The following is a 57671-nucleotide window of genomic DNA, read 5'->3' as shown; positions in this document are numbered from 1 at the left end:
TCACAGCTTCGGCTTGAGCTAACCCTGTCAGTGATGCTGCACGGCGCAATTCGAGGCGGTCGTATTCCGGAACAGACGCGGTAAAATAATAATAACCATCAGTGTGCCGATAGATAAATGGGTCTGCCCGCTGCTCAATTAAAGGGTTAGGGTAGGTACGCTCGGTCATACTGACTCCTTGGCTTCCAGTTGCTTCCCAGTGCGATAGTCACTGAGTTCTTGATAGTTATGGCGACGTTTTTCCAGATCGATTTGAATTTGTTTCATCAGATTACGGTCGACTTTCAATAACCGAACGACGCCAGCGGTGATCAGATAACCCACCCCAGGGATCACGGTGAACAGCAGCACAATACTGTTTAATGCACTCGGTGTTTGGTTGATAGCCTCTGCTTGATAACCGGTGGCAGACAGCAGAAAACCTACCATAGCGCCCGCTACCGCTAATCCTACTTTCAAGAAGAATAGATTGCCGGAGAAGCTGATACCGGTGATGCGTTTACCTGTCTTCCATTCACCATAGTCATCAACGTCAGCCATGAGTGACCAGTGCAGTGGGGAGGGAATTTGGTGCAGGATATTTAATAGGAAGTAAGCCACCACAATCAGTGCGGTCAGGTGGGGATTCAGGAAATAGAAACCGCATGAGAAAATGGCCAGTATGATATTAGTCCAGAAAAAGACTTTTAATTTACAGAATTTATCTGTCAATGGTTTCGCCAGTGCGCTGCCAATCATCATACCGATGACGCCAAGGCTGATAAAAAGGCTGGCGAAAGAGAATGATTGCTGCATGGCATAGGTGACGTAATACATTGTTGCCGCCATACGAATAAATCCGGGGCAGACATTGCAGAATGTCAGTAACAAGATGCGAACCCACTGATCATTTTTCCACACATCGCGCAGGTCAGCTTTTAGGGCATCATTTGTGGGGATAGCGGGTTTAATTCGCTCTTTTACTGTCGCGAAGCAGAATAGGAACATAAAGAAGGCGACTGTCGCCAATACCCCCATTGCCATTTGATAACCGCGTGCTTTATCCGCCCCGCCAAACCATTCAGCCATCGGCAATAATGTCATTGATAATATCAAGGTGGCGATACCCACCATGATGAAACGATATGATTGGCATGAGACGCGCTCTTTGGGATCAGACGTAATCACGCCACCTAATGAGCAGTAAGGAATGTTAATGGCGGTATAGGAGAGTGACATTAAGAAGTAAGTGGCGAAAGCATAGATAACTTTGCTGTTATAGGTCCACTCCGGCGTAGTAAACATGAGAACGCTGAATAAGACATAGGGCAGGGACATCCACAACAAATAGGGGCGAAAACGACCATAACGGCTTTGAGTGCGATCGGCGATAGCACCCATAATCGGATCAGTCACCGCATCCAGAACTCGAACTGAAAGCAGCAGAACCCCCACTAGCGCTGGGGCGAGTCCGAAAATGTCAGTATAGAAATAATTTAGGAAAAGCATGATTGCGCCGCCAATCATGTTGCAACCAGCATCCCCCATTCCATACCCGATCTTTTCCTTCACTGTAAGTGCGGTGTTCATGGATATTTTCTCCGTTATGGATCAAAAACAGTCTTAGGGATGGATTATTGCCGCACAATTGGCTGGGGCATCAGAAGTTAATGGTTATAGAGATGGACAAATAAGCCATTGCCATCAAAGTGTGAGCCAGATTGCAAAATACAGATTTAGTAAATTAAACAGATAAGTTATCGCGAATTTTTTTCTGAGAATAATGAGCTGTCAGTATTCGTTATAGATAAGAATCAGTTGGTTACGATGGAAAGGTATTGATGGAGGATAAATTGGTTTATTTTTGCTAAACAATAAAATAAACGGGCCAGCACTGGTGGCTGGCCCGTTAGAGACGAAATCGTCAGATTTTCATGGATAACAGGTTAATTTCTGCTATTAGGATTTTGCTCGTTGACGGCGGTTTTTCAGGACATAACCGATAGCCAGAAGCAATACCCACGCTGGGATCAGCAGCACTGAAATCTGGATACCCGGTGTCAGGTACATGATGACCAGAATACCCGTCAGGAACAGTAAGCATAAATAGTTGCTGAACGGATACCAGAATGCTTTGAACTGCGGGATGACACCTTGGCGGTTTTTAGCTGCACGGAATTTAAGGTGGGCTAGACTAATCATCGCCCAGTTAATCACCAGCGCTGATACCACTAAGGCCATCAGTAATTCAAAAGCACGCCCCGGCAACAGATAATTAATCAGTACACAGAAGGCAGTGGCAAATGCAGAGACGGCGATAGCAATCACCGGTACACCACGACCATCAACTTTTAACAGTATTTTCGGGCCGTTACCTTGCTTGGCTAAACCAAATAACATGCGGCTGTTACAGTAAACGCAACTGTTGTAGACCGACAATGCCGCCGTCAGCACGACAATATTCAATACTGTTGCGACCACATTACTGTTCAATGCGTGGAAGATAAGGACAAATGGGCTACCGCCTTCAACCACTTTTCCCCATGGGTAGAGGGACAGTAAAATAGCCAGAGAACCAATATAAAACAGCAGGATACGATAGATTACCTGATTGGTGGCTTTCGGGATGCTTTTGGCTGGGTTTTCTGCTTCTGCAGCGGTAATCCCCACTAATTCAAGCCCACCGAAGGAAAACATGATGACAGCCATCGCCATCACCAGACCCATGATGCCATTGGGGAAGAACCCACCCTGCGCCCATAAGTTGGTGACGGTGGCTTCTGGGCCGCCTTGTCCACTAAGGAGTAAATAGCCGCCGAACAGAATCATCGCAATGATGGCGACCACTTTAATGATGGCGAACCAGAACTCCATCTCACCATACACTTTTACGTTCGCCAGATTGATGGCGTTGATGGCAAGGAAGAAGACCGCAGCAGATACCCATGTTGGGATCTCCGGCCACCAATATTGCACGTAGATACCGACGGCCGTGAGTTCAGCCATGGCCACGAGTACGTAGAGAACCCAGTAATTCCAACCAGAGGCAAAGCCGGCGAAGTTGCCCCAATATTTATAAGCAAAGTGGCTGAAAGAACCGGCAACGGGTTCCTCGACCACCATTTCCCCCAACTGGCGCATAATCAAGAATGCGATAAAGCCCCCAATTGCATACCCCAGTAAAACTGAAGGCCCCGCCATTTGAATCGTCTGCGCGATACCAAGAAATAGCCCGGTACCAATAGCACCACCTAAGGCAATAAGCTGAATGTGGCGGTTTTTAAGCCCCCGCTTTAGCTCCGCACCTTCTTGTTGAACACTCATCATTGCATCCTCTGTCGTTGTCACTTTTAGCAGGTTTAGTTAGCTAAACCGATGCTGCTTGCTATGCGTAAGGTTTTGATTACATTATTTGTATTGTTTTGTTTACGGTTGCTTTATGTGGAATTTACGATTTTGGCTACCGTTGAGAAGAGAATAGTGGTAGGCGAGAATTATTGCATCTGCTTTTTATTTTAACCGGCGAATTTTTAGTCAAAACATGCAGAAAAATGTTGATGCGTGATCAAGCTGTTGTTTTCAGGAAAAAGTAATAATGTGCATTTTTAGTACGAAAAGTCACCAGTTGGCTATTTTTATAATGGTCATACCAGTGTTCAGGTGAAAGAAAAGAGGAATACAGATTTTTCTTGTTTCATTTTGAATTTATATTCATAAAAAATGATTTTAAACTCATAAATAAAATTACTATAACGCTTCAGCTTGCCTAATTACCCGTTTCATAAAAGTTAAAACTCGTTTGTCTCAAGTAATGGTATTACCACCGCCACGTTATCACTTTGCACCCCTTTATCAGCAAAGTTGTTAAAATGTGCTGGGTTTCATGATTTCGGTCAAGGTCCGTATGGACAGGTAGTGAATACTTTGTTACTTTATCGTCACGTTTTTGAAATTGGTATTACCAATTGACTCCGCGCCACTCGCAGAGACGATTCACTCAATACGGCTTACAGCGCGACTTACAAAAAATATGGCCTACAACAAAATCCGTCAGCCCAAATTATCAGATGTTATTGAGCAGCAGCTCGAATACCTGATTTTGGAAGGGACGCTACGCCCGGGTGAGAAATTACTGCCTGAGCGCGAGCTGGCGAAGCAATTTGATGTTTCCCGACCTTCTCTGCGAGAGGCAATCCAGCGCCTTGAGGCTAAGGGGCTGCTGCTGCGCCGTCAGGGTGGTGGTACTTTCGTACAAACCAATCTGTGGCAAAGCTTTAGCGATCCGCTGGCTGAACTGCTGGCCGACCATCCTGAATCACAATTCGACCTGTTAGAAACCCGTCATGCTCTTGAGGGTGTTGCAGCCTATTATGCCGCTTTACGTGGTACTGATGAAGACCTGCAACGGATCCGTGAGTGTCATACTGTGATTCAGCAAGCACAGGACAGCGGCGATTTGGATGCCGAGGCAGATGCTGTCATGCAGTATCAAGTGGCTGTCACAGAAGCTGCGCATAATGTGGTTTTGCTGCATTTACTGCGTTGTATGGGGCCAATGCTGGAACAAAACGTAAAACAAAACTTTGAATTGCTTTACTCGCGCCGCGAAATGCTGGCAACGGTGAGCAGTCACCGCGCCGGGATTTTTGAGGCGATTGTGGCACGCGAGCCAGAAAAAGCCCGCGAAGCTTCACACCGTCACTTGGCGTTTATTGAGGAGATCCTGTTGGACCTCAGTCGGGAGCACAGTCGCCGTGAGCGATCTTTGCGTCGGCTCCAACAGCGCAAGGACTAGAAACGAATCATTCAGGTTGCGCCTCTGCAAGACCTCAATAACTCGTTTTGTACCCTTTGTACTTGAAGCTGCAGGGTTGTTAGCTGCGTGAACTCCCCCGAATGATTTACTTGAGTAAGTTCATCGGGATTCGTTCCCTTGCTGTCTATCCGCAACTCCAATTCCTGTGGGTATAGGTTCTCATTTGAGAATCATTAGCGGCAACTAAACTGATGGGCCTATCTTCCGGTGTTTTCACCAGGGCACGTGCTTTAGCCCCGGGTTAAAGCACAGGAAGATAGGCTCCAAATAAACCATTAGAAACAGATAAGGAATACCACCATGTCAGAACGTTTAAATAATGACGTGGATCCGATCGAAACCCGCGACTGGCTACAGGCGATCGAATCGGTCATCCGTGAAGAGGGTGTTGAGCGTGCTCAGTATCTGATTGATCAGGTTTTGGGCGAAGCCCGTAAAGGTGGTGTGAGTGTTGCAGCTGGTTCAGCCAGCCGTGATTACATCAATACTATCGCAGTAGAAGACGAACCCGCTTACCCGGGCAACTTGGATCTGGAGCGTCGTATTCGTTCTGCCATCCGTTGGAATGCCGTGATGACCGTGTTGCGTGCATCGAAGAAAGATCTGGATTTGGGCGGCCACATGGCATCCTTCCAATCTTCCGCTACCTTCTACGAAGTCTGCTTCAACCACTTCTTCCGTGCTCGTAATCCAAAAGACGGCGGCGATCTGGTTTACTTCCAAGGCCACATCTCTCCGGGCGTTTACGCACGTGCTTTCCTTGAAGGCCGTTTGACACAAGAGCAGATGGATAACTTCCGCCAAGAAGTTGACGGTAAGGGTCTGTCTTCTTACCCGCATCCGAAATTGATGCCTGAGTTCTGGCAGTTCCCGACTGTATCTATGGGCCTTGGCCCAATCAGTGCAATCTATCAGGCCAAGTTCCTGAAATACCTCTCTCACCGTGGTTTGAAAGACACTTCAGCACAAACCGTATACGCCTTCTTGGGTGACGGCGAGATGGATGAGCCAGAATCTAAAGGTGCGATCACCATCGCGACCCGTGAAAAACTGGATAACTTGGTCTTCGTTATCAACTGTAACTTGCAACGCCTTGATGGCCCGGTTACAGGTAACGGCAAAATCATTAATGAGCTGGAAGGCATCTTCAGTGGTGCTGGCTGGCAGGTTCTGAAAGTCATCTGGGGGAGTCGTTGGGATGAACTGCTGCGTAAAGATACCAGCGGTAAACTGATCCAATTGATGAACGAAACTCTGGATGGTGACTACCAGACCTTTAAATCCAAAGATGGCGCTTATGTGCGCGAACACTTCTTCGGCCGTTTCCCAGAAACTGCTGCATTAGTGAAAGACATGAGCGACGACGAGATCTGGTCCCTGAACCGTGGCGGTCATGATCCGAAGAAAGTCTTTGCTGCACTGAAAAAAGCACAAGAAACTACTGGCAAACCGACTGTTATCCTGGCCCATACCATCAAAGGTTACGGCATGGGCGAAACAGCTGAAGGTAAAAACATTGCTCACCAAGTGAAGAAAATGAACATGGAAGGGGTTCACCACTTCCGCGATCGTTTCAATGTGCCTGTAGCTGATGCTGATATCGAAAAACTGCCATACATTACCTTCGAGAAAGATTCCGAAGAGTACAAATATCTGCATGAACGTCGTCAGGCGCTGGAAGGCTACGTGCCAACCCGCATGCCTAAGTTCACTGAAAAACTGGAAATCCCAGCATTGTCAGATTTCAGCTCATTGCTGGAAGAGCAGAATAAAGAAATTTCTACCACTATCGCTTTCGTGCGTGTGCTGAACGTGATGCTGAAGAACAAGTCTATTAAAGACCGTATTGTTCCAATCATCGCCGATGAAGCACGTACCTTCGGTATGGAAGGTCTGTTCCGTCAGATTGGTATTTATAGCCCGAATGGTCAGCAGTACACCCCGCAAGACCGTGAGCAGGTTGCATACTACAAAGAAGACGAAAAAGGCCAGATCCTGCAAGAAGGGATTAACGAATTGGGTGCGGCTTCTTCGTGGTTGGCTGCTGCGACGTCATACAGCACCAATGATTTGCCAATGATCCCGTTCTACATCTACTACTCCATGTTCGGTTTCCAGCGTATCGGCGACCTGTGCTGGGCTGCGGGTGACCAACAGGCTCGTGGCTTCCTGATTGGTGGGACTTCCGGTCGTACCACACTGAACGGCGAAGGTCTGCAACACGAAGATGGTCACAGCCATATTCAGTCACTGACTATCCCGAACTGTATCTCTTACGATCCAGCTTATGCTTACGAAGTGGCAGTCATCATGCATGATGGTCTGGAACGCATGTACGGCGAAGCGCAAGAAAACGTTTATTACTATCTGACGACGCTGAACGAAAACTATCACATGCCAGCAATGCCGCAGGGCGCAGAAGAGGGTATCCGTAAAGGTATCTACAAACTGGAAACTGTTGCAGGTAGCAAAGGCAAAGTGCAGTTGATGGGGTCTGGTGCAATCCTGCGTCACGTTCGTGAAGCAGCTCAGATTCTGGCTAACGACTACGGCGTAGGTTCTGATGTGTACAGCGTAACTTCATTCACTGAACTGGCTCGTGATGGTCAAGACTGTGAGCGTTGGAACATGCTGCATCCAACAGAAACTCCACGTGTTCCTTATGTGGCTCAGGTGATGAACGACGCACCAGCAGTTGCTTCAACTGACTACATGAAGTTGTTCGCTGAACAGATTCGTAACTTTATTCCTGCCAGCGAGTTCCGCGTACTGGGTACAGATGGTTTCGGCCGCTCTGACAGCCGTGAGAACCTGCGTCACCACTTCGAAGTTGATGCTTCTTACGTGGTGGTTGCAGCTCTGGGTGAATTGGCTAAACGCGGTGACATCGACACCAGCGTAGTTGCACAAGCAATTACTAAGTTTGGTATCGACGCCGATAAAGTTAACCCGCGTCTGGCATAAGAGGTAAAGAACAAATGGCTATTGAAATTAACGTACCAGACATCGGTGCAGATGAAGTGGAAGTCACCGAAATTATGGTGAAAGTAGGCGATACCGTTGAAGCGGAACAATCGCTGATCACCGTTGAAGGTGATAAAGCTTCCATGGAAGTCCCTTCACCGCAGGCGGGTGTAGTTAAAGAAATCAAAATTGCTGTGGGCGATAAAGTCGCAACGGGCAAACTGATTATGATCTTTGAAGCTGCGGGCGCTGAAACCGCTCCTGCTAAAACAGAAGAGAAACCAGCGGCCCCTGCTCAGGCAGCGGCTCCTGTGGCATCTGCTGTGAAAAATGTTGAAGTACCAGACATCGGCAGTGATGAAGTTGAAGTCACTGAAGTCCTGGTCAAAGTGGGCGACACTGTTGCCGCAGAACAATCTCTGATCACTGTAGAGGGCGATAAAGCCTCTATGGAAGTACCCGCACCTTTTGCGGGTACAGTTAAAGAGATCAAAATCAGTACGGGTGACAAAGTTAGCACCGGTTCTTTGATCATGGTCTTTGAAGTTGCAGGTGCAGCGGCTCCAGTAGCAGCGGCAGCTCCAGCTCCAACAGCAGCACCGGCAGCTTCTGCGGCTAAAAACGTTGAAGTACCTGATATCGGCGGTGACGAAGTTGAAGTGACCGAAGTAATGGTGAAAGTGGGCGATAAGGTTGCTGCTGAACAATCACTGATTACTGTTGAAGGTGATAAAGCTTCAATGGAAGTACCGGCACCATTCGCAGGTACAGTGAAAGAGATTAAAATCAGCACCGGTGACAAAGTGAAAACCGGCTCTCTGATTATGGTCTTCGAAGTAGAAGGCGCAGCCCCAACGGCTGCTCCAGCTCAGCAAGCGGCTCCTGCGGCAGCGGCACCGGCGAAAGCCGCAGCGCCAGCAGCAAAAGCAGAAAGCAAAGGCGAGTTTGCTGAAAACGATGCTTATGTTCACGCAACACCGGTTATCCGTCGTCTGGCTCGTGAATTCGGTGTGAATCTGGCGAAAGTGAAAGGGACTGGTCGTAAGGGCCGTATCCTGCGCGAAGACGTTCAGGCTTATGTGAAAGAAGCGGTCAAACGCGCTGAAGCGGCACCCGCGACTGCCACTGGTGGCGGTCTGCCAGGCATGCTGCCTTGGCCGAAAGTTGATTTCAGTAAGTTCGGCGAAATCGAAGAAGTGGAACTGGGCCGTATCCAGAAAATCTCTGGTGCTAACCTAAGCCGTAACTGGGTCATGATCCCACATGTGACTCAATTCGATGAAGCGGATATCACTGAAGTTGAAGCATTCCGTAAGCAACAAAACATCGAAGCCGAGAAGAAAAAACAAGATCTGAAAATCACTCCGCTGGTGTTCTTGATGAAAGCAGCTGCCAAGGCGTTGGAAGAATTCCCTCGCTTCAACAGCTCTATTTCTGAAGATGGTCAGAAACTGACATTGAAGAAATACATCAATATTGGTGTTGCGGTTGATACCCCTAACGGCCTGGTTGTTCCGGTATTCCGTGATGTGAACAAAAAAGGTATTGTTGAGTTGTCTCGCGAGCTGTCTGTGATTTCCAAGAAAGCACGTGATGGCAAACTGACTGCATCTGACATGCAAGGCGGCTGTTTCACTATCTCCAGCTTGGGTGGCATCGGCGGTACGGCGTTCACGCCGATCGTTAATGCGCCAGAAGTGGCTATTTTGGGTGTGTCAAAATCATCCATGAAGCCAGTTTGGAATGGTAAAGAGTTTGCTCCGCGTCTGATGCTGCCTCTGTCTCTGTCCTTCGATCACCGTGTGATCGATGGTGCTGCAGGTGCGCGTTTCGCAGCGTATATCGCGACCATTATGGCTGATATTCGCCGTCTGGTCATGTAATCACTGGGGCCGGCTTTGTGCCGGCCTTGTTGTTATATAGACAGATACGGACAGATAAAGACACTTTGATACCAAGTTTGTCAGGCTGTTACATTAGTCGACAAGGTTGTTGAGACACTCGTCACGTGATGCGGCTTTTCAGTTTGTTAACAATTCTGTAAACTTGCCGCGTGTCAGTATCCCTGAAAGTGTCTGTATCCAGGAATAGGCAAGAACGTCACGGTGGATGAGGGCGTTATGAAATTAATTAGCCTAAAAAATGACGTCAGACCCGCCGGACAAACAATTAAGAGGTCATGATGAGTACTGAAATTAAAACTCAGGTCGTGGTACTTGGGGCAGGTCCAGCAGGGTACTCTGCTGCTTTTCGTTGCGCGGATTTAGGTTTAGAAACTATTCTGGTTGAGCGTTACGCCACTCTGGGCGGTGTTTGCCTGAATGTGGGTTGTATCCCTTCCAAGGCACTGTTGCACGTCGCTAAAGTTATCGAAGAAGCTAAAGCACTGGCTGAACACGGTATTGTTTTTGGCGAACCTAAGACTGACATTGATAAAGTACGTGTCTGGAAAGAGAAAGTTATCAATCAGTTAACCGGTGGTTTGGCAGGTATGGCTAAAGGCCGTAAAGTCAAAGTGGTTAACGGTTTGGGTAAATTTACTGGCGCAAATACCTTGGTTGTTGAAGGTGAAAATGGTCCAACGACCATCACGTTCGATAACGCGATTATTGCTGCCGGCTCTCGTCCTATCCAACTGCCATTTATTCCTCATGAAGACCCACGTGTTTGGGACTCAACTGACGCACTGGCACTGAAAACTGTCCCAGAACGTCTGCTGGTCATGGGCGGCGGTATCATCGGTCTGGAGATGGGGACGGTTTACCATGCTCTGGGTTCGAAAATTGATGTCGTTGAAATGGCGGATCAAGTCATCCCGGCTGCTGACAAAGACGTAGTAAAAGTCTTTACCAAACGTATCAGCAAGCAATTTAACTTGATGCTGGAAACCAAAGTGACCGCGGTAGAAGCCAAAGAAGACGGCATCTATGTCACGATGGAAGGCAAAAAAGCCCCAGCTGAACCACAGCGTTATGATGCCGTTCTGGTCGCTATCGGCCGTGTACCTAATGGTAAATTGTTGGATGCTGGTCAGGCTGGCGTTGAAGTTGATGAGCGTGGCTTTATCCACGTTGATAAACAACTGCGCACCAACGTGCCGCACATCTTTGCAATCGGCGATATCGTCGGTCAGCCAATGCTGGCACACAAAGGTGTTCACGAAGGCCATGTTGCCGCTGAAGTTATCTCTGGCATGAAGCATTACTTCGATCCGAAAGTTATTCCATCCATTGCGTACACTGAGCCAGAAGTCGCATGGGTTGGTCTGACTGAGAAAGAAGCAAAAGAAAAAGGCATCAGCTACGAAACCTCCACCTTCCCGTGGGCGGCATCGGGCCGTGCTATCGCTTCTGATTGCGCCGATGGTATGACTAAACTGATTTTTGACAAAGAAACTCACCGTATCATTGGTGGTGCTATTGTCGGTACTAATGGTGGTGAACTGTTAGGTGAAATCGGTCTGGCAATCGAGATGGGTTGTGATGCGGAAGATATCGCATTGACTATCCATGCTCACCCAACGTTGCATGAATCTGTGGGTCTGGCAGCAGAGATCTACGAAGGTAGCATTACTGATTTGCCTAACCCAAAAGCGAAAAAGAAATAATTTCTTATTGCTAATGAGTTAGTTAAGACGGCTCCTGAACAGGGGCCGTTTTTTATTGGGATAAAAGTAAGGTGAACTGGCTTAGTTGATTTGAATGGGTGGGGGCATAGGCTCATCGGTAATGGCAAGCATGCTGACCCTGAAAGTTGAGCTATCTGCGGACTCTTCTAACTCTGTAATCAAGAAACGGCTTTTAGGTAAAAAAATACGTTCTTCCCCCGGTTCATCAAGTAAATCCCCGATCTCAGTGCTATTAGTACGGCCAAGGAAAAATCTTATGGTATATCTTACGTTGACTTGCCCATCATTCAGGTCGCTGCTATTGAAGTGAGCAATACTGTCCTCATCAGCCGTAGTGCTTAAGAATGAGTCTATTTCAATGATTTCTTCTGGTATTACTTGGGCCAGAAATTCAGCACGATCTCTGACTTCCCCACGATATACTTCATCGACGACGCTCTCATCTTCAGAGGGGATATATCCATCTTCACGCAGTGAAATGTTAATATCTGAATTATTATCGAGCGCGGTGTAGGTTTCTGCTATTTCAACGTCTAACTCGTCGCCGGCCTCTCCTGTTCGTAGGGCATGATTTATAGCGACAAATCCTTCTTCTTGGAAGTTTCTAATAGCAAAATATTCTCTGAAACTTATATTCTCATGTGCGTAAGATGTATTATAACGCTCGATCTCTTTTTCAATATCTAACTCACCTTCATCTAATCTTTCTTTACCATAGATATTCTCCATTTCTTCTTTTATTTTGGCGAAATCACGAGGTTTAATTAATTTGATACGGTCAATTTTATTTTTTTCTATTGGGTCATGCCCTTTTACGTCATACATGTCCAAAGAGGAATTACTGCTATTATCCGATAACTCTACTTTAACTCTGCTTGTGCTTGCTCCCTCGTTGATAGTAGGGGGCTTCGTATCCCCTAATAGGAAACCTATTTTGCCATTCACTCGTTGTAATCTGCCAGAAGTCTTGGGATTAGGTTTGGGGCTGGTGGTCGGTAATAAGGGGGTTCGTTCTGTGCTGGTACGAGGTCGAGGTTTTGGTGCAGTCATTCTGGGGTTAGTTATCCTGGTTGGGCCGGGCCGGGGACTTCCACTCGTGCCGGGTTTCGCACCGATACCGACTTTGAACCCCTTGGGTTGAGGTGTCGGCCCACCAGATAATATCCCCAAACTCACCTCTACAGCGATCTCTTCACCGGTCTTGGGGGGTAATTTTCCCTCATCTTCAGGGACTGTTTTACATGCATACCCGGTACGCCATTGGCAATGTTGGTGCTGAAACTCAGTCCAGTTCTGACCAATTCTACGTTTAGGCTCCATGGGTCGAGCATGAATATCATTCATAACAAAGACCGTTAGAGAAAAAAATGCGACTCCAATTTTATTCATATCACCTCCTTTTACATGTAAGCTTTATTGAGATTTAAATAGCATGGCGATGCATTGGCATTAAAATATTGTTTTTGATGAATGGAGGGAATTTTATTTTTTAAGGAGGATGTGTGTCTGCGAATTAATAACCATGATTACGCTAATATGAAATAAATAAAATAATAGACTGTGAAATTATTTTATTTATTTCAGGGGTGGAATCCATTGCGCAATTGACTTGCTGTAATATTAAATGTGCGGCGTAGGGCTGTCGTGAAATTAGCTGAACTGGTATATCCGGCAAGGGTGGCCGCTTGATCAATACTGATACCTTCTTTCTGGAGTGCCAGCATGGCGCGTTTTAAACGGCAATGGCGCAGGTATTCAAACACCGTAATGTTGTAACTTTCACGAAAACGCCGCTGTAACGTACTTTGGCTCATATTCACTAAATGCGCTAACTCACTCATTGATAGGTGGTCAGCCTCGCCACTTTCCAGCCAATCGCGTACCTGCTGAATACGATTCAACCCACGTAATGACATTTTATTTTGTTGTTGGGCCTGCTTCTCCAGTGAGCTGAACGCTTCAATAATCAACCCAATACATTGAGTTTCCCACTGTAGCCGCTCGAGTGGTGTTGAAAAGGGCGGAGCACTTGCTATTTTCTGGGCGATGGCTTGAGCGTGGATGGATGGACGCCATAAATGAATCGCCAAGTGTTGCTGAGTAAAGTTGTACAGCGCATCCCAGGAGCCAGAGTGCGGCAATAAATCACCGTACAACCATTCACGGTCAAAGGTGAGAGTCAGCGTGCGTTCGTGACTGTTGTTTTTGCCATGGCGAGTAAATAGAGTGCTTTCCGTCAGCGAAACTAGGGAGGCATCGCCTTTTTCCTGCAAATGCAGTTGTTTACCACCAAATGAAACATGTGCGCTACCGCTAACCACAATCGCCAGTTTCAGCGCAGGATTGAGCTGACTCTGCGTTTTAATATCGTAGAGATTAGTGACGTTTGCGGTATGCAAAATCAGGTGTGGATTTAGGCGTAACACCTGAAAATCACCATATAATACCGGGTCAGTAGACAAAGATTTAGCCCCGCTCAACTGATAATCGCTGGCAACCAGATTCGATTGCTGCACAATCTGGTCGCGGTAAATCGGTTTGGATGAGGGGGAAACATTGCGTAAATTATTTCTTTTCACCGCGGGCATGACAAATTCTCCACTGACATTGACGTTCTGACAAAGAGCTTTGCTGTTTACACAAACCTTTTTTCTGATAGCAAATGTAACAATTAGCAAGATGAATTGATAATGAAAATAATTATCAATCTTGTTCGTTTTTGTTGCCCTATGAATAGATCGGTAGAGATTTTCCTCTGCTGACATTTGCTGTGGGCTTTTGCATCGGGGAAAGTGTAATGAAAGTAAAATGGCAGCGGCGCTCTCTGACGACCTTGGCGAGCTTGATTGGCCTGTGTATTTCAACTCCGCTTTGGGCGCAGACACAAGATAGCACTCAAACCGGCTCTGATACAGCCGCGATAGAAAAAACACAAACTGTCACCGCGACTCAACAGCAAGAACCCTCTGAAGCCGGAGGCAAAGCGGCGTCTGGCGATACTCTAGTGGTGACGGCTCAACAGCAAGTGCGTCAAGCATTAGGGGCATCCACTATTACTGCGGAAGATATCCGCAAACGCCCACCGGCAAATGACCTATCCGAAATTATCCGTACTATGCCGGGTGTGAATCTTTCCGGCAACTCAGCCAGTGGTCAGCGCGGGAATAACCGCCAGATTGATATTCGTGGCATGGGGCCAGAAAATACCCTGATTATGATTGATGGCATTCCGGTTTCGAGCCGCAATGCGGTGCGTTATGGTTGGCGTGGCGAGCGTGATACCCGTGGTGATACCAACTGGGTTCCCGCTAATATGGTTGAAAAAATCGAAGTGTTACGCGGCCCGGCAGCGGCACGCTATGGTAATGGTGCCGCAGGTGGTGTGGTGAATATCATCACCAAACAACCAGACAAAGAGCTGCACGGTAGCTGGAATGCTTATATGAACCTGCCACAGCACAGTGAAGAAGGGGCAACGCGGCGCACTGATTTTAGTCTGATGGGGCCATTAAGTGACACCCTCAGCTTCCGTTTATACGGTGGATACAATAAAACTGATGCTGATGATTGGGATATTAACGCCGGTCATGAGTCAGCCCGAACAGGTAATCAGGCTGGGACGTTGCCGGCCGGGCGTGAAGGGGTGCGCAATAAAGATATCAATGGGTTACTGCGTTGGGACTTCGCGGTCGGCCAATCTCTGGAGTTTGAGGTGGGTTATAGCCGTCAGGGGAATATTTACGCTGGTGATACCCAAAACACCAACAGCAATGCCATTGTTCGTAGTTTATACGGCGCAGAAACTAACGTGATGTATCGCGATAACTTCTCACTCACACATCGTGGTTTCTGGGATAACGGTGTCAGCACGACCTCTTATGTTCAGTATGAAGATACACGCAACTCACGTATTAATGAGGGACTGGCGGGCGGTACAGAAGGTATTTTCTCTAATAACCATTTCAGCACTATCAAGCTGGATAACTATTTGGCCCATTCCGAAATTAACTTGCCCTTTGATTGGGGCGTTAATCAGGTACTGACTGTGGGTGCCGAATGGAATGACCAGAAAATGAATGACCCAACCTCTAATACCCAAACAACGAGCGAAGGGGGCAGTGTCAGTGGCTTAACTGGCACCGGGCGCGATACTCGCTCGTCAGCACAGATAGCGTCGGTCTTTGTTGAAGACAATATTGAATTGACAGACACCACGATGCTCACCCCTGCGCTGCGTTTTGATCATCACAGCACCGCGGGCAGTAACTGGAGTCCGGGCCTAAACCTGTCACAAGAACTGGGCGATTACTTCACCATGAAAATGGGTATCGCGCGTTCATATAAAGCGCCGAATCTCTATCAAACCAACCCTAACTATCTGTTATATAGCCGTGGTCAGGGCTGCTATGGTGGTGGCGGCAGTTGCTACTTGATGGGGAATGATTCTCTATCAGCCGAAACCAGTGTGAATAAAGAGATTGGGTTCGAGTTCCATAATAACGATGGCATTATTGCCGGTATTACTTACTTCCGTAATGATTATCGCAATAAGATTGAGCCGGGCTTGGTCTCACTGGGCAACGCCAGTGGCGGAACTGGCGCTTATGCTAACTCCGATATTTTCCAGTGGGAGAATGTGCCGAAAGCGTTGGTTGAAGGTTTGGAAGGTAACCTGACCGTTCCATTCACTGATACGGTGCAATGGAGTAGCAACCTGACCTACATGTTGGAATCGAAGAACAAAACGACCGGGGATTATCTATCGATCACCCCAGAGTTTACACTGAATAGCTCATTGAGCTGGCAAGCAACGGATGATCTGTCCTTCCTGTCGACCGTGACATGGTATGGGCGTCAGAAACCGAAGAAATATGACTATCAAGGTTTGCCTGTGACAGGTACGGCGCTCAATGAAGTCAGCCCGTATGCCATTTTTGGTCTGAGCACCAGCTATACCGTGACAAAAAATGTCAGTGTCACCACGGGTATCGAAAACTTGTTTGATAAGCGCCAGTTCCGTGCGGGTAATGCGCAGAACGTTGCCAATATCGCGGGTGCTGGGGCGGCCACTTATAATGAGCCGGGCCGGACATTCTTTGTGAGCTTGAATACTCAGTTCTAAACTTACCTCTCTACAATGAGCAGATACGGCCATTTTCGGCTGTTTCTGCTCTCTTTATCGCCACAATATTTTCCATTTGCCATTCACCGCCATAAAAGTCCTACCAACAGCACGAGACACTCAGAGAGCGATGGTATCCATTCATTAGTTATGGTTATTATACTTGTCATCTTTCAATCAGCAGGTGTGTTGGCCTTTAGTGATGGGCTAACTGAGAGCCGTTATCAATATGTAAGATGATTACACTGCGCTCAACGATTCAGCAAAAATTTAATGTTGCTTTTATGTGAACGAATTAACACTGAGTTTAAATACTGGTATGCTGGTTGAGCGAAACTGGGCCTCTTACCTTACACCTACTGCATCAGTGATGATGGCTGGTGGAATAAGCCCGGCAAAATAAATGACAATAAGAGCGAGGAGAGAGTCGTGCTAGAAGAATACCGTAAGCACGTAGCCGAGCGTGCTGCAGAGGGTATCGTCCCCAAGCCATTAGATGCATCACAAATGGCAGCGCTGGTTGAATCATTAAAAAATCCGCCTGCGGGCGAAGAAGAATTCCTATTAGACCTGCTGATTAACCGCGTACCACCTGGTGTTGATGAAGCAGCCTATGTTAAAGCTGGTTTTTTGGCTGCTATCGCCAAGGGCGAAGCCCACTCCCCTTTGATTACCGCAGAGAAAGCTATTGAACTGCTTGGCACCATGCAAGGCGGTTATAATATTCATCCGCTGATTGATGCGTTAGATAATGAAAAGCTGGCTCCAATTGCGGGCAAAGCCTTATCTCATACCTTGCTGATGTTTGATAACTTCTACGATGTGGAAGAAAAAGCCAAAGCCGGTAATCCGCATGCCAAGAAAGTGATGCAATCCTGGGCTGATGCCGAATGGTATCTTTCCCGTCCAGCACTGGCTGAGAAAATCACGGTCACGGTCTTTAAAGTCACTGGTGAGACCAACACTGATGACTTGTCTCCGGCCCCTGATGCCTGGTCTCGCCCTGATATCCCATTGCATGCTCTGGCAATGCTCAAAAATGAGCGTGAGGGGATTCATCCGGATCAACCGGGCAGTGTTGGCCCAATTAAGCAAATTGAAGAGCTGAACAAAAAAGGCTTCCCGCTGGCTTATGTCGGTGACGTCGTTGGTACTGGTTCTTCGCGCAAATCTGCCACTAACTCTGTGCTGTGGTTTATGGGCGACGATATCCCTTACGTGCCGAACAAGCGCGGTGGTGGTGTGGTGCTGGGCAGCAAAATTGCGCCAATCTTCTTTAACACCATGGAAGATGCTGGTGCTCTGCCAATCGAAGTCGATGTTGCCAATATGAATATGGGCGACGTTATTGATATCTTCCCGTATCTGGGTGAAGTTCGCCGCCATGATACTGGCGAGATATTAGCCACTTTCGAACTTAAAACGGATGTGTTGCTGGATGAAGTCCGCGCCGGTGGCCGTATTCCATTGATTGTGGGCCGTGGCTTGACCACGAAAGCTCGCGAATCATTAGGGCTGCCTGCCAGTGAAGTATTCCGTGTGGCGAAACCGGTGGCGAAAAGCAACAAAGGTTTCTCGCTGGCACAAAAAATGGTGGGTCGCGCCTGTGGTGTTGCTGGGGTGCGTCCGGGTGAATATTGTGAGCCTAAAATGACTTCGGTCGGTTCACAAGATACTACTGGGCCAATGACGCGTGATGAGCTGAAAGACTTGGCGTGTCTGGGTTTCTCCGCTGATTTAGTGATGCAGTCATTCTGCCATACAGCGGCATATCCGAAGCCAGTTGACGTGACGACCCATCACACACTGCCTGATTTTATTATGAACCGTGGCGGTGTGTCTCTGCGCCCGGGCGACGGTATCATTCACTCATGGCTGAACCGCATGCTGCTACCAGATACCGTTGGTACAGGCGGTGACTCCCATACCCGTTTCCCTATCGGGATCTCTTTCCCTGCAGGTTCTGGTCTGGTCGCTTTTGCGGCGGCAACCGGTGTGATGCCTCTGGACATGCCTGAATCTGTACTGGTGCGTTTTAAAGGCGAAATGCAGCCGGGTATCACCTTGCGTGATCTGGTGCATGCAATCCCTTACTACGCGATTCAGGAAGGTTTGCTGACTGTCGAGAAGCAAGGCAAGAAGAATATTTTCTCTGGCCGAATTCTGGAAATTGAAGGTTTACCTGAGCTGAAGGTCGAACAAGCGTTCGAACTGGCAGATGCTTCTGCCGAGCGTTCTGCGGCTGGCTGTACCATTAAGCTAGATAAAGCACCTATCACTGAATATCTGCAATCCAACATTGTGCTATTGAAGTGGATGATTGCTGAAGGTTACGGTGATCGCCGTACGCTGGAGCGCCGTATCAACGGTATGGAAAGCTGGTTGGCAAATCCAAATCTGCTGGAAGGTGATGCAGATGCACAATACGCTGCAGTGATCGAAATTGATCTGGCAGAGATAACTCAGCCCATTCTGTGCGCACCAAACGATCCTGACGACGCTCGTTTGTTGTCTGATGTTGCCAACAGCAAAATCGATGAAGTCTTTATCGGTTCATGCATGACCAACATTGGCCACTTCCGTGCCGCAGGTAAATTGCTGGATCAACATAAAGGCCAGTTACCGACTCGTCTGTGGGTTGCACCACCAACTAAAATGGATGCTGCACAACTGACTGAAGAAGGCTATTACAGCGTCTTTGGTAAGAGTGGTGCGCGTATCGAGATCCCCGGGTGTTCATTGTGCATGGGTAACCAAGCGCGAGTTGCGGACGGTGCGACGGTTGTCTCTACCTCAACCCGTAACTTCCCGAACCGCTTAGGGACTGGGGCGAATGTTTATCTGGCTTCGGCTGAACTGGCAGCGATAGCATCACTGCTTGGGCGTCTGCCGACTCCTGATGAATATCAAACGTATATGGCTCAGGTTGATAAGACTGCGGAAGATACATACCGCTATCTGAATTTTGATCAGTTAAGCCAATATACCGATAAAGCCGATGGCGTGATCTTCCAAACCGCCGTGTAAATCGCTATATTTCGCACCTGCTAAAAAAGGAGGCCATTGGCCTCCTTTTTTTATTTAAAAAATAGTTTTGATTAGAATTTTGCAGGTATTTACCGGCTTTGCGAGTTTGCGCCGAGTCAGGCTGCCAATAACGATTAAACTCATTAGAAGAGCATTAGGAGGACGTGCTATGGACTATGAATTCTTGCGTGATTTAACAGGGCAAGTGCTGGTCAGATTCTCCATGGGGCATGAAGTGATTGGCCATTGGCTCAATGAAGAAATTAAAGGTGATTTGGCAAAACTGGACCAAATTGAAGCTGCCGCCAATGAAGTGAAAGGCAGTGAGCGTCAGTGGCAACTCATGGGCCACGAATACACCTTGTGGCTGGACGGTGAAGAAGTCATGGTACGTGCCAATCAACTGGATCTGGAAAGCGATGAGATGGAAGAAGGCATGAATTACTATGATGAAGAGAGCCTTTGCCTGTGTGGTTTAGAGGATTTTCTGTTAGTCCTGAAAGGCTATCGCAATTTTACCCTTCAAACTTGAAGCTACAGGGGTGTTAGCTGCGCTCATTCACCCGTGTGTAAGCTCATCGGGATTCGTTTGCTTGCTGCCTACCTGCAACTCCAATTTTTTTGGGTATGTATTTGTAAAAAGAGTTAGAGGGGATTGCGGCTGGCAGACCAGCACAGTAAAGAGCCGACCACCACCATGGCAACACCCGGCCAGAATGCGGCTGAGGGCAGGGTATTGAGCCATAAACTGGCAATCAATATCGACAACAAAGGTGTGAAGTAAGAGAGGGCGGCGACCAGTGTGGCGTTGCCTTTTTTCATGGCAATATCCCAGCATAAGTAGGCCAGCGCTGTATTTGCACCCATTAGTAACAGTTCAAAAGTGGCACGTGAGGTGAAGTGTAACTTACCGGGTGTCAGCACAAAGAACATCACCCACAAGCACAGGGCACAGGCGAGTAAAAATAGTGGCAATGCCCCCGGCCCTCGACTGTATAAACGCACTAAATTGGAATAACCCGCCCAGGTAAAAGCGGCAATCAGTGCCAGGCTGTAGGCCAGCGGATTGCTGCTAACATTGGTGCGCAGAACATTAACATCCAGCCCATCACCACCACTGACTACCCAGATAACCCCGAACAGCGCCAAAGCGGCTCCCGGCCAGAGCCACCAACGTGGTCGGAGTTTAAGTAATGGCACCGCTAACAGCAGGGTCAGACTTGGCCACAGATAGTTAATCAGCCCAATTTCAAGTGTTTGCTGGCGGTCATTGGCCATGCCGACGGCCAGAGCAAAGGACACCATATAGACTACAAACAGAAAACCACAGCCATACAGGTAAGCGGGGTGTTGCCCGCGCAATGTCGGTTTACCGGCCACCAACCACACCAAAATCCCACTGACAGTATAAATGGCGGCACCCGCGCCAAATGGCCCCAGTGTTTCAGACAATCCGCGAGTCAAGGCAACACTCATGCTCCAAAGCAGGATTGCAATAATGCCATACAGGGTAGGGAGGCGGTTCATGAACGGGGCATCTTCCTTGAGCAACATGAGACAGAAAAATAGGATCCTCTTATACATCGTCAATTAGGAAGATGGGAATAGCGAAGTGTAATTATTGATAACTCAGGGTAGGGATTGGAGATGATTTTTTGTTGCTCCATATCTTGCTGGGCAGTCGAGTTAAAGCGTGATGAATATATTTTGGCTAACCATTAAGGAATATTAGTTTAATAAACAATTGGTTAAGTTAGTTAATCAGATAAACCACACTAGAATCCGCTATTGAATTGCGTAGGCACTCCAGTGAGTTGCTTTCTCTGGCTGACTCATTATTTTGCCGGTAGACAAGTAAGCTGCGAATCAGTCGTTACTCCAACACAACACCAGGATGGTGATTTTATGGAAGGATTTGCTTATCGACCCACGCCTATCGTCAGTTGGCTGCTGATTTACCTCACTAGTGTACAACCTTTACATCCGGCTATTGCTGCTGGTATCCAGCCCGATAACGCCCAAACTCAAGTCAGAGTACACGGTCAGATCCCTGTGGTGAATATTGCCCGGCCGAATGCCGCTGGAGTATCTCATAATCGCTATCATGACTTTAATGTCTCCCCCATAGGCGCGATATTAAATAACGCGAAAACTGCGGGGTACTCAACATGGGCAGTAGGACATTTGGCGGCTAATCCCAATTTAGGGGGTAATAGCGCGCAGTTGATTATTAATGAAGTTACCAGCCGTCATCACTCTTCACTGGAAGGCATGCTCAACATCTTCGGTGAAAAGGCCAATGTGATTATCGCCAATCCCAATGGCATAAGTTGCAATGGTTGTTGGTTTAACAATGTGGGCGCTATTACATTAACCACAGGGACACCGGTATTGAATCGGTTAGGTGAGCTGGAGTGGCTCAATGTGCAGGGGGGCACAATTACTGTGGGCAATAAAGGACTCACTGCCCTTTCTCAAAAAGATACCGTCTTCATCAGCCGTCAGCTGAACCTTAATGGAGAAGTTGATGCGAAGCAGCTTGATATCATTTTGGGGACGAATAAGATTGATTATCAGAATGGTCATATTGAACCTTTGTCAGTCATGGGGGCCACACCTGCGTTGGCGATAGATACTCGTGCATTGGGTGGTATGTATGCTGATCGTATTCGTTTGGTATCAAAGGAAAAGGGTGCAGGTGCTGACCTCAAAAATATTTTTGGTGCTGAAGGCAATGTGACGTTTGATATTGCAGGGAATATAACACTCGGAAATATTCTGGCAAAAAAAGATCTCAATATACTCGGTGGAAATACCACTATTACTGTGGATAGCGAATTACTTAGTGGTGGGGATGTCACGCTGGTAACAACTGAATTAAATAACTTCAGCAAAGTTAAGGCCGTAGGTGATGTGCGTATTTTTAGCGATAAAGTTCATAATGTTGGCCCATCAGCTGAACTACATGCCCGCCATCATATGTGGATCCAAAAAGATGCGGAGGGAAATAAGAATAAGTTAGTTGAGAATAAGTCTGGCAGTATTAAAACTAATCTTGGTGATTTGATTATTCGTACGGATAAACTAGATAATTCTCGTCAGGTATTTAATGTGGGGTGGCAGGAGTTAACACCAGATTCTATCCATGCCTACATTTATGATTATGACAATATTTATTATCCACCGGTTAGAAAAACCATCGAATTATCAGCAGAACAATTTCCTGCTGAGTTCCCTACGGAGTGGTTTGACACCGCAGATGTTAGGCTTATTAATGAGCGAGCAAAATGGTTTTTATATAAAATTAATACTGAGCGGAAGCTGTATCAGATAACAGCCACGACGCCTGCTGCAACAATACATTCAGGTAATAATCTATATATTAATGCCAGTCAGCTAACTAATTCGGTCAGTAATATCAGCGCCCCAAAGGATATTTTCCTGACTGGAAATGAATTTCTCAATAACAGTCATAGCGATTGGAGAGAGGATACGTTCGTTAATTATAACGTTCAGGAGGGAATGCATCACCGAAATCATGCCAGAGAAGACGATTGGTATATACGATGGACTGAATTGGATAAAAACAATGGCACTATTTCTTCGGGCAGGAATGTCGTCCTTGATTTTAATAATAGTATTCAGTTACAACCATTGTTATCGTGGCCCCATTCACAATTTGGCTTCGGTTTCGAGTTGAAAAAACCAACACAACCCGTTGTGTTAGGTCATAATATATTACTGCATGCAAAGTCCATTACCAGCAATTATTTGATTCAGGCTCGTGGCGATATAACATTTGTTGCTGATGACACTATTCATTTAAATAATACAACTCTTCAAGGTCGAGATATATCATTTTCTGCACTCAATGACATTAATTCAGTGCATGGTAAATTTTTAGGTCGAGATATTACGTTGCTGAGTCGGCAAGGGAATGTTCTATTTGAACCGGAGTATCATAGTGAATATTATCTTCAACCCTCACACCAGAGAATAATCAGCGAAGTAAATGCAAAGGGAGATTTCACTGTCATTGCGGGTAAGAATATTAATTTAACTGACACCCTAATTCACCCCGCCAATAATATTTTCTTATCAGCAAATCATGATATTAATGTCAAACACAGTAAAAATTTAATCGATGAAATAAATGGTGGGGAAATTCTCAACCGAGAACAAAGTATACAACATATTAACCGGTTGTTTTATTTACCGGGTAAGCTAAAAAGTCATCAGGATATCACATTTAGTGCGGGTAATAACCTGACCTTACATGGCGTCACGTTAGAGTCAGAACAGGATATTAACTTGCATGCTGCTCGTGATATTGAGCTGTCACCACGTGATATCACATTTACATTTGATTCACTGTTGGATCCTTATTCATCCTTTCCATATGATGATCTCCAGCTATTCTTCCCATCATCACGCACCCCTGAATTGAGCACTCAGATAAATGCCAAAGGTAATCTCTTAATCAATGCGGGCCGCGATATTTTGAGTCAGGCCAGCAAGATAACCGTTGGCAATAATCTTAATTTATTGGCAGGTAGGGATATTCGGCTGACGGCATCACTTTATTCAGGCCTTGATAACCCAGAGGGGAATCAACGTCAGGATCGCCATGTGATGACACGCTTGCTGGCGGGAAATGCACTGAATGCGGTGTCAGGTCATCAACTACTCGCTCAGGGGGCAGAGCTTTCTTCTGGCGGCGATATGATGCTGACCTCTGGTGATAATATGCGCTTTGAGTCGCTGCTCAATGAGCAGCATCAGGGCGGTGGTGATAATTTTAGCTATAACAAGCTCCAGCAACCGACTCAACTTAAGAGCGGTGGCATACTGACGCTGATTTCAAACGGCAGTATTTTGTTTCAGGCAACCCAGTTAGCCGCCAAAAAAGTCATGGATATTGCCGCTGAAGGTGGCTATTTATTTGCTCAAGCGATGGAGGAAACCAGCCATGCCGAAGAGCGTTGGAATACCCGTAAATGGTGGGGACGAAGAAAATCACACCATAATGTCCAGCATGTCGCCACGAATAAAGTCACAGAGTTTACGGCTAATGACAATATCAACCTGCTAAGTCGTGATGATAGCACTTATCAGGCTAGCAAAATTGCCGCAGGTCAGAACGCTAGATTAACCAGTACTCACGGCAGGGTGAATTTTGAAGCCGTTAAAGATAGCTCGTTTGAGCAAAAGACGACGGTGTCGAAAGGCTTTTACATCAAGCACACCGACAAAGGGTATCAGGACGAAAAATGGATTTTACCTATTATTCATACTGGTGGTGAATTAACCATTGATGCTGCTCAAGGGGTTAGTGCTGATATAAAAGTTCGAAATGAGCAGTCATTGCATGATGCGGTGATCGCATTGGGCAATACTCCCGGCAATGAGTGGCTGAAAACGCTCAATCTACGCGACGATGTGCAGTGGCAAAAAGTGATGGATGCTTACCACCGTTGGGATCACCGCAGCCAACAACTGAATCCGGTGGTGGCGGTGGTGATTGCGATTGCCGTGGCGGCAGCAACGGCAGGATCGGGGCTGGCTGTCACGGCAGGTACGGCGGCAGGTGGCGGCATGGCTGGAGGCGCGGTAACTGCCGGGATATCCTCTCTGGCTTCGCAGGCGGCAGTATCGCTGGTCAATAATGAAGGTGATATATCAAAAACATTCAGGGAGTTAGGTAGTAAATCATCAGTAAAATCGCTGGTAACCTCAATGGCAGTTGGGGGGGCATTGAGCGGGTTTGACGCTGCGATGGCGGTGGGGAGCGCTGCTGATAGTGTCAACGCTGCACAATTACCCCAGTTGAGCAACGGTGACTGGAATAAAGTTGTTCAGCGAGTAGCCGGTCAATCCATTATCAGTTCCAGCCTTAATACCGGCATCAATGGCGGGAGTTTTAAAGATAATTTTACTACTGCATTACTCGCCAATACGGGTGCTCAGTTGCATGCCGAAGGGGCGCATGTTATCGGCAACAATGGGCGTGTATTAGGCGCTCCGGGCAAAGCCCTAAGCCATGCATTAGTGGCAGGTATCGCTGCTGAAATTAGTGGTGGTAATAAGGAAGGTGCAGCGGCGGGTGCACTAGCAGCAGAGTTGGCCGGTGCGGTGCTGGGTGATAACCTGATTGGCACGCAGCACTGGCAAGAGCAGCAAGCGCAACTTAGCCGTGTGGCCGGGGCTCTAGCCGGAGCACTAGCTAGTAGTAAAGCTGAGGGTGCATATAGTGGCGCGGATGCCGCCGAAGTCGTCGAAAGATTTAACCGCCAGTTGCATCAGGAAGAAATCAAGGCGATTAATGAACTGGCTCAGGGTAACAATATTAAGCAAGAACGCTTTATGGCCGCATCCTGCCGTCAGGTAAACTGTAGTGCGCAGGAGTCGCTCAATTCCAGTGAGCGTATTCGGGCTGAGGCGCTAATGGTGAAGTATCCCGAAACACCAGAAGAAGACAGTATTCTGGCACGTTATTGGATACAAAAAGAAAAACAGCGTTTTGGCAATTACCCTGCTCTCACGGGTTTTGAACAAGTCCAGTTATTTACTTATACTGATGTAGATACACTTTCTGATAGTCAAATTTTCGCCAAAAATCAGTGGGTTGAGGAAGCTGGTAAGATCACTGGTTGGTCTGAAGAGACGATTGAAGCCCTTGGTTTGTCAGCGTCTCTGGCAGCATCATTACGGGGAAAAAGATTTGAGCAGAGAGCGTCGGTTTATCCAGCTGGAATTAGCTTTAATATAAACCTGAAGAACCACTTAGCTAAGTTTGATGGGTTCTCTCAGAGAAAAGGTATTCACGGAACGCACAATGCCAATGCTTTTAATCAGGCGGTATCTGTTAACGGAGTAAAGGTAATCAACCGAGCATTTGGGCAAGTAAAAGGTATTACTCATGTCAAATATCAAATCCCAGCAAAAGATAGAGTAGGAAATACGGTTGGATACAAAGCTGATATATTTGAAAAAACCATCTATGATCCTAAGGTTTTTTCTGATGAGAAGATGTTAAAGCTTGGGCAACAAGCAGCAGCAAATGGTTATCATTCAGCTAGAGATTTAGGTGCTAGAGAGTATAGAGCGGAATCTAATGGTATAAAATTTCAAATTTTTTTAGATCAACACTCTGGCACTGTGATTAACTTTTTTCCGGTAATTAAATGATGAACGAATATATTTTTAACAAAATAGATTGTGATAATGATAAATATTGGGTAATAAAAAGTTTTTTTAACTCACTTAATCTTTCTGAAAAATTACTTGAAAGTGTAAGTAATATAATCAACAGAACTGGGTTTGTAATAAATGAGATGTATTGTCATTTTCCTGACTTGAATAACTATGATCCTGAATGGCACTTTGAGGGAATAATGTTTGGTGTTTGTGAGGATGAAATTGTTGTTCCTGAATCAGTGGGTTTCGACTATGTCAGATTAGCCTGTGAAAAGTATCTGCAACTTCACCCTGAGGATAGCGCTAAAGTTAGCACCCTACTTGCCCAGCTACCTTAACCCAAAATCCCGGCTAAAAACCGGGATTTAAAGTTGAATATCACCTACACCACATCACACTTCTGGCATATTACGGCCATAGTAGATTTCTTGCATTTCTTTATATAACAGGCGGGTAATACGCTCTCTTTCTTCCGGGCTGAGTTCTTCTGGTTTGGCATTAAACAGGTAATGCTTCAAATCGAAATCTTTCAGCATCATCTTGGTATGGAAGATATTTTCTTGATAAACATTCACATCCATCATGTGGTAAAGCGACTTCATATCGTCAGACATAAAGTTTTGAATCGAGTTTATTTTGTGATCGATGAAGTGCTTAACACCGTTAATATCACGGGTAAAACCACGTACGCGGTAATCCATGGTGACGATATCGGATTCCAACTGATGGATCAGGTAATTCAGTGCTTTCAGCGGAGAAATAACACCGCAGGTAGACACTTCAATATCTGCACGGAAAGTACATAGCCCCTCTTCTGGGTGGCTTTCCGGGTAGGTATGGACGCAGATATGGCTCTTGTCCAGATGAGCAACTACCGCATTCGGTAATGGGCCAGGGTGCTCGGAGGTATCGACATCACGCGGATCAACGGGTTCTTCGCTGACCAAAATAGTGACACTGGCACCCTGAGGATCATAATCCTGACGTGCGATATTTAAAATATTAGCGCCAATGATCGAGCAGGTTTCGCTCAAGATCTCGGTGAGGCGGTTGGCGTTATACTGTTCGTCAATGTAGGCGATATAGCCATCGCGATCGTCTGCGGTCTTGGCATAACAAATATCGTAAATACAAAAACTCAGGCTTTTGGTCAGGTTGTTGAAGCCGTGTAGTTTAAGCTTGGACAATTTAGTTCACCTCCTTACGGATTATGCTCAACGGGTGGTCGTTAAGGCATCCAGCAGATACTGTGGCAAGGCAAAGCTACCGACATGAATCGCTGGGTTATAGTAGCGGCAAGCCAGGCCCGCTTCAGTAAAACGTTGTTGCAGTGTGGCAATATCCAATTGACGCAACTGTGGGTTTTGAGTCGCCCAGGCGAAGGTCATGATACCACCGTAATATGTCGGAATGGCGGCCTGATAAAAACTGACATCCTCGAAATAATGACTAAGCTTGTTATGGCTATCGACGGCTTCATCTTGTTGCAAGAAGCACACTCCGTTTTGTGCCACAAAGATACCGCCTTCGTTCAGGCTACGAGCACATCCCTCGTAGAAAGCCGATGTGAACAGGCTTTCTCCCGGGCCGATGGGATCGGTACAGTCGGAGATAATGACATCAAATTTTTCAGTGGTTTGATTAACGAAGTCGACACCATCAGCAATCACTAACTTGAAGCGGGGATCGTCATAGGCACCCGCGCTGTGGTTGGGGAGATATTGGCGGCAGAACTCAACGACACCGGCATCAATTTCTACCATGGTGATCTGCTCAATATTTTTGTGGCGGCTCACTTCACGCAGCATCGCACCATCGCCGCCGCCGATGATAAGCACCTTCTTCGCTTGACCGTGGGCCAGCAAAGGAACATGCGTCATCATTTCGTGATAGATAAACTCATCACGCTCGGTGGTTTGCACCACGCCATCCAGAGCCATGACCCGACCCAGCACAGGGTTTTCAAAAATAACCAGATCCTGATGCTCGGTTTTTTCGCGGTACAGTATATTTTCGACTGAAAAATACTGGCCGAAATTGGCATGTAATGTTTCATACCATAGTTCTTTCTGTGACATGTTCGGGGCTTCTCCTTCGCAGTAACAGCCATGAAAAATGGGGGCAACATAATAGCCAACTCTGCCAGAGGTTGCACGGCAGAATTTCAGGCTGAAAGGGAAAATGTGGGATCGCTAGTTAGCGTAGGCCAATAAACTCAAAGAGTCACGAGCCAAAGATTTGCATTTGGTAGGAACGGGGATCGCAATACCACGCAGATCACGATAGCTCTCTTCACCCAACGCTTTCATATTAAAGCTATTGTAGTTGCGCAGATCCCAGCGATTTTGTTGAGCAAAATAGACAATTGCCCGTTTGATTTCATTATTGGGCAATTCGCTATAACCACAGTCGTTCTTCAGATAGACGAATACCGCAGTCAGATCGGCAAGATCTTCTGCTTCAGATTCACTTAATGCAGAACTGGCAGACGAGAATCCGCACAGAGTAAGCAGCAGCATAACTAACGTTGTTCTTTTCATCGCGGAAACAGGCTTGTTCATTGTTTACCGACGTTATCACACTGTGATGGCTGGGTATATGCTGGATTGATTCACAGAGTGATTGATTGTGTCTTGACCTTCCCTTTAGGGGAGGGTCTATGCTGACCGCACAGTATTTTTTGTGCCAAGCGGGCACTCTTTGGGTATTTACCGATGGGTATCTACCAACAATCAAGAATGGAGACGACCATGCATCGCCGTGATTTCATTAAGTTAACGGCAGCTCTTGGAGCCGCCACTTCACTGCCTCTATGGAGCCGCACGGCTTTCGCCGCAGATTTTTCACCTCTACCTATCCCGCCATTACTTCAACCCGATGCCAGTGGCAATATTAATGTGAATATTCAAACAGGTACTATGGCTTGGTTGCCCTCTGCGGCGACCCAGACTTGGGGTTATAACGGCAATTTGCTGGGGCCGGCGATTCGGTTGCAGCGTGGCAAGCCAGTCACCATTAATGTGACAAATTCTTTGCCGGAAGCCACAACGGTGCATTGGCATGGTTTAGAAATCCCCGGGGAAGTCGATGGTGGGCCACAAGCATTGATTCAGCCAGGCGAAAAACGTCAGGTTGCATTTACGGTAGAGCAACCGGCAGCCACCTGCTGGTTCCATCCTCATACCCACGGCAAAACCGGTCATCAGGTAGCGATGGGGTTGGGGGGCTTGGTATTAATTGATGACAGTGATAGCAAGAAATTGCCCCTGCCAAAACAGTGGGGTGTCGATGATATCCCAGTCATTTTGCAAGACAAACTCTTGGGCAACGATGGTCAAATTGATTACCAATTGGATGTGATGACAGCGGCTGTTGGCTGGTTTGGTGACCGAATGTTCACCAATGGGGCGAGTTACCCACAGCAAATTACCCCGCGTGGTTGGGTACGTTTGCGACTACTCAATGGTTGCAATGCACGCTCGCTAAATCTAGCTCTTAGCGATGGTCGCCCAATGTATGTCATTGGGAGCGATGGTGGTTTACTGGCAGAGCCAGTCGCGGTGCGTGAATTACCGATATTAATGGGGGAGCGTTTTGAGGTGCTGGTGGATACCTCAGACGGTAAAGCGTTTGATTTGGTGACCTTGCCCGTAAAACAAATGGGGATGACATTAGCGCCATTTGATAAACCTTTGCCGGTCTTGCGCATTCAACCATCACTGGCCGTTGGCAGTAAAACTTTGCCTGATACCTTGGTGGTTGTTCCTGCACTGGCTGATGCCTCGGGCCTGCAAGAGCGCTGGTTCCAATTGATGATGGATCCCAAACTGGATATGTTGGGAATGCAGGCACTGATGAGTCGCTATGGCATGCAAGCCATGGCAGGCATGAGTATGAACCACGGTGCGATGCAAGGGATGGACGGTGGTCATATGGCCGGTATGGATAATGGACATATGAGTGGCATGCACCACGGTACGACGAAAGCCGCATCTGACTTTGATTTCAGCCATGCCAATATGATTAATGGCAAAGCATTCTCGATGACCGAACCGGCATTTGATGCCAAGCTGGGTAAATACGAGAAATGGACCATTTCGGGGGAAGGCGACATGATGTTGCATCCATTCCATGTCCACGGCACGCAGTTCCGTATTTTGACCGAAAATGGCCAGCCGCCAGCAGAGCATCGTCGTGGTTGGAAAGATACCGTGCGGGTAGAAGGAGCGCGCAGTGAAATATTGGTGCGGTTTAACCATTTGGCGCCAACTAGCATGCCTTACATGGCCCACTGCCATCTGCTAGAGCATGAAGATACGGGGATGATGCTGGGCTTTACCGTCAGCGCCTAACCATTTGAAGTTACAGCGGGAGTACTCACTCCCCTGTAATGCCAACTTCTTTGGGCACAGTGAGTGACGGGAGAGGCCGTCGCAACATGGTGCCGGCTATGGTAAACTCAGCGGCTTTCTTCCGGCAAGCAACGTAAAAAAGCGACGTTAATACCTATGAAACACACTGTAGAAGTCATGATTTCCGAACAGGAAGTCAAAACCCGAATCGCCGAATTAGGCCACCAAATTTCTGAACATTATCGCGACAGCGGCAGTGAAATGGTGCTGGTCGGGTTGCTCCGTGGTTCATTTATGTTTATGGCTGACTTATGTCGCGCCATTGATGTTTCCCATGAAGTCGATTTTATGACGGCCTCTAGCTACGGCAATGGCATGAGCACCACCCGTGATGTAAAAATCCTAAAAGATCTGGATGAAGATATCCGTGGCAAAGATGTGCTAATTGTCGAAGATATTATCGATTCGGGTAATACATTAAGCAAAGTTCGCGAAATTTTACAATTGCGTGGACCAAAATCATTAGCTATCTGTACGCTGCTGGATAAACCACAGCGCCGCGAAGTGCAGGTGCCAGTTGAGTGGGTTGGTTTCGCCATCCCAGATGAATTTGTTGTGGGCTATGGTATTGATTATGCGCAGCGTTATAGACATTTGCCTTATGTCGGTAAGGTTGTGATGTTGGATGAGTAATTGGGTGACAGGTTACTGCGCGCAGGTTGCACACAAATTGCTGCCGCTCGCGACATCTTGAATATAAAGTATGACTGCGTTTTGGCACTTTAAGTTTGGGCTGCTTCTGCGAAAGTGATTAATGGGAGAGGGTGCGTATGAACGTACCCTCCCATAACGACTGACTTAGTCTTCTTTCGGTTCTTTAGGTAATAACTCGGCCATCGCTTTGCGGTAGACTTGTTCAAGCGCTTCCATGCTGGTCGCTGAGACTTCTAAATCCGTCAGCAGGCCATCTTCGATACCGTAAACCCAGCCGTGAATCATGGCTTTCTGCCCGCGTTTCCAGGCAGAGCGGACAATAGTTGAATGTCCAAGGTTGTACACTTGCTCTACGACGTTGAGTTTGCATAACATATCGCTGCGTTCTTCAGCAGGTAATCTACCCAGCAGTGAGCTATGTTTAAACCAAAGATCCCTGATATGCAGCAGCCAGTTATCAATCAGCCCTAATTCCAGGTCTTTTTTCGTTGCGGCTTCAACACCACCACAGCCAAGGTGGCCGCAGATAATGATATGCTCAACCTGCAAAACATCGATGGCGTATTGCACTACGGACAGACAGTTTAAATCGGTATGAATAACCAGATTGGCAACGTTACGGTGGACAAATAACTCACCCGCTTTCAGGCCAGTCAATTCTTCAGCTGGAACTCGGCTATCTGAACAGCCAATCCACAGGAAACGTGGTTTCTGGGCTAGCGCCAAGTGCTCAAAAAAACCGGGGTCATCTTCACTGATAGCTTTTGACCAAGTCCGATTATTCGCGATGAGCTTCTCTATTTCTTTCATGAATGTAAATAGCCTGTAATAAACGAATTGCGGTAGGATAATATACGGCAAGGATGACGATTTTGAAATCGGAACAGTTGTTCCGTTGGAAGCGCACTGTTGTCTGCGTAACATCTTCTCGGTATCTACCCAGGCTCCCTTTTGCCCCGAACTTACCCTGATAAGGGTGGGTTAAGTCAGGCATGGGCAGACTGTAACGGCCGGGAACTCATAGAATAAGGTTCTTTTTTACTTATGACATATGCACTGGAAATAACGCAACTGACCAAAACCTATGTGGGTGGCGTTCAGGCACTGCGTGGTATTGATCTGCACGTAGAGGCAGGCGATTTTTATGCTTTGCTCGGGCCTAATGGGGCAGGCAAATCCACCACCATCGGCATTATCAGTTCATTGGTGAATAAAACCTCTGGCAAGGTGAAAGTCTTTGGTTACGACATTGATCAAGATATTGTTAATGCCAAACGTCAACTCGGATTAGTGCCACAAGAATTTAACTTCAACCCGTTTGAGACGGTATTACAGATTGTGATTACCCAAGCGGGATATTACGGGGTAACGCGGCGCGAAGCCCTGCAACGGGCAGAAAAATATCTCAGCCAGTTAGATTTATGGAGCAAACGTAATGAGCGCGCTATTCGCCTATCCGGTGGGATGAAGCGCCGTTTAATGATTGCTCGCGCCCTGATGCATGAACCTAAATTACTGATTCTGGATGAACCCACGGCTGGAGTAGATATTGAACTTCGTCGCTCTATGTGGGGGTTCTTGAAAGAGCTGAATGCGCAGGGAACCACAATTATTCTGACTACCCATTATCTGGAAGAAGCGGAAATGCTGTGTCGCAACATTGGCATTATTCAGAATGGTGAATTGGTCGAAAATACCACCATGAAGCAACTACTGAGCAAACTTGAATCCGAAACCTTTATTTTTGACTTGGCAATAAAAAGTCCATTACCGAAGTTGGAAGGGTACAGTTATCGGCTGACGGATACTTCAACGCTGGAAGTGGATGTAAAACGCGAACAGGGTCTAAATGGTCTATTCAGTCAATTAAGTGCCCAGGGCATTCAGGTGCAAAGTATGCGCAACAAAGCTAACCGTCTGGAAGAGCTATTTGTCACTTTGGTTAATGGTAACGGGGGAGAAAAAGCATGACCCGTCTGTATTGGGTAGCATTACAAAGTATCTGGATCAAAGAGATTACGCGTTTTGCCCGTATCTGGATTCAAACTCTGGTGCCACCGGTCATTACCATGTCGCTCTATTTCGTTATTTTTGGCAACCTGATTGGGTCGCGAATTGGTGATATGGGCGGTTTTGATTATATGCAGTTTATTGTTCCCGGCCTGATTATGATGGCGGTGATTACTAACTCCTATGCCAATGTGGCGGCTTCATTCTTTGGTGCAAAATTCCAGCGCAGTATTGAAGAGTTGCTGGTGGCCCCGGTGCCTACCCATATTGTTATTGTCGGTTATGTTGGCGGTGGCGTAGCTCGTGGGATTTGTGTCGGCATCTTGGTGACGATTATTTCCCTGTTCTTTGTCCCTCTGCATGTCCATTCTTGGTCAATGATTGCATTGACATTAATGTTGACGGCAATCCTGTTCTCTCTTGGTGGGTTATTGAATGCTGTATTTGCTAAAACATTCGATGATATCAGTCTAGTGCCTACTTTTGTGCTGACACCGTTGACGTATTTGGGCGGGGTATTTTACTCGTTGGCTTTACTGCCACCTTTCTGGCAGGCAGTATCGAAGCTCAACCCTATCGTGTATATGATCAGTGGATTCCGTTACGGTTTCCTTGGCATTACTGATGTTCCTCTGGTCTATACCATTGGGGTGTTGGTGGTCTTTATCGCGGTATTTTATGCTTGGGCTTGGTATTTAATTGAACGTGGTCGCGGCCTACGTACCTAACACTCTCCTCAGTCTTGACGTTGCTACTTTTTGCAACGTCAGTGACTTTGGTCATGGCTGACGTTATTAAGTATGCTAGTAAATTATTAGTTAGTTAATTGTTGTTAATGCTGGAATTTAATCGTAATAAATAATGTCCTCGTCGAATATCGTCTTTCTCAACTCAAAGCGTCTCGTGTTATGCTGGCGCACCAGATTTTCCCCTTTCAAATTCAGCGCCGAATGCGCATAAGTAGAACGATAATGTGGCATAAAAACAGAATAGCTATTGGGATGCTACTCGGTGTTGTCATGTCGGTAATGCTACCGGCAACCCATGCAGATCTCTTGCCTGATGAAGCGACTCTTACCCCTAAATTCATGGTTGCAGACCGTGATAGTGAAATATATTCGTTGGTTGGCGAGAAAGTCATTCCTGTCGGGGAGATCAAAGAAGATCAACTTCTTCAGATTTTACCTGCGGCGGCAGAGTACTATGAATTTAAATTTGGTAACGGCATTGGTTTTATTGATAAAGATGATTTGCGTGATATAAAAAAAGAGATAAAAAGTAATGATATCTTGGGTGATTTGAATAAGCCGTTACCGAACCAAAATATCTTAATACAGCGTGAAACGTCGGTTTATCTGGCAGCTGATTTAGACAGTGAACAATTCGCGACGTTAACTGAGAATTTGCGCTACCCAATCGTAGGCAAATTGAAAGATCGGTTGGGGAATACTTGGTATCAGATCAATATTGGTGATCGCTTAGGGTATGTCAGTAGTGTTGATGCCGAGATAGATAACGGTATCCCGATTCTGACTTATCACCATATGTTGAGAAATGAGGAAAACAAACGTTTCCTGAATACGTCAACCACGACTTCTGATGCGGCATTTAGCAACCAAATGACCTATCTCAAAGAGGCCGGTTACGACACTATCTCCCTCTATCAGTTAGAGGGGTATCTCAATAATAAGATTAACTTACCCGCAAAAGTTGTGGTGCTGACATTTGATGATGGCCTTAAATCAGTTCATCGCTATGCGTATCCAATTCTGAAAGAAAAAGGCTTCCGGGCAACAGCATTTATCATCTCATCACGTATTAAACGTCACCCACAAAAATGGAATCCTGACGCACTACAGTTTATGAGTATTTCTGAATTGAAAGAGATTCAGGATGTATTTGATGTGCAGTCTCATACGCATTTTTTACATCGGACCGACAATAAACGTAATCCGATTTTATTGAGTCGTTCTTATCACAATATTGTTTTTGATTTTGAGCATTCACGTCGCGCGTTATCTCAGTTTAATCCGCATGTGATTTTTCTGTCATACCCCTTTGGCGGCTTTAATCAAACCGCAATTGATGCTGCAAAAGGTGCAGGTTTCCATTTAGCCGTGACAACCGTGCGCGGCAAGGTCAAACCGGGCGATAATCCTTACACACTTAAGCGGCTTTATATTCTGCGTACCGACTCAATCCCAACGATGGCAGAGCGTATTGCTAATGAACCGGGCAAAGCACATATTCCGGCAGAACCTTTGGTGATGGAGTCTGATTAGTCGTTATAGGGCATGAGGGTTAAATATGAGGAAAGGCGCTTAAATAAGCGCCTTTTTTGTGTGTTTTCAAGCGGTAATGGGAATTAAGCGACCTGAACTGGCACTGCTTTCGCTTTACGCTGCAACTGATTCTCACCTTCAAAATACGCCACTTTAGGGTGGTGCAGGCGAGCATCAGCATCAGACATCTGAACATACGAGCAGATAATCAGTTTATCGCCAACGCAAGCACAGCGTGCAGCCGCACCATTGACAGAAATTATCCGCGAACCGCGTTCGGCGGCAATTGCGTAGGTCGAGAAACGCTGACCGTTGTCAACGTTATAAATATCGATGGCTTCATATTCCAGAATACCCGCCGCTTCCAGAAAATCCTGATCAATAGCGCAGGAACCTTCATAGTGCAAATCAGCTTGAGTGACTTTGACCCGATGCAGTTTGCCTTGCAACATAGTGCGTATCATAACTCTTACCTTTGACCCCGGTTATTGCCCAGAAAAAGTCTGGCAACTGATCCTTTCATCGATTGATTCAGGAATAAGCCCCCAGTTTTGCTGATTTTATCTTACTTGTCTATGACTGACGTGATGACAAAACATGCAGCGCAATCAGTCATTTTTAGTGACAAACTAATCAGCTATGCAAATCAACCTGTTGGTTATCGATCAGGCGCGCTTTACCTAGCCAGGCGGCCATCAAGATAACAGCTTGTTTACTCTCGACCGTCAGTGGCTGTAAGGTTTGGGCATCGCGGATAAAGAGTTCATCAGGTGTAAAACCAGCATGGTGTAATTGCTCTGCAGTATCCGCCAGTAAATCATCAATCTGGCGCTCGCCCAACGTCAGTTTCTCCGCTAACGCCTGCATTATTTTATAGAGCTGCGGCGCAATTTTACGCTCTTCCGCTGTTAGATAACCATTGCGAGAACTCAGTGCCAAGCCATCTTTGGCGCGGACAATCGGCACGCCAACGACATGGATATCATAGCCCATGTCTGCCACCATTTTGCGGATGAGCGCCAGTTGCTGATAATCCTTTTCGCCAAAACAAGCGACATCGGGTTGAACCAGATTGAACAGTTTACTGACAATTGTCGATACACCACGAAAATGGCCGGGGCGACTGGCACCTTCCAAAATGGTGGACAGGGCAGGGACATCAACATAAGTCTGAGCTTCTAATCCTGCCGGGTAAACATCGGCAGCCGCTGGAGCAAACACTAAGTCAACACCGTGGCGCGTCAGTTTCTCGCAATCTTCTTGCAGGGTGCGTGGATAGCGGGCCAAATCATCTGGGCGCTCAAATTGCAGTGGATTGACAAAAATACTCACAACCACGATATCGGCACGGGTTTTGGCATCTTCCACCAATGTCATATGCCCGTCGTGTAGATTACCCATGGTCGGTACTAGCGCGACTCGCTTACCCTCTTGACGCCAGCGACGGATCTGCTGGCGCAACATTGGCAAGGTTTCAATAATTAGCATCCTTTTCTCCGGTATACCCGTCATCTTTCAAGTAGTAGGTGTATTGGCTGCACTCGCTCATCCGAATCACTTACTGATGCCAGTTCATCGGGATTTTCTTGCTTGCCGCCTTCCTGCATATCGAAATCAATAGGGTGTAATTGCAATATTTAAGCAGTAAAAATTTACTGGAATGTATGTTCTTCAGCCGGATAAGTACCGCTCTCAACTTCTTGAATATAAAGCGTAATAGCAGCACGAATATCGCCAGCACTCTGCGCCAGGAAATTTTTGCTAAATTTAGGGGTATGACCGCCAGTAATTCCCAATGCATCATGCATCACCAGAATTTGCCCATCGGTGACATTGCCAGCCCCAATACCAATCACCGGAATAGATAGCGCTTCGGTGACTCGTTGGGCTAATTCTACCGGAACACATTCCAGAACGAGCAGTTGTATACCGGCATTTTCCAGTGCCTGAGCATCTTTCATCAGTTGGTTGGCCGCGACTTCTTCTCGGCCCTGTACTTTGTAACCGCCGAAGATATTGACTGACTGTGGTGTTAGCCCCAAGTGACCACAAACGGGCACAGCACGTTCTGCCAGCATGCGAACGGTGTCGCACAACCAACTGCCGCCTTCCAGTTTGACCATATTGGCCCCGGCTCGCATCAATTCTGCCGCGTTGGTAAATGTTTGTTCTGGCGTGGCATAACTCATGAAGGGCATATCGGCCAATAACAGGCAATGAGGCGCGCCACGGCGGACTGCACGGGTGTGATAAGCCACATCTGCAACGGTGACAGGTAGGGTTGAATCGAAGCCTTGTAGCGTCATACCGAGCGAATCACCCACCAACAGAACCCCAATCCCCTGCTCGGCAAATAATTGAGCAAAGCTGGCATCATAGGCGGTCAGTGCAGCGAACTTACGCTGCTCTTGTTTCCATTGGCGTAAATGGCTCATGGTAGTGGCTTTCATCACTCTATCTCCTGAAGTCGTCAGTTTAATAAAACCATTCTACTGTAACCATAGTACAACGGCGAGTGGTGCTATTTTATGCATTCAATCATATGGATAGAGGTTCTATCTTCGGTGGGGGGTTAAGAATGCAGCACAGAATAAAGAATTAAGGAGAATAGAAATATCAGGAGGGAACAGGTTAGTGCTGGTGGCATTCGTTACCAAGGCACCAAACCATTTTTATCTACCCGCTTGAGGCGCTCTGATAATGCCTCACCATCAGGGAAAATCAGGTCTGGGGCGATATCAGCTAATGGATAGAGCATAAACTCGCGTTCTTTCAGACCATAATGCGGCACCGTCAGGCGATCGGTTTTTATCAGTTGATCACCATACAACATAATATCCAGATCCAGTGTCCGTGGGCCCCAGCGCTGCTCTTTTCTTACTCGCCCCTGATTACGTTCAATGGCTTGGGTGCAGTCTAGCAGTTGCTCAGGTGGAAGCGCTGTATCCAACGCCACCACCGCATTGAGGAAATCGGGTTGATCTTGTGGGCCGAGTGGCTTAGTGCGATAAAAAGGTGAACATGCCACTAACCGGGTGCGCGGTAGATGCTCCAGCGCTTCCAGTGCCGTCTTAACCTGTTGCAGTGGCATAGATTGATTACTGCCCAACGCGATATAGACCCGGATCATGGTATGAATTATGCCCCTTCTTTACGTGGTGCTGGTTTACGCGGGCGACGAGGACGAGAACGACGCGGCGCAGGATCCGCTCCTAACGTATTCAACATATTTTTTTGCTGTAGTGGCGTTGCTTCTTGGAACTCGCCCCACCATTGGGCTAGACGTTGCAATTCATGGTTATTTTCCACTTCGGCACGCAGCACTAGCAAGTCATAAGCGGCACGGAATTTCGGATGCTCCATCAGCTTGTGGGCGCGTTTACCTTGGCGACGTGACAAGCGTAACTGCAGCAGCCAGATATCTCGTACCAACGACGTAATGCGTTTTGGAATTGCCAGTGAACGACACTCTTCATCCAGGACATCATTCATTGCCAATGCAAAAGCATCGTAATAAGCCAGGCCACTTTCTTGCGTCAGTTTCTGCGCATGTTCAATCAACGGATACCAAAGCATAGCGGCAAATAAAAATGCTGGATTGACGCGCTTATCATTATGCAAACGATGGTCAGTATTTTTCAGAACCTGAACCAGAATGCGTTCCATTGGTGAGTCATGATGCTCTGTAAAATTGCGAGCAATCAGCGGAAATAATGGTTGGAAAAGCTGGTATTCACACAACTTTAAATAAGTTTTATAGCCATAACCTGATTGCAAGAGTTTGAGCGACTCTTCGAACAGCCGAGCGGGAGGGATCTCGTGCAGCAGTGAAGCCAGACGCGGGATCGGTTCTGCGGTTTCTGGGCTTATCTTCATATCCAATTTAGCGGCAAAGCGCACGGCGCGTAGCATCCGCACGGGATCTTCACGATAGCGGGTTTCAGGATCACCAATTAGGCGAATAATCCCTTCTTTCAGATCACGTAAACCGCCGGTGTAGTCGCGCAGCGCAAAATCAGAAATACCGTAGTAGAGGCTGTTAATAGTGAAATCACGGCGCTGGGCATCATCTTCAATTGTGCCGAAAATGTTGTCACGCAGCAGCATGCCATTTTGTGCCTGCTGGGAAGAGTTTTTGTCGCTATCTTCCGCTTGTTGTTGTTCGTGATGACCCCGGAACGTCGCTACTTCAATGATTTCTGGGCCAAACATGACGTGCGCCAGACGGAAACGGCGGCCCACCAGACGACAGTTACGGAATAACTTTCGCACTTGTTCTGGAGTAGCGCTGGTGGTGATATCAAAATCTTTCGGCTTTTTGCCCAGCAATAGGTCACGGACACCACCGCCAACCAGATAAGCTTCATAACCTGATTTATTCAGGCGATAGAGAACCTTCAGCGCATTATCGCTGATATCTCTACGGGAAATATTGTGCTGATCTCGCGGAATAATCGTCATTGGACTTTGTTCCGAAGCAGGCCCCGCTTGATTCTTGCGGCCAGAATTCGCTCTGGCAGGCCTTCTTTCTTTGCGGGCCACGTTATCTTCACCGGGCACTTTATCTTTACGGGCACTACCATCACGGGCCGTCTCATCACGGACAGCTTTGCCATCGCGCGCAGATTTATCATCGCGAATCAGTACCTTACGGCAGAAATTAGCTACTCGGGTAAAAATGGTACACCTCGATAGTGGCAATATTTAACAGAACAACAGAAAAACAGCGGCTAATCATAGCTCACCGTGCTTCCTTTGAGAATGCCGTTATGTTCTCAGTGGCAGCGATGGCCCCCTGAAGTGGAATTGCAGCCAATGTCCAATGTTCGACTGCAAAACGTAATAATAACGGCAAATCAAGATCTTGCCAGCATTCTGGCAGGGGTTGATGTAAAAACTTCAATGCCGCGATCAAAACGGGCCGCGGATCGCCATTTGGCAGTGGCGGTGCATGGTTTTGCTTAGATAACTTATTACCATCCGGGTTTAGTGCCAGTGGCAAATGCAAATAACCGGGCACGGGTTGCTGTAACTGCTGGTAAAGGGCTATCTGTCGCACGGTTGGTTCAATTAAATCGGCTCCGCGAACAATCTCGGTTACGCCCTGAAAAGCATCATCAACCACTACAGCAAGATTATAGGCAAACAGGCCATCCCGCCTACGAATAATAAAATCTTCTTCTGCTAGGGCTGGCACGGCATACAGCTCACCCAATAATTTATCATAAAAGGAATAAACCGGTTGAGTCTGTCGTAAACGGATAGCAGCACCTGTCGCGGGGAGATGGCGCTCGCGGCAGTAACCGTCGTATAACCCACCAATCTGCTGAATACGGCTGCGCGTGCAGGTGCAGTAGTAACTCAGACCTTGTTGTTTCAGCCAATCTAAGGTGGCGCGATACGCGTCATGACGTTGAGACTGATAAACAACTGGGCCATCCCAATGCAGGCCGTAGTGCTCTAGTGTCGCTAAAATACGGGCAGCCGCACCTGGGATTTCGCGGGGAGGGTCAATATCTTCGATGCGAACCAGCCAACGACCGCCTTGAGCGCGAGCTTGCAAGTAACTTCCTAGCGCGGCAATCAGTGATCCGAAATGTAAATCACCTGACGGTGACGGCGCAAAACGGCCCACATATTGGGTCTGCCCATGTGCAGTTTGATGAGTATTGATATTTTTGGACATAAAGAGAAGGGAAGTTCAGCGTGTAAAATACGGCACCAGAAATAACTCTGGCACCGTATTATTGCTGTATTAGCCTGCCATCTGCTTTTCGCGGATTTCGGCTAGAGTTTTACAGTCAATGCACAAATCTGCAGTTGGTCGTGCTTCCAGACGGCGGATGCCTATCTCGACGCCACAAGATTCGCAGAAACCGAAATCGTCATCTTCAACTTTTTTCAGTGTCTTCTCGATCTTTTTAATCAGTTTACGCTCGCGGTCGCGGTTACGAAGTTCAAGACTAAACTCTTCTTCCTGCGCGGCACGGTCAACCGGATCGGGGAAATTAGCAGCTTCGTCTTGCATGTGCGATACAGTACGATCCACTTCATCCCTGAGCTGGTTGCGCCATGCTTCAAGAATCAGCTTGAAATGCGACAGCTGGGCGGCATTCATATACTCTTCGCCTGGCTTCTCTTGGTACGGCTCTACCCCAGCGATGGCGAGAATGCTCAAGGACGAGGTTTTACGTTTTTGCCCTTCTTGCATGATGCTTCTCCTACATTCATACGCACTATCGAAATCCCCAATACGGGGAAAAATCAGGCCGCTATAAATAACAGAAGGAAGGTAGGTTGGCAATTATTCCTGTCGCCTGCTTGACAATGGTGTGAAGGAAGGCGTATTTGGCGAGCGGCTTTACCCAATAGTTGCTTCTTTATTAAGCGTTATGGATGAAGCGTTTCGTCCAGTAATAACGGTAAACGAGCGTCCAGCGCGATACCGTCAGGCGATAGTTGAAAACCGTAGCAAATCACCTCCACTCCTGCTTGCTGTGCCTGGGACAGCAATTGGGCATAGCGATTGTCAATGTGTCGGGCCGCAGCGACTTGCTTGATGCCCGTATGCAATACGGCAAAAAAAAGTACCGCCCGGTGACCGTGGGCAACCATGCTTTGTAACTCCCTGAGATGCTTCTGACCCCGCAGGGTGACGGCATCCGGGAAATACCCACACTGTTGCTGTAATAAGGTAACCGACTTGACTTCAATATAGCAGTTAGACCTATTTTCTGCCTGCAATAACAAGTCTATACGGCTGTTCTCATCCCCATATTTAATCTCTCTTTTGACAGAAGTGTAACCAGATAATTCAACTATATGGTTATTCTCTATCGCAGATCCGACTAACTCATTGGCGCGTAAGGTATTTACGCATATCCAATCACCGGTTTGGGTCTGTGTTAACTCCCAACTGTGGGGATACTTACGCTTCGGATTATCCGAGGTCGAATACCAAACGGTATCTCCCGGTGTGGCGCAACCGGTCATCGCCCCAGTATTAGCGCAATGAATAGTTAATGTTTCTCCGGCGGGCGTCACAATATCAGCTAAAAAGCGTTTATACCGCAGGATAAGTGTGGCGGGTTGTAACCGAGGATGAAAAGACAGCAATTGAGGATGAGAAAGCAACAAGGGGTTAGAGGGCATCTGATGTCCTTTCACTACTAGCCAATGGCCAGCTTTGCACGAGATGATAACGGGTACGGCCCCGCGCGAAGACGGATTCATACAGCGAAAAATGGCTAGCATGGAAACTTTCATTTGCGGTTTTGGCCGGTATGGCCACCGGGCGAACAGCGCCACGCAACAAGGTTACATGAGGGTGAAATGGCAGAGGAGTTTGGTAGCAGCCGCTACGTGCTGCCTGAGAACGCAGCAACTGTGCCAACTGTAATAGTCCACGCGGAGGGTTTTTGCACCCAAGCCATATCACCCCAGATCCGGGCCAGTGGCCTATATCATCCAGCGTTATGTTAAAACCAGGCTGACTTATACGGCCTGCCAGTTGCTGCAATACCTGCGCTTTAGCCGCACTGACCTCCCCAAGAAATGCCAGCGTTAGGTGAAGATTAGCCGCTGCGATAGGGTGACCCGCCTCCGGCGGGAAGTTATCTGCTCGCCATTGCACAATGTTTTGTTGCATGTCTTCAGGCAGCGCCAGTGCAAAGAATAGGCGGCGTGGCTTCGTTTTATTAACGGTATTTTTATCAACGACATTAATCATCAGATTGGCATAATCACTCGGCTAAATACGCTATACGGCCATGATGTTACAATGGCTGACGATGAAAGTAGAGAGCATGGAGAAGAATGTGGTGGTGAGTCAGAGAGAAAGTGAGGCGCAGATGGCCGCTTTACCGGTAGGTGAAGTGCTTAGTGAGATATTGTCTGCCTTGCAAACCTCACCGCAAGTGTTGCTCCATGCCCCTACCGGTGCCGGTAAATCGACGTGGTTACCGCTACAAATCTTACACTATGCCAAGTTTCTAACGGGTCGAATTATCATGCTGGAGCCTCGGCGACTGGCGGCAAAAAATGTGGCGCACCGTCTGGCACAACAACTTGGTGAACAACCGGGTCAGACAGTGGGCTATCGCATGCGGGCAGAAAGTAAAAGCGGGCCGAATACACGACTGGAAGTGGTCACCGAGGGCATCCTCACGCGGATGCTCCAACAAGATGCGGAGCTTGCTGGGGTATCTTTGGTTATTCTCGATGAGTTTCACGAGCGCAGTTTGCAGGCTGACTTAGCATTGGCGTTATTACTGGATGTGCAGCAAGGGCTACGTGATGATCTCAAACTACTGATAATGTCTGCAACGCTGGATAACCAACGCCTTTCTGCACTGCTGCCATCTGCACCGGCGATTATTTCCACTGGTCGCAGCTTCCCTGTTGAACGTAGCTTTCAACCTTTATCTAGCCATGAGCGACTGGAGGATGGAGTGGCTGACCGGGTGAAGCGTTTGCTGAATGAACACTCAGGCTCTTTGTTGCTATTTTTGCCCGGCGTCGGTGAAATTCATCGGGTCATGGAGCGGCTACAGGGGGCGCTCACCAGCGACACGGATCTTTGCCCGTTGTACGGCGCTTTGCCACTCAGCGAACAGCAGAAAGCCATTCAACCGGCCCCTAGCGGGCGGCGCAAGGTGGTGCTGGCGACCAATATTGCCGAAACCAGTTTGACGATTGAGGGGATTCGGCTGGTGGTCGACAGTGGATTGGAACGGGTGGCACGATTTGATGTCAAAAACGGCCTAACCCGTTTGGTGACCCAGCGGATAAGCCAAGCTTCAATGGCACAGCGCGCCGGGCGTGCCGGGCGGTTAGAACCGGGTATTTGCTGGCATCTGTTTGCTAAAGAGCAAGCCGAACGAGCGGCGGAGTACAGCGAACCTGAAATTCTTAACAGTGATTTATGTAGCCTGTGGTTGGAACTGCTGAATTGGGGATGTCAGGATGCGAGCCAGCTTAGTTGGCTGGATCAACCGCCGCAGGCCGCACTCTGCGTTGCCCGCGATTTATTGCTGCGGTTGGGGGCTATCGATTCGAATGGTCAGCTCACCAGCACAGGGCGTGCAATGGCCAGTTTAGGGTGTGAACCACGTCTGGCCGCCATGTTGTGCTTTGCTGTTGATCAAAGCCCAGAAGCCCTGGCGACGGCGGCGTTGTTAGCGGCCATTCTGGAAGAGCCACCACGCTCAGGTCAGATTGATCTGCACGATTGGCTCTGTCGCCCCCAGCCTCATTGGCAGCGGCGAGCAAAGCAACTGGCGCAAAGAGTTAATGCCCGCGTCGGGGGCGTTGATAGCTATCTCGCCGCTCAATTACTGGCGCTGGCTTATCCGGATCGTATCGCGAATGCACGAGGGCAGGATGGTCGTTATCTATTGGCTAACGGTATGGGGGCTGCAATGGCACAGGACGAGGCGCTATCACGTACGCCTTGGTTAGTGGCAGCCAGCTTATTACAAAGCAATAGCGGGCCGGATGCGCGCATTTTATTGGCACTGCCCATTGATGTTGAGCAGTTGGCGCAGCAATTACCTCATCTGGTTGAAGAAAAAACTGTGGTGGAGTGGGATGAGGACAAAGGCACATTACGCGCTTGGCGGCGCTGGCAAATCGGGCGGTTGACTCTGCGAGCACAGCCTTTGGCAAAACCGAGTGATGAGGCATTGCAATCCGCTCTATTGAACTGGGTTCGCGAGCAAGGGTTGCAGGTGCTCAATTGGGATGAGCACGCCGAACAGCTCCGCACCCGGCTGCACTGTGCCAGCCTTTGGCTATCTGAAGAGCAATGGCCCGCGGTCGATGACGATAATTTACTGAGTAAACTTGAACAGTGGTTGCAGCCATCGTTGTCCGGAGTGCGGGATTTACGCGGATTGCGGCAAGTCAATCTCTCAGAAGCATTGACTCGCTTGTTAAGCTGGTCATTACGTCAACGGCTGGATACTGAGCTGCCAACTCATTACACTGTGCCGACGGGGAGCCGCCTGCCCATTCGTTATTATGTTGACCGGCCCCCCGTGCTGGCGGTGCGCTTGCAAGAGGTTTTTGGTGAGCAGCGAAGCCCAATGCTCGCCAGTGGGCGGGTAGCGGTGGTGCTTGAGCTGCTTTCCCCGGCCCATCGCCCATTACAGATTACCGGCGATTTAGCCGCTTTCTGGCAGGGAGCATATCGCGAAGTGCAAAAAGAGATGAAAGGGCGCTATCCCAAACATGTTTGGCCGGATGATCCCGCCAATACCAAACCGACTCGTAGAACCAAGAAGTATCAGGATAAGTGATACGTAGGATTAAGAGTCAATAATTTCAGATGTTTCCCCTTTCTATTCGGTAAATAGGGGGACACATTAAGCCGCAATAATCGCCAATGCGCGTGGAGAGAAAGACATGTCTGGGGATGACCGCGAGCCAATAGGGCGCAAGGGCAAGAAAGCCCAACCCAAAGCTGCACCAAAACGGCCATTGCGCCGGCGGCGTGATGAAGATGAATACGAAGACGAAGATTATTTAGATGATGAAGACCAAGACGATGATGACTATGACGACGAGGAAGAACCGATGCCAAGAAAGGTAGCATCACGTCCACCCCGCAAAAAACGCCGTTGGCTTGGTTTATTTATCAAACTGTTTCTAGTCGGTGCGGTGGTATTGGCTATTTATGGCGTATACCTCGATTCACAAATTCGCAGCCGCATTGATGGCAAAGTTTGGCAACTCCCCGCCGCCGTATATGGCCGCATGGTGAACCTTGAACCGGGAATGTCTTACAGCAAGAAAGAGATGATAGACCTGCTGGAGGGGATGCAGTACCGGCAAGTGACACGGATGACCCGCCCGGGTGAATTCACAGTGCAGGGCGATAGTATCGATATCTTGCGCCGACCGTTTGATTTCCCTGATGCTAAAGAGGGCCAGATCCGTGCGCGATTGATCTTCAAAGATGATCGTCTGGCGCGGATCCAAAATCTAGATAATCAGCGTGATTTCGGTTTCTTACGCCTCGATCCTAAGCTTATCACTATGCTGCAATCACCTAATGGTGAGCAGCGCCTGTTTGTGCCGCGAGCCGGTTTCCCTGATTTGCTGGTTGATACTTTGCTGGCAACAGAAGACCGCCATTTTTACGAACACGACGGTATTAGCCCATATTCTATTGGGCGTGCCGTGGTCGCTAATCTGACTGCCGGTAAAGCGGTGCAGGGGGGCAGTACACTGACTCAACAACTGGTCAAAAACCTGTTTTTGACCAACGAGCGTTCGCTGTGGCGTAAACTTAACGAAGCCTATATGGCGCTGTTGGTGGATTATCGTTACAGCAAAGACCGGATTTTGGAGCTGTACCTGAACGAAGTGTATCTTGGGCAAAGTGGCAGTGACCAGATTCGCGGTTTCCCGTTGGCAAGTTTGTATTACTTTGGCCGCCCGGTGAATGAACTGAGCCTCGACCAACAAGCCATGCTGGTGGGGATGGTGAAAGGGGCGTCACTGTATAACCCATGGCGTAACCCTAATCTGGCCCTTGAGCGGCGTAATCTGGTACTGCGTCTGTTACAGAATCAGGGCGTGATTGACGGTGAACTCTACACCATGCTCAGTGCTCGACCATTGGGTGTGCAGCCGAAAGGCGGTGTTATCACACCTCAGCCTGCTTTTATGCAGATGGTGCGCCAAGAGCTACAGCAGAAGTTGGGTGACAAGATTAACGACTTGTCCGGTGTGAAAATTTTCACCACGTTAGACCCGGTGTCACAAGATGCGGCAGAAAAAGCCATTGAAGATGGGGTTCCGGCGTTGAAAGCCGCTCGTCATCTGGATGATTTAGAAGCCGCGATGGTGATTGTCGACCGCTTCAGTGGTGAAGTTCGTGCCATGGTCGGAGGGGCGCAGCCGCAATTTGCTGGCTTTAACCGTGCCATGCAGGCACGTCGTTTGGTGGGGTCACTTGCCAAGCCGCCGACTTATCTGACCGCGTTGAGTGAGCCGGATAAATATCGCCTCAATACTTGGTTGTCGGACCAACCATTGTCAATCAAATTACCGAATGGTTCATCGTGGCAACCGAAAAACTACGATCGCCAATTCCGTGGTCAGGTCATGCTGGTAGATGCGTTGGCGAACTCGCTGAACGTACCGACGGTCAACTTGGGAATGTCAGTAGGGCTGGATCAAATCAGTGCCATGCTACAACGTCTTGGTATCCCTAAAACCGTTATCAACCCGGTTCCAGCGATGTTGCTGGGGGCGATCGATCTGACGCCGGTTGAAGTGGCACAGGAATACCAAACTATCGCTAGTGGTGGGAACCGTGCGCCATTATCTGCTGTGCGCTCGGTGATTGCTGAAGATGGTACTGTGCTGTATCAGAGTTTCCCTCAAGCAGAACGCATGGTGCCTGCGCAGGCGGCTTATCTGACACTGTATGCTATGCAACAAGGGGTTGCTCGTGGGACCTCGCGTTCACTGTCAGTGAAATTCTCCAAATACAATCTAGCGGCGAAAACCGGTACAACCAATGACCTGCGTGATAGCTGGTTTGCCGGTATTGATGGCAAAGAAGTGGCGATCGCTTGGGTTGGGCGTGATAACAATGGCCCTGCTAAACTGACCGGTGCCAATGGTGCGCTGACCTTGTATCGTCGCTATCTTGAAAATCAAACGCCATTGCCTTTGGTATTACAGCCACCAGAGGGTATCAGCCAGATGAATATTGATTCGGCTGGGAACTTTGTCTGTGGTGACGCAGGCGGAATGCGCTCGATTCCGGTCTGGACTGAGAATCCACAAGGATTGTGTCAGGCGACTCAACCGGCACAGCAAGGCCAACCTGATGGCGATGGTGTCGCGGGTTGGATCAAAGATATGTTCGGCCAGTAATATTGTTTCACTGGGCGCAGTAACCTTTACTGCGCCCATCAAAATAAGTGCCTTTCCGCTTCGGTCTTAGCGATTCCCTCCCATGAAATCAGCAGGCTTTGCGCTTGCAGTTCGCTGTGGGTTACGCATAAACTACTTGCTTTGATAATTATTCTCGTTTCGATTCACTTTCTCGTTATTTACCGATAACGTTTGGGTTGCAATAACGACAGCATTCGTTAACAACGACACCCATTAAATTTTAATCGCAGGGCACCATCTTGGACCAACAGGCAAGCCAATCCAGCATATTTACACTCCGTGAGCTGAGTTTTTCGGTTCCCGGCAGAACCTTATTGCAACCGTTGTCATTGACCTTCCCACAGGGAAAAGTCTGCGGACTTATCGGGCATAACGGTTCCGGTAAATCGACACTCTTGAAAATGCTGGGCCGCCATCAACCACCTTCTAGTGGTGAGGCTTTGCTCAATGATGTGCCATTAGCCTTATGGGATAGCAAAGCTTTTGCTCGTGAAGTGGCTTATTTGCCACAGCAATTGCCCGCTGCGGAAGGGATGACGGTGCGTGAGTTGGTGGCGATTGGTCGTTACCCGTGGCACGGCGCGTTAGGGCGTTTTCGTCAGCAAGACCGTGAGCAAGTCGAAGAGGCTATTGCACTGGTGGATTTAAAGCCGTTGGCAAATCGGCTGGTGGACAGTTTGTCCGGTGGCGAGCGCCAGCGGGCTTGGTTGGCAATGATGGTCGCACAAAACAGCCGTTGTCTGTTGCTTGATGAACCTACCTCCGCGCTGGATATTGCTCATCAGGTTGAGGTGTTGGGGCTGATTCAGCGCCTCAGTCATGAGCGCGGGCTGACAGTCATTGCGGTACTGCATGATATTAATATGGCAGCCCGTTATTGCGACTATTTAGTGGCATTACGGGGCGGTGAGATGATAGCTCAAGGCCCGGCTGACAGCCTGATGCAATCTGAGATACTGGAACAAATTTATGGTATTCCGATGGGCATATTACCGCATCCGGCCGGTGGTGCGCCGGTAAGCTTCGTTTATTAATGAAAACCTATTTATCAATGGAACAGTCCCATTTGACCGCGCCCGATCATTCTCGGCGTAGACTACTCACGGCATTGGCACTCTCGCCATTGTTGTATTCATTACCTGGATGGGCGGCAAATCCAGCTAAAGTTGATAGCCACCGGGTGGTGGCACTGGAATGGATGCCCGTTGAGTTATTGATGGCCTTGGGGGTAACACCCTATGGTGTGGCGGATATACATACTTATCGGTTATGGGTGCAAGAGCCAGAACTGCCCGCCAGTGTGATTGATGTCGGGCTGCGCACAGAACCCAATTTGGAGTTGCTTCAGCAAATGGCGCCATCACTGATTCTGATGTCTGAAGGCTTTGGCCCACCTGCGGAAAAACTGGCACCTATCGCCCCTTCAATGAGTTTTGCTTTTAATCAAGAGGGCAGTTCACCGCTGGCGTCGGGGAAAAACTCGTTACGTGTATTGGGGCAACGTTTGGGGTTGGAAGCCGCAGCAGAGCAGCACATCGCCGATTTTAACCACTTTATGCAAGCTGCTCGTCAACGCTTCTTGGGTGACGCTCAGACATCGTTATTGATGTTCTCGCTGTTGGATACTCGCCATGCGCTGGTTATTGGTCAGGGGAGTTTGTTCCAGGATGTCTTAAACGAATTGAACATTAAGAATGCTTGGCAGGGTGAGACCAATCTTTGGGGGAGCACCGTGGTGGGTATTGAGCGTTTAGCCACCATAAAACCGAGGCGAGCTATTTGTTTTGTCCATGGTAATAGTGAAATGTTACAGCAGGTTAGCCATACACCATTGTGGCAATCCATGTCGTTTGTGCGCCAAAACCAATTACAGATACTACCCGCAGCATGGTTCTATGGCGCGACATTATCCGCCATGCGCTTTGTTCGTCTTCTGGAGTCGGTTTGGGGTAAAACTTCATGATGGCAAAGACGTTACGCAAAAGTTGGCTATTACCCGCCAGCTTACTTAGCTTGCTGTGGCTGCTTGCCGTGCTACTGACGCTGCATAATTTTAACCAAGTATTGCCTGCTTCGTTCTGGGGGGCTGCTTTATGGCAACCTGACAGCGATGATGTGCGCCAAATGTTATTCCATTACAGCCAACTTCCTCGGTTGGTTGTGGCCTTGCTCACGGGAGCTGGGTTGGGGTTGGTGGGCGTTTTGTTTCAGCAAGTATTGCGTAATCCATTGGCCGAACCCGCTACGCTGGGGGTGGCAGCTGGAGCTCAATTGGGTCTGAGCATCGCGACATTGTGGATGTTACCCGGTGGTGAGTTGACCCGGCAGTTGGCGGCGATGGCAGGTGGTATCACTATTGGTGCGCTGGTCTTTGGTGTGGCTTGGGGCAAACGGATGTCACCTGTTACCCTGATTCTGGCGGGGCTGGTGCTTGGTCTTTACTGTAGCGCGGTCAGTAATTTGCTGGCGCTATTTAATTATGATCAGCTACAAGGATTGTTCCTGTGGAGCAGTGGTGCGCTAAACCAGCAGGATTGGAGTACCGTACAATTTTTACTGCCCCGCTTAATTATTACGGGCGTATTGGCTGCATTATTGATTCGTCCACTGACCTTATTGGGGCTGGATGACGGCGTAGCCCGCAATCTGGGATTAGGATTGTCATTAGCTCGTCTGGGCGCACTCGGTGTGGCAATTATCTTCAGCGCCATGTTGGTTAATGCGGTCGGTGTGATTGGCTTTATCGGCTTGTTTGCCCCGCTGCTGGCAAAAATTTTGGGCGCCAGACGGCTATCACAGCGCTTAATTTTGGCTCCGATATTAGGGGCTTTACTGCTCTGGGTTACGGATCAAAGTATTCTGTGGCTGACTAACGTTTGGCGAGAAATCCCAACGGGCGCTGCAACGGCTCTGATTGGAGCACCGCTGTTATTGTGGTTGTTGCCGCGCTTGCACAGCGCAACGGCTCCAAGCATGGATTTTGGCGACAATGTGCCAGCGGAGCGGCAGCATTTAGCATTGTGGGTGAGTGGTGGCCTCCTATTACTGCTGGCTGGATTAACACTGGCGCTGATGTTTGGTCGTGATAGTCATGGTTGGAACTGGATTTCTGGCGATGAGCTTCAGGCTTTATTGCACTGGCGCTGGCCGCGAGTATTAGCGGCACTGGCCGCAGGTATGATGCTGGCTGTTGCCGGAACATTAATCCAAAAGCTGACGGGTAACCCGATGGCCAGCCCTGAAGTTTTAGGGATAAGCTCTGGGGCCTCTTTTGGTGTTGTTATCATGATGTTCATTGTGCCCGGTAACGCGCTGGCATGGTTATTACCTGCCGGGAGCCTTGGTGCGGCCGTCACGCTGCTGCTGATTTTGGTGGTTGCCGGACGGGGCGGTTTCTCTCCTGGCAGAATGTTATTGGCAGGGATCGCGTTGAGTACGGCTTTTACAACCGTGATTACTATGTTGCTAGCCAGTGGTGATCCCCGTATGCGTGGCTTACTGGCATGGATTTCAGGTTCGACTTACGCAGTGGATGGCCCACAAGCCCTGAGTACTGGCTTAATTGCTTTAGTGTTGATCGCGTTGACCCCACTGTGCCGTCGCTGGTTAGCGATTTTACCATTAGGCAGCGTGACAGCCAGAGCATTAGGCATGGCGCTCGCCCCGAGTCGGTTAGCTATCTTGTTATTAGCGGCTACAATGACGGCTGCAGCGACATTGACGGTGGGGCCATTAAGTTTCGTCGGTCTGATGGCACCGCATATGGCCCGTATGTTGGGCTTTCGTCGTGCTATTGCACAACTGCTGGTCGCCGCTATTTTGGGGGGCTTGCTGATGGTATTCGCCGATTGGTGTGGTCGGATGCTGCTATTCCCAAATCAGATCCCCGCAGGCCTGTTAGCGACTTTCATTGGTGCACCGTATTTTGTTTATTTATTGCGTAAACAAGGGCGGTAAGCACGTGTTATGAACAAATGCCTACCCGGTTGAATAGGGTAGGTGTTGGGTATTTTTCATAATAACTGGATTAAAATTCATTTCGATAAAAGCACAATAGTAAAAAAATAAAATAGCTAACTATATTTATCAGTTATTTAAATTCAGCATCCATTTGATGAAAACTATTGTGTGTAATTTCTTATGTGATAATGTTAAAAATAACCATAAATCTTTACTTGGTTATTTTTAATATTCATTATCTACTTGACTATATATTTACTCAGATCTATTTCTCGTTAAACTAAACAATCTGTTTGTTAATTTCTTTTAAAGTATTAATTCTTGAATTATATCGCAGTCATTATATTAGAGGGAGATAATATGACTGAATTAAATTATACAAGAAATCATTATAGATTTAATAGTGTTGGCAAGAATGGAGTAATTAAAGTTATATCAATTTATGGCTTATTAATTTCAGCTATTACTCTATTATTTAACATCAATATCTTAATGGGGTATTCTACTGTTTTATCAGAGGTTTTTCAGCCTGTGATAAATAGTATAGTAAATTATTGTCCAGTTGAGGTTAATATGCCTACAGTTCCTCTTGGACCTAGTTGGAATGGTAGCGGTGATAGTGGTTCACACTTTATCGAAACATCTGAATTACTCTATAAGATTAATCAATAGCAAATTCACTATATACAATTCTAGTGAATATAATTGTATGTTAACCATCTCCCCAGATTCAGGTGATGGTTAACATATTTCTTGATATTAGAGCTGAGCGAAGCAGCGGCGAGCAGCATCTACAGTTTTTTGAATATCTTCTTTGCTGTGTGCCACTGACATAAATCCGGCTTCAAAAGCAGAAGGTGCCAGATAAACGCCTTCCTCTAACATTAAATGGAAGAAGCGTTTGAAGCGTTCAACATTGCAAGCCATTACATCTTGATAGCATGTTACCGTTGCTGCATCGGTAAAGAATATACCGAACATACCACCGACATGGTTAACGACCAGTGGAATATTCTCAGCTTTTGCTGCGTGCAGCAGGCCGCTGGCTAGCGAATCAGTCAATTCTGTCAGGGTTTCATGAATACCGACCTGAGCAACCTCTGTCAGGCAGGCAAAACCGGCGGCCATTGCAATGGGGTTACCGGACAATGTCCCTGCTTGATAAACCGGGCCTGTTGGTGCCAGCGCATCCATTACTTCGCGGCGACCGCCAAATGCACCGACGGGCATACCACCGCCGATGATTTTACCCAGACAAGTCAGATCGGGTTCGACGCCGTAATAATCTTGTGCGCCAGCCAGTGCCACGCGAAAACCCGTCATTACTTCATCAATAATCAGCAAGGCACCAAACTCATCACATAACTCGCGCAAGCCCGGCAAGAATTCTGGTAGTGGTGGAACGCAATTCATATTACCGGCGACAGGCTCAACGATGATACAGGCGACGTCTTGTGGGTATTGCTCAAAAGCTTCGCGTACTGAGGCCAGATCGTTATAGGTGCAAGTCAATGTGTGCTTGGCAAAATCAGCAGGAACTCCCGGCGAGTTAGGTTGACCAAGTGTCAAAGCGCCGGACCCCGCTTTAACCAACAGACAATCAGCGTGACCATGATAGCAGCCTTCAAATTTGATAATTTTATCGCGGCCTGTAAAGCCTCGGGCCAGACGAATCGCACTCATAGTCGCTTCGGTGCCAGAGTTAACCATGCGCACCATATCCATTGTTGGCACTAAATTTGTCACCAACTCAGCCATTTTGACTTCCATTTCTGTGGGGGCACCAAAGCTTAGGCCGCGCTCGACTGCTTCAATCACGGCTTGGCGAATCGCCGGGTGGTTATGACCCAAGACCATTGGCCCCCAAGAACCTACATAATCAATATAGGCTTTACCATCCACATCAAACAGATAAGCGCCATCAGCACGTTCAATAAATAATGGGACGCCACCGACACCGGTGAATGCACGCACCGGAGAGTTAACCCCGCCTGGGATCAACTGTTTTGCCTGAGCATACAGACTTTCGGATTTACTCATAAACTGGCTCCTAAATTAGGCTTGGCGATATTAGTGTTGTTAACATCGGCCTTGAAAATAAACAATGCTGCTTATTCTAAAGAACTGGCTACGGTTATCAAATGATTGGGCATATTTAACTGTTAGCTTGCGCGATGTGCCGCAGATCAAGGTGTAAGTTACTGCTAAAACCAGCGTGTTTTATCGGCGTTTAAGTAGGCGCATTCTGATTGGGTAGGCTAGAATCAGGTTACTAGGGTATTTGTATTACTTATTCTTTAACTAATAAGCATATAAACCATGACTGATTCAACGCAAAATATACCTGCTGAAAGCATTTCAGAGCTTAAACGTGGCCGCTTTATTCATGCACTGGTTAACCGCGACACAACTCCCTTAGTTATCCTTATTATGGCGGGTGTTGTCGGGATTGTGACCGGGTTGTTGGGCGTCGCATTCGATCGTGGCGTCGATTGGATCACGCAACAAAGGCTAGCAACCTTGGCTAAGGTCGCGGATAACGCAATTTTAGTCTGGCCATTGGCATTTATTATGTCGGCATTACTGGCGATGGTGGGCTATTTTTTGGTGCGCCGCTTTGCGCCAGAGGCTGGAGGTTCGGGAATTCCAGAAATAGAAGGGGCGATGGAAGAGATGCGCCCGGTTCGCTGGTGGCGGGTTATTCCGGTTAAGTTTATTGGTGGCCTGGGTACGTTAGGGGCTGGGATGGTGCTAGGTCGTGAAGGCCCGATGGTGCAAATGGGGGGGAACAGTGGACGGATGATTGTCGATATTTTCCGTCTGCGTAGCCCGGAAGCGCGTCACTCACTATTGGCAACTGGTGCGGCGGCGGGTCTGTCTGCGGCATTTAATGCTCCGCTAGCGGGTATTTTGTTCGTTATTGAAGAAATGCGTTCCCAGTTCCGCTACAGCCTCGTCTCAATCAAAGCAGTGTTCGTCGGCGTTATTACCTCTACTATTGTTTACCGCTATTTCAATGGCGAACGAGCAATTATTGATGTGGGTAAACTCAGTGATGTCTCGCTAGATACCTTATGGCTCTTTTTGTTACTGGGTATTATTTTTGGCGTTGTCGGAGTGGTATTCAATGCATTGATATTTCGCACTCAAGATATGTTCATGCGTTTCCATGGTGGTGATTGGCGCAAACTGGTATTGGTGGGTGGTCTGCTAGGGGGCATGTGTGGTTTATTGGCCTTGATCCATGGCGAAGCGGTAGGTGGGGGGTTTGCATTAATCCCTATTGCGGTGGCCGGTAATTTCAGTATTGGTATGTTGCTCCTTATTTTTATTGCCAGAGTGATTACTACCTTACTGTGCTTTGGTTCGGGTGCGCCGGGGGGGATATTTGCCCCTATGTTGGCTTTGGGGACCATTCTGGGGACTGCCTTTGGTTTATCTTGCGCTCACTTTTTCCCGCAATACGGTATTGATGCAGGTACTTTTGCAATAGCCGGAATGGGGGCGTTGTTTGCGGCCTCAGTACGTGCGCCTTTAACCGGGATCGTGTTGGTGCTGGAAATGACGGATAATTATCAACTTATTTTGCCGATGATCGTGACTTGCTTGGGGGCGACCTTAATCGCACAGTTTATGGGGGGAAAACCCTTGTATTCAGCCATCTTAGCCCGCACATTACAAAAACAAGAGCAGGCCGCAGCAGAGGCTGCAACCCAACAACCTGTGGTTGAAACTCCGCCTCAAACAGGTAGATAATATGTAACATTAGCCCACAATACTTGAATGAATTACTCAGGTATTGGATAATTGATACATAGGCCCGTTATCTTTTTATAGTTTATTGGGTACAGATCAGGCTGCCATTGTAGTAACCTGCAACTCGAACACCGGTTGGGAGTAATGAGTATGAGCGACGAAACAGTACTGCCCCTGCAGTTTACCGAGGCAGCGGCAAAAAAAGTTAAACTGCTGATTTCTGACGAGGAAAATCCAAATCTGAAACTGCGGGTTTATATTACCGGTGGTGGATGCAGCGGGTTCCAGTATGGCTTTACTTTTGATGACCAGATCAACGATGGTGATATGACCATTGAAAAGCAAGGTGTTGAACTGGTCGTTGATCCAATGAGTCTGCAATATCTGGTTGGTGGTGCGGTGGATTATACTGAAGGGCTTGAAGGTTCACGTTTTATCGTGACTAACCCAAATGCGAAGAGTACTTGTGGGTGCGGTTCTTCTTTCAGTATCTAATTTCTCCTTCATTATCTTTGGCACTATAGCTGTGTTGGCAGCACCCATTAACCCGAGCCACTGATGGCAGTCAGCCCACTGGGATTTATTCGTTTGCTGCCATGCTATAGCACCAATAGTTTTGGGTAATAGATTTCATCCTCAGCACTCTAGTCATAGCCATACTAACGGCTTTGGGTATACATCTATCTATCGTCAGATTTTTGATAAAAAAAACCGCAATCTTTAGTGAGTTGCGGTTTTTTTACATCTAAATCTTACCATTCGACAGTAATCAATTGCATCATGGGGCTGGTACTGGTTTTGCTAAGTAGTGCGCCATCTGGTGCAATAAAAGAGTGGCTGATTCGAGGCTCTGTAATCAATCCATTCCCTTTATTACATTGAATTTTTGGATAATTTACTTTTGAAGCATTCGCTATGTGTTCATTTAGATTGGGTGATTGCACCTGACAAG

Annotated in this window: 43 protein-coding genes (2 of these 43 running past the window's edge); 22 read left to right on the top strand and 21 right to left on the bottom strand. The window is 47.8% G+C overall.

Annotated features, from left to right (window positions below):
- The 3 genes from HUZ92_RS05865 to HUZ92_RS05855 form a co-directional block, all read right to left on the bottom strand.
- Positions 1–169 carry the start of a glycoside hydrolase family 43 protein gene (locus tag HUZ92_RS05865; RefSeq protein ID WP_050100453.1) on the bottom strand. The gene continues 788 nt to the left of window position 1, outside the view, so the window shows 169 of its 957 coding nt (coding positions 1–169); the start codon lies at positions 167–169; the stop codon falls past the left edge of the window.
- Positions 166–1569, bottom strand: a complete 1404-nt coding sequence (locus tag HUZ92_RS05860; RefSeq protein ID WP_050100452.1) for a glycoside-pentoside-hexuronide (GPH):cation symporter — start codon at positions 1567–1569, stop codon at positions 166–168. The genes HUZ92_RS05865 and HUZ92_RS05860 overlap by 4 nt, the downstream gene beginning before the upstream one ends.
- 369 nt (positions 1570–1938) lie before the next feature.
- Positions 1939–3303 carry an amino acid permease gene (locus HUZ92_RS05855; protein WP_050100450.1) on the bottom strand — a complete coding sequence of 455 codons (1365 nt, stop codon included), beginning with the start codon at positions 3301–3303 and terminating at the stop codon, positions 1939–1941.
- A gap of 706 nt (positions 3304–4009) precedes the next feature.
- Here HUZ92_RS05855 and pdhR point away from each other — a divergent pair.
- From pdhR to lpdA, 4 genes are all read left to right on the top strand, one after another.
- The gene (gene pdhR, locus HUZ92_RS05850; protein WP_004389026.1) at positions 4010–4774 is read left to right on the top strand and encodes a pyruvate dehydrogenase complex transcriptional repressor PdhR; all 765 of its coding nucleotides are present in this window, start codon (positions 4010–4012) and stop codon (positions 4772–4774) included.
- 321 nt (positions 4775–5095) lie between these two features.
- Entirely contained in the window at positions 5096–7759 is a 2664-nt protein-coding gene (gene aceE / locus HUZ92_RS05845; RefSeq protein ID WP_050100448.1) for a pyruvate dehydrogenase (acetyl-transferring), homodimeric type, read from the top strand.
- A 14-nt stretch (positions 7760–7773) separates the two neighbouring features.
- A complete protein-coding gene (gene aceF / locus HUZ92_RS05840) occupies positions 7774–9642 on the top strand; it encodes a pyruvate dehydrogenase complex dihydrolipoyllysine-residue acetyltransferase (protein WP_050100447.1) in 1869 nt (622 codons plus the stop codon).
- Positions 9643–9941: 299 nt separating this feature from the next.
- A complete protein-coding gene (gene lpdA / locus HUZ92_RS05835) occupies positions 9942–11366 on the top strand; it encodes a dihydrolipoyl dehydrogenase (RefSeq protein ID WP_005156808.1) in 1425 nt (474 codons plus the stop codon).
- An 81-nt stretch (positions 11367–11447) separates the two neighbouring features.
- Here lpdA and HUZ92_RS05830 read toward each other — a convergent pair whose 3' ends face one another.
- Entirely contained in the window at positions 11448–12776 is a 1329-nt protein-coding gene (locus HUZ92_RS05830) for a hypothetical protein (RefSeq protein WP_145525658.1), read from the bottom strand.
- 191 nt (positions 12777–12967) lie between these two features.
- Positions 12968–13975, bottom strand: coding sequence for an AraC family transcriptional regulator (locus HUZ92_RS05825; protein WP_050100444.1), 1008 nt, complete (start codon positions 13973–13975; stop codon positions 12968–12970).
- A 209-nt stretch (positions 13976–14184) separates the two neighbouring features.
- Between HUZ92_RS05825 and HUZ92_RS05820 the strand changes: the two genes are divergently transcribed.
- The 3 genes from HUZ92_RS05820 to yacL all read left to right on the top strand — a co-directional run bounded on the left by HUZ92_RS05820 (position 14185) and on the right by yacL (position 20068).
- The gene (locus tag HUZ92_RS05820; protein WP_050100442.1) at positions 14185–16509 is read left to right on the top strand and encodes a TonB-dependent siderophore receptor; all 2325 of its coding nucleotides are present in this window, start codon (positions 14185–14187) and stop codon (positions 16507–16509) included.
- 429 nt (positions 16510–16938) lie between these two features.
- The gene (gene acnB / locus HUZ92_RS05815; RefSeq protein WP_050100441.1) at positions 16939–19536 is read left to right on the top strand and encodes a bifunctional aconitate hydratase 2/2-methylisocitrate dehydratase; all 2598 of its coding nucleotides are present in this window, start codon (positions 16939–16941) and stop codon (positions 19534–19536) included.
- Between the two features lie 169 nt (positions 19537–19705).
- Positions 19706–20068 carry a protein YacL gene (yacL, locus tag HUZ92_RS05810; RefSeq protein WP_050100439.1) on the top strand — a complete coding sequence of 121 codons (363 nt, stop codon included), beginning with the start codon at positions 19706–19708 and terminating at the stop codon, positions 20066–20068.
- A gap of 113 nt (positions 20069–20181) precedes the next feature.
- Here yacL and yddG read toward each other — a convergent pair whose 3' ends face one another.
- Positions 20182–21063 (bottom strand): aromatic amino acid DMT transporter YddG, encoded by an 882-nt coding sequence (yddG, locus tag HUZ92_RS05805; protein ID WP_050140457.1) that lies wholly within the window; start codon positions 21061–21063, stop codon positions 20182–20184.
- A 378-nt stretch (positions 21064–21441) separates the two neighbouring features.
- On the opposite strand from yddG, the gene cdiA reads away from it, so the two are divergent.
- On the top strand, positions 21442–26724 hold the full coding sequence (gene cdiA / locus HUZ92_RS05800) for a contact-dependent inhibition toxin CdiA (RefSeq protein ID WP_145580050.1): 5283 nt from the start codon (positions 21442–21444) through the stop codon (positions 26722–26724).
- Positions 26721–27071, top strand: a complete 351-nt coding sequence (gene cdiI / locus HUZ92_RS05795) for a ribonuclease toxin immunity protein CdiI (RefSeq protein ID WP_144416963.1) — start codon at positions 26721–26723, stop codon at positions 27069–27071. Before cdiA ends, cdiI begins: the two co-directional genes overlap by 4 nt.
- A 54-nt stretch (positions 27072–27125) precedes the next feature.
- Here the strand turns inward: cdiI and speD are convergent, their stop codons facing one another.
- The 3 genes from speD to HUZ92_RS05780 all read right to left on the bottom strand — a co-directional run bounded on the left by speD (position 27126) and on the right by HUZ92_RS05780 (position 29273).
- Positions 27126–27920 (bottom strand): adenosylmethionine decarboxylase, encoded by a 795-nt coding sequence (gene speD, locus HUZ92_RS05790; RefSeq protein ID WP_050100434.1) that lies wholly within the window; start codon positions 27918–27920, stop codon positions 27126–27128.
- Between the two features lie 27 nt (positions 27921–27947).
- The gene (gene speE / locus HUZ92_RS05785) at positions 27948–28811 is read right to left on the bottom strand and encodes a polyamine aminopropyltransferase (protein ID WP_050100430.1); all 864 of its coding nucleotides are present in this window, start codon (positions 28809–28811) and stop codon (positions 27948–27950) included.
- Between the two features lie 114 nt (positions 28812–28925).
- Positions 28926–29273: a YacC family pilotin-like protein gene (locus HUZ92_RS05780; RefSeq protein ID WP_050100428.1), complete on the bottom strand. Its 348-nt coding sequence runs from the start codon at positions 29271–29273 to the stop codon at positions 28926–28928.
- Between the two features lie 210 nt (positions 29274–29483).
- Between HUZ92_RS05780 and cueO the strand changes: the two genes are divergently transcribed.
- Together cueO and hpt are read left to right on the top strand one after the other, a co-directional pair.
- A complete protein-coding gene (gene cueO / locus HUZ92_RS05775; RefSeq protein ID WP_145580051.1) occupies positions 29484–31085 on the top strand; it encodes a multicopper oxidase CueO in 1602 nt (533 codons plus the stop codon).
- Positions 31086–31241: 156 nt separating this feature from the next.
- Positions 31242–31778, top strand: coding sequence for a hypoxanthine phosphoribosyltransferase (gene hpt / locus HUZ92_RS05770; protein ID WP_050100423.1), 537 nt, complete (start codon positions 31242–31244; stop codon positions 31776–31778).
- 165 nt (positions 31779–31943) lie between these two features.
- Here hpt and can read toward each other — a convergent pair whose 3' ends face one another.
- On the bottom strand, positions 31944–32609 hold the full coding sequence (can, locus tag HUZ92_RS05765) for a carbonate dehydratase (RefSeq protein ID WP_050100421.1): 666 nt from the start codon (positions 32607–32609) through the stop codon (positions 31944–31946).
- Between the two features lie 234 nt (positions 32610–32843).
- On the opposite strand from can, the gene HUZ92_RS05760 reads away from it, so the two are divergent.
- The 3 genes from HUZ92_RS05760 to HUZ92_RS05750 all read left to right on the top strand — a co-directional run bounded on the left by HUZ92_RS05760 (position 32844) and on the right by HUZ92_RS05750 (position 36091).
- Complete coding sequence (locus HUZ92_RS05760; protein ID WP_050100419.1) at positions 32844–33770, top strand: ABC transporter ATP-binding protein; 927 nt, start codon at positions 32844–32846, stop codon at positions 33768–33770.
- Positions 33767–34537: an ABC transporter permease gene (locus tag HUZ92_RS05755; RefSeq protein WP_050100418.1), complete on the top strand. Its 771-nt coding sequence runs from the start codon at positions 33767–33769 to the stop codon at positions 34535–34537. Before HUZ92_RS05760 ends, HUZ92_RS05755 begins: the two co-directional genes overlap by 4 nt.
- 243 nt (positions 34538–34780) lie before the next feature.
- Positions 34781–36091, top strand: a complete 1311-nt coding sequence (locus tag HUZ92_RS05750) for a polysaccharide deacetylase family protein (RefSeq protein WP_050140465.1) — start codon at positions 34781–34783, stop codon at positions 36089–36091.
- 83 nt (positions 36092–36174) lie between these two features.
- Here the strand turns inward: HUZ92_RS05750 and panD are convergent, their stop codons facing one another.
- The 9 genes from panD to thpR all read right to left on the bottom strand — a co-directional run bounded on the left by panD (position 36175) and on the right by thpR (position 43820).
- A complete protein-coding gene (gene panD, locus HUZ92_RS05745; RefSeq protein WP_005156780.1) occupies positions 36175–36555 on the bottom strand; it encodes an aspartate 1-decarboxylase in 381 nt (126 codons plus the stop codon).
- A 169-nt stretch (positions 36556–36724) separates the two neighbouring features.
- Positions 36725–37579, bottom strand: a complete 855-nt coding sequence (gene panC, locus HUZ92_RS05740; RefSeq protein ID WP_050140467.1) for a pantoate--beta-alanine ligase — start codon at positions 37577–37579, stop codon at positions 36725–36727.
- A gap of 164 nt (positions 37580–37743) precedes the next feature.
- Positions 37744–38541, bottom strand: coding sequence for a 3-methyl-2-oxobutanoate hydroxymethyltransferase (gene panB, locus HUZ92_RS05735; RefSeq protein ID WP_174846803.1), 798 nt, complete (start codon positions 38539–38541; stop codon positions 37744–37746).
- A 200-nt stretch (positions 38542–38741) separates the two neighbouring features.
- Positions 38742–39221 (bottom strand): 2-amino-4-hydroxy-6-hydroxymethyldihydropteridine diphosphokinase, encoded by a 480-nt coding sequence (gene folK, locus HUZ92_RS05730; RefSeq protein ID WP_050100412.1) that lies wholly within the window; start codon positions 39219–39221, stop codon positions 38742–38744.
- Positions 39222–39229: 8 nt separating this feature from the next.
- On the bottom strand, positions 39230–40771 hold the full coding sequence (pcnB, locus tag HUZ92_RS05725; protein ID WP_145580076.1) for a polynucleotide adenylyltransferase PcnB: 1542 nt from the start codon (positions 40769–40771) through the stop codon (positions 39230–39232).
- Between the two features lie 61 nt (positions 40772–40832).
- Positions 40833–41777, bottom strand: a complete 945-nt coding sequence (gene gluQRS, locus HUZ92_RS05720) for a tRNA glutamyl-Q(34) synthetase GluQRS (RefSeq protein ID WP_145580053.1) — start codon at positions 41775–41777, stop codon at positions 40833–40835.
- Positions 41778–41846: 69 nt separating this feature from the next.
- A complete protein-coding gene (dksA, locus tag HUZ92_RS05715) occupies positions 41847–42302 on the bottom strand; it encodes an RNA polymerase-binding protein DksA (protein WP_002209354.1) in 456 nt (151 codons plus the stop codon).
- A 179-nt stretch (positions 42303–42481) separates the two neighbouring features.
- Positions 42482–43243 (bottom strand): DNA/RNA nuclease SfsA, encoded by a 762-nt coding sequence (gene sfsA, locus HUZ92_RS05710; RefSeq protein ID WP_050100408.1) that lies wholly within the window; start codon positions 43241–43243, stop codon positions 42482–42484.
- Positions 43233–43820 carry an RNA 2',3'-cyclic phosphodiesterase gene (gene thpR, locus HUZ92_RS05705; RefSeq protein WP_145580054.1) on the bottom strand — a complete coding sequence of 196 codons (588 nt, stop codon included), beginning with the start codon at positions 43818–43820 and terminating at the stop codon, positions 43233–43235. The genes sfsA and thpR overlap by 11 nt, the downstream gene beginning before the upstream one ends.
- Positions 43821–43863: 43 nt before the next feature.
- Between thpR and hrpB the strand changes: the two genes are divergently transcribed.
- From hrpB to HUZ92_RS05675, 6 genes are all read left to right on the top strand, one after another.
- Positions 43864–46389 (top strand): ATP-dependent helicase HrpB, encoded by a 2526-nt coding sequence (hrpB, locus tag HUZ92_RS05700; protein ID WP_145580077.1) that lies wholly within the window; start codon positions 43864–43866, stop codon positions 46387–46389.
- Between the two features lie 106 nt (positions 46390–46495).
- Positions 46496–48982 (top strand): bifunctional glycosyl transferase/transpeptidase, encoded by a 2487-nt coding sequence (gene mrcB / locus HUZ92_RS05695; protein ID WP_050140475.1) that lies wholly within the window; start codon positions 46496–46498, stop codon positions 48980–48982.
- A gap of 260 nt (positions 48983–49242) precedes the next feature.
- Positions 49243–50037, top strand: a complete 795-nt coding sequence (fhuC, locus tag HUZ92_RS05690) for a Fe3+-hydroxamate ABC transporter ATP-binding protein FhuC (RefSeq protein WP_050100400.1) — start codon at positions 49243–49245, stop codon at positions 50035–50037.
- 17 nt (positions 50038–50054) lie between these two features.
- Positions 50055–50966 (top strand): Fe(3+)-hydroxamate ABC transporter substrate-binding protein FhuD, encoded by a 912-nt coding sequence (gene fhuD, locus HUZ92_RS05685; RefSeq protein ID WP_404704882.1) that lies wholly within the window; start codon positions 50055–50057, stop codon positions 50964–50966.
- On the top strand, positions 50963–52960 hold the full coding sequence (fhuB, locus tag HUZ92_RS05680) for a Fe(3+)-hydroxamate ABC transporter permease FhuB (protein ID WP_072086667.1): 1998 nt from the start codon (positions 50963–50965) through the stop codon (positions 52958–52960). The genes fhuD and fhuB overlap by 4 nt, the downstream gene beginning before the upstream one ends.
- A gap of 363 nt (positions 52961–53323) precedes the next feature.
- Entirely contained in the window at positions 53324–53635 is a 312-nt protein-coding gene (locus HUZ92_RS05675) for an E492 group microcin (RefSeq protein WP_072087722.1), read from the top strand.
- A gap of 87 nt (positions 53636–53722) precedes the next feature.
- Here the strand turns inward: HUZ92_RS05675 and hemL are convergent, their stop codons facing one another.
- Positions 53723–55003, bottom strand: a complete 1281-nt coding sequence (hemL, locus tag HUZ92_RS05670; RefSeq protein WP_050100397.1) for a glutamate-1-semialdehyde 2,1-aminomutase — start codon at positions 55001–55003, stop codon at positions 53723–53725.
- Positions 55004–55282: 279 nt separating this feature from the next.
- Between hemL and clcA the strand changes: the two genes are divergently transcribed.
- Both clcA and erpA read left to right on the top strand, forming a co-directional pair.
- A complete protein-coding gene (clcA, locus tag HUZ92_RS05665) occupies positions 55283–56719 on the top strand; it encodes a H(+)/Cl(-) exchange transporter ClcA (protein WP_050100395.1) in 1437 nt (478 codons plus the stop codon).
- Between the two features lie 150 nt (positions 56720–56869).
- On the top strand, positions 56870–57214 hold the full coding sequence (gene erpA / locus HUZ92_RS05660) for an iron-sulfur cluster insertion protein ErpA (protein WP_004706254.1): 345 nt from the start codon (positions 56870–56872) through the stop codon (positions 57212–57214).
- Positions 57215–57471: 257 nt separating this feature from the next.
- Here erpA and HUZ92_RS05655 read toward each other — a convergent pair whose 3' ends face one another.
- A protein-coding gene (locus tag HUZ92_RS05655) for a hypothetical protein (RefSeq protein ID WP_050100534.1) crosses the window boundary here: on the bottom strand, positions 57472–57671 show its 3' portion. It continues 103 nt past the right edge of the window; only the last 200 of its 303 coding nucleotides appear in the window; the start codon falls outside the window, past its right edge; the stop codon is at positions 57472–57474.

The organism is Yersinia vastinensis (assembly GCF_902726565.1).
Taxonomy (GTDB): Bacteria; Pseudomonadota; Gammaproteobacteria; order Enterobacterales; family Enterobacteriaceae; genus Yersinia; species Yersinia vastinensis.
The sequence above is the reverse complement of the archived record's forward strand: the minus strand, read 5'-3'. Positions and strand labels throughout refer to the sequence as shown.

Excerpts from the sequence above, each read along its gene's own strand:
- HUZ92_RS05860 (WP_050100452.1), bottom strand. The coding sequence starts at position 1,569 with ATGAACACCGCACTTACAGTGAAGGAAAAGATCGGGTATGGAATGGGG.
- HUZ92_RS05855 (WP_050100450.1), bottom strand. The coding sequence starts at position 3,303 with ATGAGTGTTCAACAAGAAGGTGCGGAGCTAAAGCGGGGGCTTAAAAAC.
- pdhR (WP_004389026.1), top strand. The coding sequence starts at position 4,010 with ATGGCCTACAACAAAATCCGTCAGCCCAAATTATCAGATGTTATTGAG.
- aceE (WP_050100448.1), top strand. The coding sequence starts at position 5,096 with ATGTCAGAACGTTTAAATAATGACGTGGATCCGATCGAAACCCGCGAC.
- aceF (WP_050100447.1), top strand. The coding sequence starts at position 7,774 with ATGGCTATTGAAATTAACGTACCAGACATCGGTGCAGATGAAGTGGAA.
- lpdA (WP_005156808.1), top strand. The coding sequence starts at position 9,942 with ATGAGTACTGAAATTAAAACTCAGGTCGTGGTACTTGGGGCAGGTCCA.
- HUZ92_RS05830 (WP_145525658.1), bottom strand. The coding sequence starts at position 12,776 with ATGAATAAAATTGGAGTCGCATTTTTTTCTCTAACGGTCTTTGTTATG.
- HUZ92_RS05825 (WP_050100444.1), bottom strand. The coding sequence starts at position 13,975 with ATGCCCGCGGTGAAAAGAAATAATTTACGCAATGTTTCCCCCTCATCC.
- HUZ92_RS05820 (WP_050100442.1), top strand. The coding sequence starts at position 14,185 with ATGAAAGTAAAATGGCAGCGGCGCTCTCTGACGACCTTGGCGAGCTTG.
- yacL (WP_050100439.1), top strand. The coding sequence starts at position 19,706 with ATGGACTATGAATTCTTGCGTGATTTAACAGGGCAAGTGCTGGTCAGA.
- yddG (WP_050140457.1), bottom strand. The coding sequence starts at position 21,063 with ATGAACCGCCTCCCTACCCTGTATGGCATTATTGCAATCCTGCTTTGG.
- cdiA (WP_145580050.1), top strand. The coding sequence starts at position 21,442 with ATGGAAGGATTTGCTTATCGACCCACGCCTATCGTCAGTTGGCTGCTG.
- cdiI (WP_144416963.1), top strand. The coding sequence starts at position 26,721 with ATGATGAACGAATATATTTTTAACAAAATAGATTGTGATAATGATAAA.
- speE (WP_050100430.1), bottom strand. The coding sequence starts at position 28,811 with ATGTCACAGAAAGAACTATGGTATGAAACATTACATGCCAATTTCGGC.
- HUZ92_RS05780 (WP_050100428.1), bottom strand. The coding sequence starts at position 29,273 with ATGAAAAGAACAACGTTAGTTATGCTGCTGCTTACTCTGTGCGGATTC.
- cueO (WP_145580051.1), top strand. The coding sequence starts at position 29,484 with ATGCATCGCCGTGATTTCATTAAGTTAACGGCAGCTCTTGGAGCCGCC.
- hpt (WP_050100423.1), top strand. The coding sequence starts at position 31,242 with ATGAAACACACTGTAGAAGTCATGATTTCCGAACAGGAAGTCAAAACC.
- can (WP_050100421.1), bottom strand. The coding sequence starts at position 32,609 with ATGAAAGAAATAGAGAAGCTCATCGCGAATAATCGGACTTGGTCAAAA.
- HUZ92_RS05760 (WP_050100419.1), top strand. The coding sequence starts at position 32,844 with ATGACATATGCACTGGAAATAACGCAACTGACCAAAACCTATGTGGGT.
- HUZ92_RS05755 (WP_050100418.1), top strand. The coding sequence starts at position 33,767 with ATGACCCGTCTGTATTGGGTAGCATTACAAAGTATCTGGATCAAAGAG.
- HUZ92_RS05750 (WP_050140465.1), top strand. The coding sequence starts at position 34,781 with ATGTGGCATAAAAACAGAATAGCTATTGGGATGCTACTCGGTGTTGTC.
- panD (WP_005156780.1), bottom strand. The coding sequence starts at position 36,555 with ATGATACGCACTATGTTGCAAGGCAAACTGCATCGGGTCAAAGTCACT.
- panC (WP_050140467.1), bottom strand. The coding sequence starts at position 37,579 with ATGCTAATTATTGAAACCTTGCCAATGTTGCGCCAGCAGATCCGTCGC.
- panB (WP_174846803.1), bottom strand. The coding sequence starts at position 38,541 with ATGAAAGCCACTACCATGAGCCATTTACGCCAATGGAAACAAGAGCAG.
- folK (WP_050100412.1), bottom strand. The coding sequence starts at position 39,221 with ATGATCCGGGTCTATATCGCGTTGGGCAGTAATCAATCTATGCCACTG.
- gluQRS (WP_145580053.1), bottom strand. The coding sequence starts at position 41,777 with ATGTCCAAAAATATCAATACTCATCAAACTGCACATGGGCAGACCCAA.
- dksA (WP_002209354.1), bottom strand. The coding sequence starts at position 42,302 with ATGCAAGAAGGGCAAAAACGTAAAACCTCGTCCTTGAGCATTCTCGCC.
- sfsA (WP_050100408.1), bottom strand. The coding sequence starts at position 43,243 with ATGCCCTCTAACCCCTTGTTGCTTTCTCATCCTCAATTGCTGTCTTTT.
- thpR (WP_145580054.1), bottom strand. The coding sequence starts at position 43,820 with ATGATTAATGTCGTTGATAAAAATACCGTTAATAAAACGAAGCCACGC.
- hrpB (WP_145580077.1), top strand. The coding sequence starts at position 43,864 with ATGTTACAATGGCTGACGATGAAAGTAGAGAGCATGGAGAAGAATGTG.
- mrcB (WP_050140475.1), top strand. The coding sequence starts at position 46,496 with ATGTCTGGGGATGACCGCGAGCCAATAGGGCGCAAGGGCAAGAAAGCC.
- fhuD (WP_404704882.1), top strand. The coding sequence starts at position 50,055 with ATGGAACAGTCCCATTTGACCGCGCCCGATCATTCTCGGCGTAGACTA.
- fhuB (WP_072086667.1), top strand. The coding sequence starts at position 50,963 with ATGATGGCAAAGACGTTACGCAAAAGTTGGCTATTACCCGCCAGCTTA.
- HUZ92_RS05675 (WP_072087722.1), top strand. The coding sequence starts at position 53,324 with ATGACTGAATTAAATTATACAAGAAATCATTATAGATTTAATAGTGTT.
- hemL (WP_050100397.1), bottom strand. The coding sequence starts at position 55,003 with ATGAGTAAATCCGAAAGTCTGTATGCTCAGGCAAAACAGTTGATCCCA.
- clcA (WP_050100395.1), top strand. The coding sequence starts at position 55,283 with ATGACTGATTCAACGCAAAATATACCTGCTGAAAGCATTTCAGAGCTT.
- erpA (WP_004706254.1), top strand. The coding sequence starts at position 56,870 with ATGAGCGACGAAACAGTACTGCCCCTGCAGTTTACCGAGGCAGCGGCA.